Genomic DNA, 50937 nt, shown 5'->3' with positions numbered 1-50937 from the left:
AACGGGTAGAAGTCGCCGCCCGTGCCGTTCCTCCACTCTGTGGCGACCTCTCCCCCGGTCCAGTACGGGGAGGGGGCGGCGAACACCAGCGCGGTGATACACCAACGGGCACCGGCGGCGTCGAGGGACTCGTCGCCTTCCATGCCGTCGGTGTAGAGGACGTTGATGCTGCGCGAGGACCCGTCGGGCTGGGTCAGAGTGAGGGTGCCAGCGCCGCGTTTCGGGTTGAGGGAGCGGATGAGGGTGCGCCGCCGGGCGAGGTAGGCGGCCCGGCTGTCCTGCGCCCAGAACGCCACAGGCAGGGTGATCGTCTTTCCCTGCGCGCGAACCTGCCGCACTTCGTAGCCGTCGATGCCGGGCGACTCGTCCTGGGTCATCGCGTAGGACGGCATGTCCAAACCCTTGGCGCCGGGCTGGAGGAGCCACCCGTTTTCCCAGTCGGTCAGCATCGTCACGGCGCCCGCCGGGTCCGTGAAGCTGACCTTCGGCATTTCGACGAGCCGCTGCGGCCATTCCCACGGGGCGGGCGGATCAGTCGGGGTGACCGTGGGTGTGACGAGGATCGGCATGTCAGTTGACCCCCACTACGGCGGTTCGGTAGAGCATTTCGTCCGTGGCGAGGGCGTCGAGGATGCTGCGGCGGGGGGCGACCTCGGTCACTCGGGCGTTGTAGTGCAGGTGGCGGTCCCCGCCCTGGGTGTTCGTCGTGTTGACCTCGGTGCGGGCGACGGTGGCTGCGGCGGTGGAGCGGACGGTGTTGGCCATGGCGGCGGCAGCCTGTGCGGCCTGCGGGATCGTGTCGCGGACACCGCCCGCGTAGCCGAGGCCGGTGTACCTGCCGAGCGTGTGCAGGACCCTTGAGGGCGACTTGATCTGGAGTTCTTTTTTGATCGTGGACTGGACCTTTTTCGCTAGGTCCGTCATCGCCTTGACGATGGCCGACTCCTGGGCCTGGAGGCCGGTGAGGAACCCCTTGCCCGCCATCGAGCCCGCGTCGTACATGGCGTTCGCGGCGGACTGCCCGTAGGACGTGGTCGCCTTCCCGATCGCCGCCTGCGTCGCGTTGATGCTTTTCAGCTGGGCGTCAGTGGCCTTGACGAGGGCCGCCGCATACGGTGCGCCCTGCTCGGGGCCAGCCTGGATGAGCTGACTGATGAGATCCTTCGACAGTCCGCGCTTCCCCAGAGTGGCGAGGTTCGCGGAGAACGCCGTGAGCTGGCCGAGGCGGACCTTGAGGCCGCTGAGGATGCCGTCCGCACCGAACGGGAGGCCACTGTCCGGGAGGCTCGTGAGGGCGGCAAAACCGCTGGCGTTGGTGGCGGTCTCTGTCGCGAACGTCTTCGCGTCGGCGATCTTCGCGAGGAGGCCGTCTCGCTGCTTCGACAGGGACTGGAGCTGTGCGGACTGCGCCTTGAGTGCCTTGATCAGCTTGTCATCGAGGGTGGTCTTGACGCCCTTGAACGCATTCCGCACCGCAGTTGCGACCTGCGACATGGCGGTGTTGATCGCGGATGCGGTGCCGGAGAGTTGCTTGAGGAAGTCGCCGCCGACGCTCGCCTTGATGGGCCCGGTGTCGATGGATCGGCCGCCGACTCGGATGACGCCGCCCGTCGCGTAGCCAGCCGCGCGCCGGAGGCCTGTGAAGACCTGCACCCCGCCGCCGACGATGCCGCCGGTCGCGTACCCACCGATCCGGTTGTACGCCGCGGACAGCGACCCGTACCGGGACAGGGCGTACTTCATAGAGGCGTAGATGTTCGCCATCGGGTCGACCGAGACCCCGTACAGTTTCGGCCCAGTTTTGAGGTACTTGCCCGCGAACGCCTCGAACGTCGGCTTGATGACCTGCATCAGCCCGACGGACGGCGTGCGGTTGATCCAGTTGACGTCGCTGCGGTTGACAGCGTTGGGGTTACCGCCGGACTCCTGGTTCATGCGGCGCAGCGTGGTGTTGACGAGACTGAGGGACTGGCCTACCTGACCAAGGGCCTGTGTCACGACACCGCGGAACCGCTCGACACCCGTACCAGCGTCGCCTCCGGTCCCGCCTTCGAGGTAGCGCATCGGGTCGACTGCCCGCCCGTTGACGCGCGCTTCGAGGTGAAGGTGCGGGCCGGTGGCGTTGCCGGTGGCACCCACCTTGCCGATGACCTGGCCGCGGGTGACACCCTCGGTGGCTTTCGCAACCATCGCCGACATGTGGGCGTACAGCGACGACAGGCCGCCACCGTGGTTGATCTCGATGTGCTTGCCGTAGGGGCCGCCATTGACGGCCTGGCGGACCATGCCGGAGTCGACCGCGTGGATCGGCGTCCCGGTCCGGGCGGGAAAGTCCAGGCCAGTGTGCCGGCCCGACGACCACATGAGCCCCGCCTGCCCGAACGGCGTGCCGTAGGGGACGTTGACCGGCTTTAGCCACTGCCCGGTCCCCTCGACAATGTCTTTGCCGCGGATGTAGTCGATGGCCTTCTCGATGAACCCGATCGGAGCGGCGCCGATCATGCCCGGGAAGGTGTTCTTGTTCGAGCCCAGGTTCTTCGTGATGCCGGTCTTGATCGGCTTGAATGCTGCTTGGGCGAGGTCGGCGAGGCCACCGCGGGCGATGTCGGCGCCCTTGTGGAGGACGCTGCTGACGGCTCCGGTGATGCCGTCGAAGATGCCGCCCTCGGCGAAGCCGCGGAACTGGCGGAGGGAACGCCCCCGCATCGCCGCCTGGTTCACCGCGTGGAGCCGGGCCCGCTCGTAGGGGTCGCGCATCGCTTCGGATACATAGACACCCTCGCCGCGCCGCATCGGCACGAGCTGATCGTCGCCCTGCCACCAGCGGGAGAAGCCAGCAAGAACACCCCCGCGCGCTCGGCCATGATCATTGATCCCGCCTCGCGCGAATCCCTTCGGGAGCGCCATGGCCTTCATGTCCGCGACGCCGGGGATCTTGGCGGCCGTGGCGTTCCAGACCTTCCGGATTCCGCCGTTGTACACCGTCTCGATCCAGAATCGGACAGGGGCTTTGACCAGGTCTTTTAGCCCGTTCCAGACTTGCCCGATGCCCTTCTTCAGGGTGTCGAACGCGGACGTCAGGCCGTCGGCGAAGCTGTCGAACCCCTTGCGTACCTGCCCCCAGGCGACGGAGGCGATCGTCTGGACGGTGCCCCAGAGAGACTTCCACGACCCGGCGATCTTGGTGTTGATCCAGTTGAAGATGCGGAGCGCACCGTCGCGAAGACTGGTGAACCAGTGGATGGCGCCGTTCACAATGTCGGGGATGATGCTGTGCCCGAGGAGGACGTCGTACAGCCACGCGAACCCGGCGGCGATCTTTTCCGTCAGCCACTTCACGGCGTCGATGCCGGGCTGAATGTCCTTGCGGAGGTCCCGCATCGACTGGATGAACAGGTCCATCGCCGGGATGACGACGCGCAGGATCACCCAGGTGGCGAACTGCGTCAGCAACATGGTGAGCTGGATCAGCGGCGGCAGCAACGGCATGATCGCGGGCAGCAACTGGACGAAGAACTCGGTTCCCAGGAGCGCGAGTTGCGGCAGCAGCGGAGCCAAGGCGACCAGAATGTCGCCAATGGATTTCCCGAGCTGCATCAGCGGCGGCAGCAGCATCGGGATGATCGGCAGCAGTTGCTGGAGCACCTGCTTGAACGCCACTGCATACTGCGTGGCCAGTTCGTTGATGACGGCACTGAGCCCCTCGATGATGGGGCGCAGGACCGGGCCGAGCATCCCCGCGATCTGCGCGATCACTGGGGCTAGCTCGTTGAAGACGAGGATCAGCGTGTCGAACACCGGGGTGAGGAGCGGCAGCAGGTCGGCGATCAGGTTCCCGAGGACCGGCAGCAGCGGCGAGACCGCCTTCACCAGTGCGATGACTGCCGTGGTCACAACGAGGAGGACCGGCCCCAGGGCTTTCGCGACCGGGAGCAACGCCTCTCCGAGCGTCTTGAAGAGGTCCGCGATGGCGGGGCCAAGGAGTTTGGCCATCTGCGTTACCACGGGGGCGAGGGCCGCGAGGACCGGCAGTACCGCCTGGATCGCCGCACCAAGGGCGCCGGCGAGGAGAGACGCGACCGACTGAACCGCCGCAAAGATCGACTTGAGGGCCGCCTGCACTTCCGGCAGGGCGGTGATCCGGCGGAGTTCGGCGAGGGCCGCACCGACGACGCCGAAGAAGTCGCCGCCCGCTTCGGCTGCTGCGCCCATGATGTTCTTCAGGACGCCGAACAGGTCACCGAGGACGTGCCCGAACTGGATGGCCACGTCCAGCGCAGTGTTGATGGCATCGGTGAGCGCCCCGGACTCCAGGCCCTTGGCGAGTTTGCCCATGACCCGGTCGATCGCGGACCCGGCACCAGCGGTGATCCGGTCCCAGGCGGGCCCGGCCGCCACGGTGAGCTGGGAGAGGCCGGTGACGATCTGGCCGGGGATGCGGGTCAGGTTGCCGAGGCCGTTGCGGATGACGTCGAAGGTGTCCTTGAGCTGCCCGGTCTTCGCTAGGTTTTCCACGGCGGTGAGGGCGTTCTTCCCCATGACGTTCAAAGCCCCGGCAGTACCGGCAAGGCCTGAACGGACCGCGGGGAGGGCACTTCCCGCCACCTGCCGCAGCCGGTCACCGATCCCGGCGAACAGCCGGTCCTGTACATCGAGCTTGAGGGCATCCCAGGCCGGTGCGAGGTCCCGCAGGATGTTCACGAAACCGCGGGCGTTCGGCGAAAGCTTCGCCATCGCCTGATCCAGTTTCGACGTCTGCGCCGCCGCGTTCGCCTGGGCGTCCGCGACGGCCCGCGCCGCATCAGCAACAGCCCGGTGGGCGTCGGCGAGGTTGCGCTGCTGATCGGCGACCTGCTCGTTAGCGGCCCGGATGCGCTCCTGGGCCTGCACCACGGCATCAGATCCGGCGACCCCGGCCTTGTTCGCGGCGGCGGTGTCGACCTGGAGGCGCTTCTGCTGCCGGGACTGCTCCTCGGCGGATGCCTTGGCTTGATCCAGGGCGAGTTGGGCCTGCTGGATCTGTAGCTGCGTGGCCGTCGGATCGGTGCGGGTGGCCTGCAGGTCGAGTTCGGCCTGCTGTACGTCCAGGGCCGCTTGCTTCTGGTCCAGTGCCCCCTGTCGGAGCTGGTGGTTCATGTCCTCCAGGTCGCGGGCGGCCTGGCGGCGGGCAACGGACAGTTCGGCCTGCGCTTGTCGTGCAGCGCGCTGTGCTTGCGACAGGTTCCGTTCGGCGTCAGCGACACCGCGCTGGGCGTTCTGCAGCCCGCGTTGGGCGGACTCCACCTGCCGTGTCGCCGTGGCTGCGGCTTTCGCCTCGGCGGACGTGTCGGCGAACGCCGCCTTGATCGCGTCACCAACACCCGACAGGCCGACCTTGATGGCGCCGAACGCTGCACCGAGGGTCAGTACGGCCGGTGCGGCGAGAGCGGCGAGCGGCCCCAGCTGGACCAACGCCGACCCCAGGGAGGCAACCTGCGGGAGGGCGGCGAGGGCTGCCCCACCCAGCATCACGAAGCGGCTGGACAGCAGCCCCAGGCCGCCACTCGCGCCGCCACCGCCGGACCCGAGGCGCCCGAGAGTCCCGGTGAGCGCGGCCAAGCCCGTCGCGCGGATACGGACGTTCGCGGTGCGGTCACGGGTGAGGAACCGCAGCGCCGTGTTCGCAGCGGCGGTGTCCGCTTGGGCGGTGACCCCGACCGTGCGCCTGCGGGTGAGATTTGCCAAGTCGTTCGCTGCGACCCGGGTATCGACGTCGACCCCGACGCGCACCGTGCGCCGGCGGATCAGGTTCTGGATCTCGTTCGCCGCGACGCGCGTGTCCACCGACGCCCGAATGTTGACAACCCGGTCGGCGGTCAACCGGTCCAGCTGCCGCTGCGCTTGCCGGTAGGCGGCGTCCTGCACCTTCGGCAGAACATCGACGGCCACGGACCGGCCGAACGCCGAAAGCTTCGTCGACGCCGCACTGTCGTCGACGTCAACCCGGAACTTCACCACCCGGTCACGAGTCAGGCGGGTCAGGCCGGCCGTGGCGGCCTTGTCGTCGAGCTCGGCGGTGACCTTGACCGTCCGGTCCGCGGTGAGCCGGCGCAGCGCGGCCGTCGCGGCGGTGTCGTCGACATCCGCCTTGACCTTCACCGTGCGGGCCCTGGTGAGATCCCGGAGCCCCGCCTTGGCCATGACGTCGTCAAGGTCGACACCAACCTTGATGCGGGGGTGCATCTTCGCAACCGCTGCATTCAACTTGCGGGTGATGGTGTCGCCGATGACGTCACCGGCCCGCTCAGCAGCGGGCCTGACCGCCTTGGGGAGTCTCTCGCGGAGTTCCGAGCCGAACCGTGTCAGGTCCGGGATCACCGAGACCCGGGTGGATCCGACGAGTGTCGGCTCGGCCATGCTGCCCTCCCCTACTGGTGCGCTTGGAGCTCTCGGATTCGTGCGTTCCAGACGTCGATCGCGTCGCTGTCCGGGTTCCTGCCTGGCGAGAAGGAATCGAGGACCCTCTCGTGGTACGCGGTGATCGCTGCCGCCTGCTCCTCGGCGGCGGCATCAACTGCCAGGCGGGGCGGGTCGATGGTCGCCATGTCCGGTGGGCTGCCCTTGAGGTGGGCGGCCCACATGACGCGGATCAGCAGCAGGACTGCGTTGTACGTGGCGGCGGCTGCATAGGTGTCCTGGGTCCAGCGGCGCCCCTCTTCGTCCCCGGCGAGCGCTGCTTTCGTCGCGGAGTCCTCGGGAAGGTGCTCGATCAGGTCTCGGAGCTCAGCCCAGTTCATCGAGCCGTCGCCCCAGGACATGGCCCAGAACTCCTCTAGGCGGCGACCGGGGTAGTACCGCTGGAGGTCGGCACGGACGGCCCCTGCGTGCTCTCGGAGGAGCTGGAGGAGCCGAATCCTTCCCCCTGGTCGGTGCCCGCCTCCTCCCCCATCTCGTCGATGATCGCCTTGAGTTCGCCGACGGTGAGCTGGGCGACCTTGACGAGGTCGTCGAACGCCTCGGGTGGGGAGGCGACCTTGCGGAGGACGCTCAGGTTCGTGTTGCCGGCGTCGCCTTCGACGGACTCGATGACGTCGATCGGCCAGTGGTCCTGGGTGAGGAACGAGCAGGTGCGCTCTTCCGGGACGGCCCCTTCGGGCTGGTCGCCGATGAGCGGCATTTCGAAGATCACGTCGACGTACTTGAGTCCGGCGGTCTGGGCGATCTGGGCGCGCATCTGCTGGAGGCGGATGACCTTGCGATTGGGCTTGGACATGGCTGGGGTTCCTTCTCAGGCGGGGGCGGGGCGGGGGCTGTCAGGTGGTCCGTCGTGCCGCCCCCGCCCAGGAGGTGAGCGCGACGGACCACCAGTCGGGGGTTACGGCGTCTCGGGCAGTTCGACGTCCGTGATGAAGTGCTGGACGGACTGGGCGCCGCCGGGGGCCGCGAGCGCCGTGAACGTCAGCTCGTAGTTGCTGCTGTCCTCGGCGGAGTGCTTGAGGGCGCCGCGGTCGGACACACCAGAGCGGGCGATCATGATGCGGTGGCGCTTGCCGCCGTAGATGACGTCGAGGCCGAGGCCGATCTCCACCGTGTCCTGCGTCGAGCCGGATCCGAAGCTGATGAACTGCTTCTTGCCGGTGGCCGCCGCGGTGCTGGTCATCTTCGCCATCTGCACCTGGTAGTACAGGGCGAGGAGCTGCGCGGTGGTCTCGCGGAACGTCAGCTTGAATGTCTGGGTGCGCTTCTTGGCGAGGTCGACGACGGGTGCGTCCTCACCCCAGGCGTCGAGCTGGGTACGCTCTTCCGCCAGCGCCTCTTCGAGGCCGTCGGGGGTAATGAACCCCATGTCGACGAAGTCCGCGCCCCACGCCACCTCGGGGCCGAGCGGGAACGTGGAGCCGACGGGGGCGGCATATGCCTTGCCGGCCGTCCCCACGATGATGTTTGACGAGTCGCCCACGACGGGCCTCCTAGCTGTTCGGGAGGGGTGGGCGGACGCTCATCCCCAAGGTCATGCCGACGCGGGCGATGCCCGTGTTCGGCTCCTCCGGTCGGTCTTGTGGGCCCGTCTCCTCCGAGATGCCCGTGACGATCCCGCCGGTGGTCGCCTGGCCGGGGAGCAGCTCCCACTCGGCCCGCACGCGCAGGGCGAGGCGCATCGCCGCCCCTTCGGTGGCCTCGTAGCAGTCGACGGAGAACCGGGGCCGGTCGCGGGTGGCGGGGTCGGACCAGCCGCGCATGTCGCTGGTGCCACCGATCCGCAACACCCTGACCGCCGGCAGCGCCCCATTGAGGGCAGAACCCTCGGGGAGCTTCGACGTGACGGTGACGCCGGGCATGGCGGCACTGAGCAGGTCGATGGCGACCCGCTTGGCGTCCGGGAGGATCAGTGGCGTCACCATGACTACGCCTGCGCCGGAGGGGCGGTCTTGACGTAGTCCTGCAGGTCCCGCTTGGTGGCGGTCTCGGCGGCGCTGGCGCTCATTCCGAGGCTGATGGCGTAGGTCCGCCAGTCGTCGACCTTGGCCGTGTCGGAGGGCGCACCAGCGCGCGGCTTGGACTCCTCGACCAGCTCGGCGAATCCTGTCCACCGGTGCGCTTCGTCGGCGGGGACCTCGATCACATCGCCGGGCTGCTTGCCGCCCCGCCAGAACGTCAACTTCATCTTCACGGTGTCGCCGTCAGCCATCGTGGGGCTCCTTGGGAGTGAGTGCGGCGACGATGGCCGCGAACAGGTCGTCCTTGCGGAGCTGCTCGGCAGGCAGCTCGCTGTACGGGACGAGGCAGGGGTGGGTCTTCGCTGTCTCGTCCTTGACCGGGCCGTGGACCCAGCCGCGCTCGGTCTTGTAGTCGCACCACGTCTGGTGGAGCTGTTCGGCGGTGGCGCCGTTCTGGGCGTGCCTCACTCCGTCGATGGCGGACGCGCGCTGCGACTCCGGCGCGTCGTCCCACAGAGGGGACACGGCAGCGTCGCCCGTGGCGATCTGCCACGCCCGGTTCGCGTCGTGACAGACGCGAGCGATCCGCTCAACGTCCAGTTCGTAAGCCATCAGTGGTCGCCTCCTGCGGCGTCGAGGGCGTTGCCGAGCGTGTGGTTCGGCAGGTGGATACGGCGTCCGTTGCGGTCGGTCTGCCGGGTGCCGTACTCCACGTAGATCGCGTAGTGGACGGGGGCGTCGACATGGACGGTGCCGTCACTGTCCGGCTGCTCGACCCGGTGAATGGTGTCCCGGTACAGGCCTGTGTCGACCGGGGCTGTCGCCTTCGCGGCCTCGACGACCCGGTCCATGCGCGCCCGCATGTCGGCCTGCACCTTTGGATCGAGGGCCAGGTCGTCGATGGCATCCTGGAAGATCTCCACCTCGTTCATCCGGCTACCTCCAGCAGCCGCACCGTCTGGCCCGACAGCGGGCCAGCCTCCTGGACGTCGCGCGGCACACCGTCGACCTCCCAGGTGCGGCCGTCCCACTCCACCCGGGACCACTCCGACACCCGCGGGGCACGACGCGGCATGAATAGTTGGGCGGCGGTGACCGTCTGGTCCTTGGCCTCGCGGGACTCCGAGGATGAGACGTAGTCGACGGTGCACCCGTACACCGGGGTTCGGGTGGCGTGAGCCCAGTCCCGAATCTGCGCGTTGTAGTCCCCGTCGATCAAAGGTGCATCGACCAAGACGACTGTCTGGCGTCCGATGTGGCCCGGCATCAGCCCACCACCAGCGGGTCAAACCGGAACAGGCCGCACGTGCGCAGCAGATCCGCTACGGCGGGCGCCAACTGCACCGCCTGCCCCGCAGATCCTCCGACCGTGCGCCGGGTGAACGACCGCTGCCCCGCCACCATCGACTGGAGATCGGCCTGCGCTTCGGTCTCGTCGCCGCGCTCCAGCATCCAATGGACCTGCTGGACCGTCGCCTGCAACAGCACCGCCTGCACCTCAACGTCGGCCGGGTCGTACCACGCCCCCAGGAGAGCGCGGTCGACCCGCTGCGACGCCAATATCAGCAGGCGCACAGCACTCTCGGGCGCCGGCTCGGGGGCGAGCCACGCTTCGAGGTCGGGGACGGTCGCGTAGGGCACCGGCTACTCCTGGCCCTCGGGCTGGGTGTTGCCCTCGCGGGCGTCCTCGACGACCTGGGCGTAGTCCTGGCAGTCGACCTTCGTGGCGTCCTTCGCCTGGTCCGGGTTCATGCCCAGGGCGATGACGTAGGTGCGCCAGTCGGCGACCTTCGCGTTCGCTGCGGGGCGCTCCGGGATCTCGGCGGCCGGGGTCGCGGGCGACTCCGGGTCGTCGTTCGGGACCGGCGCCTGAACGTCGGCGCCCAGCGCCTTCTCGTTGGCGGCCACCCACTCCTGGAGCTGGGAGAGCGTCAGGGAGTAGGCGTGATCGGCGAGGAGACCGAGAGACACCGCGTAGGTAGCCCACTCCCCCGCCTGCGCGCTGGGGGAAGGCTTCTCGCGCACGGGCGGTTTCGTGCCGACACGGTCCGCGGTCGTTGCCTCGGCGCCGTCGACGACGACGAGGCTCTTGTCGCCGTCCGGAACGTCCGGCGCGCTCCCGGAGGCCGGTACCAGGTGGCCGCGGGCGATCTGCTTGGCCATCTCTCCGGACGGCGGGTCGTCGAGGTGCAGACGCATCCCGCCGGTGCCGATGTACTCGCGGCGCCCCATGTCAGTAGGCCTTCGGGAGCTTGAAGACGGTGATGGTGCCGAGGAAGCCAGCCTCGAAGTCCAGGTAGAGCTTCGAGCCCTTCTGCTGGAACCGGGCGCTGGTGAACGGGCCGATGAACTCGGAGCCCGTGTTCGCGCCGACCGCCTGGACGAAGTCGCCCTGGCCGGCCATCCACGACTGGGAGCCGGAGCCGGTCTTCACGGTGACGTTCTTCGCGCCGGTGGCCGTGTTGTTGACCCGGAGGACGGTGCGCTCGGGGTCGACGCTGTTGATGACGACGCCGTTGGTGACGAGCGTCGCGTCGATGGTCGTCCCGGCCGGGCTGGTGAGGTGGCCGTTCGGGACGAGAGGGCTGTAGGGGATGGCGGTACGTGCCATGGGAGGGCTCCCGGGGTCAGAAGAGGCGACGAGGATCACGCTGGGACACGGCGGGTTACGCCGGGTCGACGAAGGCGACCGCGATCCCGGTCGGCCGCAGCAACTTCGCGCCGTACACGTGGAGTCCGCGGATCGCGTCGGCGATCGTCGACTGGAGGCGGAGCGCCTCGGTCTCCAGGATCTGCTCGGCGTAGGTGATCGCCCCGGGGTAGCCGGCCATCATCACCTGGGTGTCGCCGGTCGGGTTCGGGGTGTTGTTGGACTCCAGGATGTCGAAGCCCGCGGCGCGGCCGACGAAGCCGTTGCGGAGACCTTCGGTGGTGCCGGAGGCGTCGGCCTTCACGAAGCGGTCGTCGTTGAGCATGGCGCCGATGAACTCCGGGGAGCCGACGAAGTAGCGGCCCTCGCTGGGGACGTTGGCCCGGTTGAGGCGGGTGCGCAGCGGGACGAGCACCTTGGAGTAGGCGTCGAGGGGGCTGGTGTGGATGTCGATGGGGGCGCCGGTGGAGCCGACCTGGTTCGCGGCGGCGGCCCCGGTGTAGAGGCTGGCGACGTAGGCGTCGGCCTTGTCGCGGAGCCCGTAGGCGGCGTTCTGCGCCATCTCCGCCATGGGGTTGAGGAGGGCCTGCGCCTTGTCCACGTCGTCGATCTTGAAGGCGAATGCCTTGGCCTGGTCGATGATGAGGTCCGTGCCTGCGGTCTCGACGTCCTCGTAGTTGATGGTGTCGCCGGCCGCGTAGTCGAAGATCGTGGGGTCGCCGACGGTCGTGATGTGCACCGACTGCCCGTGCGAGGTGATCTCGCCCTGGTAGTTGCGGTTCACGAGCTGCGGCTGCGCGTAGACCAGGCTGTTGCGGAGGCCGACGAGAAGCTGGGCGGACCAAATCTCCGGCTTGAAGTTGTTGATCGACAACGGAGGCTCCTAGGGAGGCTTAGCCGCCGAGGTAGGCATTGAGCCTGCCCTCCTGCACGGCCTTGGTGATCTCTTCGGGGGTCATGCGCGCCACGTCCGCTGCGCCCAGTTGCCGTTTACTGCCGCCGGGAGCGCCCATCGGCGCACCACCTGCAGGGGTGGGCTCCGGTTCCTTCGGCTGCGGCGCCTTGGCCGCGAGCTTGGAGTTGCCGTCGACCGCCGCCTTCACCGCGCTGCCGACCGCGTCATCGAACCCGGCGTCGGCCGGGTCGAGCTTGGCGATGGCGTTGGCGAAGGACCGGGAGTCGAGGAGGGCGTCGGGGTCGCCGCCGTGCTTCCCGGCCGTCTTGTACACGGCGAGCTCTACCTGCGTCTGGCGGGCGCGAGCGTCGGACACCTTGGTCCGGTTCTGCTCCTCGGCCAGCTGCTTGGCGAGTTCTTCGGGGGTGGGCGGCTTGGCCTCGTCGGTCTCCAGCCCGAACGCCCCGGCGACCTTCTTCATGAAGGCGGCCTGGTCGTCACGGGCCTTCTGTTCTGCGGCTTCGCGCTTGGCCTTCTCGGCAGCGACGTCTCCGCGGAGGTTCTCGACGAGCTTCTGGAACTTCGCCGGGTCGAACTCGCCCTTGAACTCGGGGGACTTCCCCTTCGGTTCGTTGGCGGGCTCTGCCGGTGTGGCGGGTGCGGCCGGCTCTGGCTGGGCCGGTGCGGGCGTTGCTGCCGGGGGCGTCTCGGGTGTTTCCGGCTGGGTGCCGGGGGCCGGGGCGTTTCCGGGTGCTGCGGGCTGGGCGGGGGTTGCCATCTCGGTGCCTCCTTGGGCGGCCTACACGTCGTCACGGCGCCTTGTCCGTTGGCGTGTTAGCCCAGATGTTAACCCCTAACCTGCCATAAGGGTGCACAATCAAAGGCCAGAGCGCAAGATAACCTTCGAATCAACGGCACGAGAGGGGTGGGGAGTGGCCACGACAAAGCACATAGCCGACCAGGCACAGAGGCACCCCGACGTCATTCGCGCCCTCGAAACCCGGGCCATCCACCGCACCACCCACGAACTCGCCACCCGGCTCACCGCAGCCCAACGCGACGCCACAGCACGGTGGATCCACGCCACCCACGGCCAACCCGCCCCTACCCCGGGCGCGCTCGACAAACTGATCGCCTGGATCAAGCGGCTACTCGCAACCGCGTTCCGGGGACAGGGCGTGCGGGCGAAGCAAGCCGCCGCCGCAGCAGCCCACGAAGGGGCACTCCTCGGAGCGAGACTGGCCGCCTCCATCGCCGCCGCCATGACCGGCCAGCCGACGCCCGGCGCCCGCCCCCAACCTGCGGGCAGCCCCGGCATCATCGGAGTGGACGCACAGGCCGCGGTCGACAGCATCCCGGCAGTCGTCGAAGAAGAGCACCAGCATGCAGCGGCGCTCCTCACCGCCGCTACAGCAACCGCTATCGGGGGCAGCCTCGTTGCCTCCGTGTTCAACCGAGCCCGGCGCGCCGTCACCCGAGTCGCACGCGCCGTATCCGTCGGGGTGGCCAGCGCCGCAGCCGCCGGGGCCGCCGCAGTCGCCCGCGCCCTGGGCCCCCGCACCCGGCTGTTGTGGGTTGCCGAACCGGGCGCCTGCCCAGCCTGCGCCGCCTATGCCGGCCACTCGATCCTGCCCGGCGAGCTTTTCCCGGGTGGTCTGTCCCTCAACGCGCGACAGACCGTGTTCCGCACCGCGATTCCCGGGCCGCCTCGCCACCCGCACTGCCGGTGCGCCCTCATCCCATGGCGCCCCGAGTGGCACACCGGCGGCACCCCCCTGCCCGATCTACTGCGCGCACGCGCCCGCACCGGAGGTGCCTGATGCCGCACGGAACCATGGGCGAGGACCGCTTCGACGAGTTCCTCGAACTCCACACCGAAGGACTCGGCCGTAACGCGATCTGTCGTCGCATGGGGCTCACCGCCAGCGTCGTCTCCCGCACCGCAGACCACCTCGGCGTCAGCTTCGACCGGTCCCGCATTCAGGCAGCCACCACCGCGCGCCTCGCCGACTTGGCCGAGCGGCGCAGCATCCTTGCCGAGCAACTCACCAGCGACGCCGAGCGACTCCGCGCCAAACTCTGGGAGCCGACCGTCGTCTACGCCTTCGGTGGCGCGCAGAACATCTACGCCAGCGAACCCGTCGAGGAACCCCCGCCCGCCGACAAACGCTCCCTCATGGGCGCCGCCGGAATGGCCATCGACAAGTCACTCAAGCTCGCGCCGGCAGAAGTCAGCGGCGGCGGAGCCGATGAAGCCAAGTCCATGCTGGGGAAGCTCGTAACGGGCATCAGCGCCATCGTCAACGAGGGCACCACCCAGGCAGACGGGGTTGACGCATGACAGCGCCTGTAGTCGTAGCAACGAAGGCATGCCGGGGGTGCGGGGAGACGAAACCTCTCGATGATTACGCCCGCAAGGGCAAGTCCCGTGCAGCACGCTGCAAAGACTGCTTGCGGAAGTGGGCGGTGCAGTACAGGAGCGAGAACGCAGACCGCGTCCGCGTTAACGAGCGCACTTCCCGGGCGAGCAACGCTCTGCACCGACAAGCATGGAGGCTTAGCAACTACCAGAAGAACAAAGAGAAAATACGCGCGCGAGTCAGGGCGAGGTACTCCGAGCTTTATCCCCTTGAGCCTGAGCGCTGGCTCGCCGCCAACGCCCGCAGGAAGCAGCGGCTCAAGGTCGACATGGACAAGATGGATCGCGCCCTATCTTTGGCCTACCGGCGCGCCATACGGGTCGATGCGTGTCGCTACTGCAGTCGCCGACTTGTCGGAGACATGCATGTAGACCACTTCTACCCCTTGGCTAAGGGCGGCACCAATCACTGGTGGAATCTGGTACAGAGTTGCGGGCCGTGCAATCGGCATAAGCACGACCGTTGCGGTACGTGGATGCTGCTGCGTAAGAGGACGTCGTGATTGACGGTCGCGATCTTGGCCTGTCGCGGCGGCAGTTGGAGTTCATCGGACAGAGCGATGCACCAATCAACATCGCCACTGGCGCAATTCGGTCAGGCAAGACAGTAGCCTCACTTCTCCGCTGGCTGATTTACGTGGCGAGCGCTCCACGCGGCGGAGAATTGATCATGTGCGGCAAGACCTCGACCACTATTCACCGGAATGTTTTTCTCCCCATGCAAGACCCCGACCTCTTCGGAGACTTGGCCAAACAGGTGCACTACACAGCTGGAGCTCCGATGGCAACAATCCTTGGACGTCGGGTCCACGTCCTAGGAGCGAACGACGCAAAGAGCGAATCCAAGCTTCGGGGCTTCACGTGTGCAGGGGCATACGGAGACGAGATTTCCCTTATGCCGCAAGGATTTTGGGAGCAGCTCACAGGGCGAATGTCCGTGGCTGATTCAAAAATTTTCGGCACCAGTAACCCCGACAACCCGGGCCACTGGCTCATGCGCGACTGGCTTTCGCGCCCCAAAGAGGCTGCAGTAAAACACTGGCATTTTACGCTTGACGACAATGATGCGCTCACAGAGAAGTTCAAGAACAACCTTCGTTCCATGCATCAGGGAATTTTCTACCGTCGCTTCATTCTGGGCGAATGGGTGGCCGCCGAAGGGGCCATCTTCGACATGTGGGACGACGAGCGACACATCGTCGACGAGATGCCGCGCGACGGAATCCATCGCTGGATCGCCCTGGGCGTTGACTACGGAACCCGTAACCCGCTACATGCCGTCCTGATCGGGCTAGGCCGCGACCGACGCCTGTACGTGGCCCGGGAATGGCGCTACGACGGGCGGGCGAGGAAGCGCCAGTTGACCGACGCCGAGTACAGCGAACGTATCCGAGGATGGCTTGCAGACGTGCCCGGCATCGGCCCGGTACGCCCCCAGTTCGTGACGGTAGACCCGTCCGCAGCTTCATTCAACGCCCAGCTGCGGCGGGACAAGCTCACGCCGACCGCAGCCAACAACGCAGTCCTTGACGGAATTCGGGTGGTGTCCTCGCTATTCGCCCAAGGGAACCTCCTGGTTCACTCCTCCTGCAAGGAGCTGATCGCAGAGATCCCGAGCTACTCATGGGACGACAAGGCCGCATTGAAGGGCGAGGACAAGCCGGTAAAGGTTGCTGACCACGGGGTGGATGCGTTGAGGTACGGAATTTTCACCACTCGCGCTCTGTGGCAAAACAAGCTCGCTCAAGTCGCGTAGAGAGGACACTGTCATGCCGCTGCCTCCGTCTGGGAAGACCCCTTGGCCGCCTCCGCGTTTCGATATCCCGCACGCCGACATTGACATGTGGCGGGCCTGGTACGCCGGCGACACCGGGCACCTGGCGGCCGTGTATGGCGGGGCCGCGGCGTACACCCGGAACGGGTTGGCCCGCGAGTATTTCGACGTGGACCGGCGGGCGGTGGGTGCCGAGGAGTTGCGCATGTTCTGGGGGCAGGACCCGTCGCCGGGCCAGCAGGCGGCGAAGTTGCATGTGCCGATCGCCGGGGACATCGCCGAGATGTCCGCGAACCTGCTGTGGTCGGATGTGCCGCAGGTGACCGTCGACGGCGACTCAACGGACGCCTCGATGGCCAAGACGACGCAGGCGCAGATCGGCCGCTACCTCGACGACCGCGGGCACGCGAAGCTCCGGGAGGCTGCGGAGCTGGCCGCTGGCTTGTCGAACGTGTACGTGCGGGTGGTGTGGGACCGGGCGCTGCGCCCGCGGCCGTGGCTGGACGTTTTGCCGCCGGATGCGGTGGTCCCGGAGTGGCGGTGGGGTCTCCTGGCCGCAGCAACGGTGTGGCGGGAGCTGGAGCCGCTGGTGGACAACAAGCACGTGTGGCGGTTGCTGGAGCGGCACGAGCCTGGGGTGATCGAGTACGGGGTGTACCGGGGCACGGTCACGGACCTCGGGATGCGCATAGAATTGATCGATCACCCGGAGACGGAGGCTCTCGCAAAGCGCGTCGACGGGCAGGATCGGCAGGCCACCAAGGTCGACCGCCTGTTGGTGTCGCACATGCCGAACGTGCTGCCGAACCGCCTGTGGGACGGCATCCCGGACGCGGCGCCGCTCGGCCGCTCCGACTATGCGGGCATCGAGCCGATGATGGACGCCCTGGACGAGTCCTGGACGTCGTGGATGCGAGACCTCCGGCTGGGGAAGAGTCGACTGCTGCTCCCCCAGTCGATGATCGAGACCGCGGGTCCCGGATCGGGCGGCTCGTTCGACTTGGACAGGGAGTTGCTGGTCAAGCTGAACATGCTGGAAGACGACAAGGGTTCGTCCATCACCCCGGTCCAGTTCGATATCCGGGTGGAGGCGCACGAACGGACGACGAAGGCGCTCCGGTTGCAGATCCTCTCCTCGGCCGGCTACTCGGCTCAGGGTTTCGGGGAAGCGGGAACCGTCGCGGTGACGGCCACGGAGGTCGCGGCCCGCAAGGAGGAGTCGCTGACGACTCGCGGCCTGAAGATCCTGTACCAGCGGCCTGCTCTGCTGGAGCTGCTGACGACGATGATGTGGGTCGACGTCGTGCACTGCGGGGCGAAGGGTGTCGACCCGGCTGCAGAACTCACTGCGAGCTGGCCGCAGGCGGTGCAGCCGGACCAGGAGGCCACGGCGCGGGCCCTGTCGTTGCTGGAGTCGGCGGGGGCCATCAGCACGTTCATGAAGGTAAAGATGCGGGAGCCGTCGTGGGACGACGCGGAGGTGCTGGCCGAGGTGCAGCGAATCCGGGAGGACCAGGCGGCGGTCCCGGCCGGAGACCCGTTCAACGCGGGTGGCACGAACAGTCCGGACGATGCCGAGCCGCAGGGCGACGAGGTTGGGCCAGCTCTGGATGACACCGCGGACGACGAGTTGGTGGGCGGGGGCTCGCGCGAGGTGTTGGCCGCTTAACGGCGCCGGATGCCTCGGCGGGCGGGGAGCGTGCGGTAGCCGACGGTCTTGCCGTAGCTGCGCTTCCGGGCTCGCGCCCACTTGTGGGCGAAAGCTTGTCGGGTGGCGAACATCCATCGATATTGGGCGCGCGAGCGAACGCCTCTGGTCACTGCGGACTCCTTCCAGCGGGGCCTGCCGGTAGTCTTCCCGTTCGCTACTCCCCCGCACGCGTCAGGCCCACCCTGTGGTTCAGGGCGGGCCTGGGGCGGAGGGGGCGCGTCTCAGTGGCTGTGTCGCCGGTCGGTGCGGGCGAGGGCCCATGCGACTGCGAAGCTGAGCGCGAGGAATGTGGCGCCCCCTGCGCTGAAGCGGATCCAGCTGAGGTTGTCCCCGTCGGGGAGGACGATGGTTGCCATCGCGGCGAGGCCCACGGTCAGCGGAATGACTTGGTAGCGAACGAAGTGCCGGATCTCGCTCACGGTATCTCCAGTGCATAGTTGGTTTCGGTCTGGCATCAGTCGTCGTCGTCGCGGTTGTCCCACCAGCGGTCCCATGCGGCGGCCTGCCGGATGGTTTCCTCCCATGGTGGGAGTGGTGCCGGGACGGGCCCGCCACCCGAAGGCGACGGGCCCACCTGCGCGGCGGCCGGGGCGGTCACTGGATCGGCTCCCCGGTTCGGGCCTTAGCTGTCTCGATGACCTCGATCTGCTCCTTGACCGGGAGTTCGTGGAGGAACTGGGCGTCGCCGTAGGCGGCGCGCTTGGAGGCGAGAGCCTCGGCTTCGTTGGTGGCGGTGAACGCGATCCAGGTGGCGGTGCACCACGGGGTGTCGTGCGCGAAGAAGCGGTGCATGACGCCGTGGGAGAAGCACCAGGCGTAAAGCCACTCGCGGTTGTCCGGTTCAGGCAGGAACAGCATGGTCATACCTCCGACAGCAGCGGGCTGACTTCGGGGTGGGTGTAGCGGATCGGCAGCCCGAGGGACGTGGCGTACTGGATCTCCGCGCGGGTGGAGTCGCCGATGTAGTCGCCGACGACGAGGACTTCGTCCGCCAGGCGGATCTTCGCCCGGTGGAGGGCGTCGAGGCGGGCCTTGAGCGGCTCAGCCTGCTCCTCGGTGGCCCACAGTGCGTGGGGTGCCTTCATATTGGCGCCCGGCGCGAGGACGACGTGGCCGGCGGCGGTCTCCCGCAGGTTCGCTTCCTGCATGTCGTCCATGAACCGGGTGGATCCGCAGATGACGACGATGTGCGGGATGTGGAGGCCCTGCTTCGCGGCGGCGAGCTTCTCCTCGGGGGTGAGGAGCTGGGGGTAGGACATGCTGGTTCTCCTGTCAGGCGGGGTGGACGGTGGTCACCACAGGGCGACTTCGGGTGCCGTGCTGTACGGGGCGGGGATGGGCCGGGGGTCGATGGTGGTGAGCCAGGTGACACCGACCGCGCCCTCGGTGTCGGCGGCGACCGGGGTGTGCGTCCACCCGCCGTCCGGGGTCCGGGTGAACACTGCGTGCCCGCTGTCGAGGTAGGGGTACGCGTCGGTCAGCGGCCGGCTGGTGTCGTCGAGGAGGTTCACGAACCCGCACTCGACCCGGTAGTACGTGTCGAGCGCTTCCAGGGCGGTCCGCTTGTCGTCGGTGAGGGCGATCGCACCCCCGTCTCCGAGGGAGGAGACGAGGACGCCCCGGTACTCGCCCTCCATGTCGGCCAGCGTCGGGGCGAACGCGGTCACGGCCGAGCCTCCTTCGGCGCGATGTAGGTGCGGCCACGGTTGTAGTGCGGGACCGGGTCGGTGGTGGGGAGCAGCACCCGCGCGTGCGGATCGAGCTCGTCGCCGTCGCGGAAGTACACGGGCGCGTCCTTGTCGGTCCGCCACGCTCCGAACTCGATGCCGGCCCGCTGGAGTTCCGCTTCGGTCATCTCGCGGACGATGTGCTCGGTCGCGGCCGTCACCTCGTACACCTCGGCCTGCGGGATGTGAGAGAACGCGTCATGGAGTTCGTTGAGGCAGGCGACCATGCGCTCCTGCCACTCGGTGGGCATGGACTGAAGCAGCGTCCGGGGCAGGACGACGTAGTTGGTGTACGACAGGCTGAACCACTGGTGGATCGGGCCGTCGGTCACGTCAGCGGGGCGGGCAGTGTCGGTCATGGTCAGGTCTCCTTCGGGTTGGCGAGAGTGAGCAGGGTGTCGGCGTGGCAGGGCAGGGACTCCGCGCACCAGCACATGAGGTCCCGGCCAGCGAGGTCACGGGTGATTCGGTCGAGGAGGGTGGGGTGGTGGTGCACCCACACCTCGTACAGCTCGACGGCCAGGGCGTGGGCGTCTCGTTGGTCGTTCGCGGGGACGTGGTCGTTGAGGCCGAGGGGCTTGTGCTGGTTGGCGTGTCCGGCCCAGTTGACGGCCCACCCGGTGCCGGTCGGGGTGCGGACGACGGCCCACGGGTTCCCGAACGGGGTGCCACGGCCGACGTAGGTGGTGCCGTTGGGGGCCCGCCAGCCGCTGGTTCTCTTCCGCTGGATGCGAGTGGGCACGGTCACGCCTCCTGCGGGGTGGTGCGCGCGTGCTCGGGTTCAGCCGACAGCTCGGCGGCGAGAGCGCGAACCGAAGCGGCTGTGGCGGCGGGGCTATGAATACCGCGCGGAAAGATCAACTTGAACGCCTGGCGTCTGACGGCCTCCTGGTCCGCACTCCAAGCGGCAGCCGCACTCGCACCCTGCTCCCGGTAGATGCGGTCCCACTCCTCACGCCACTCCTCGAACGGCCCGATGCATGCGCGCCAGATCAGGTGGTCAACCATCGAGACGGGCTGGCCAACGGGTGCGCCGTACAACTCGATGCATCGGGTGTCGTCCTGCTCCAGAAGGTCAGCGGTGGTGGTGAGGACGGCGGCGAGACGGGCGTTGTCCACGTCAGTTCTCCTTCGGGGATCGGTTGGCGCGGCGGGTCTGCATGCGGGCGAGGATCTGCACGGTGATGGGCTGCACCCACTGGTGCACGTCGTGCCCGACCACCCAGCGACGGCCGTGGTCACCGCGGTCGGTACCGCACCACCGGCAGCCGTAGGGGTTCGGCACGGGGCGAATCACGGTCACGGGGTGGCCCTCTCGTTCAGTGGTCCGAAGTGCTTTTCGACGTCGCGGCGCAGCATCGGGTGCATGTCTCCGGTGCAGGGCATCAGCACGGTGTCGCCGTCATAGGGTTCGTAGGTCACAGCCCAGATGTCGCCGTCGCGGTCGGTGAGCTCCGGCCAGCCGGTGGGGCGACCGGTGTTGGTGGCCTCGCGCAGGTCGATCACGATGTCGTCGGGGATGCGGGTGGCTCCGAGCCGGTAGGCCCGGTTCATGGGGTGCTCGCTCACGGGGGTCAGCTTGGGCTCCGGCAAACCCTGCGGGTCGGCCAGCGTGGTGCGGGTGTTGCACGGCCACGCCTCGTCGTCGGCGAAGCAGTGGTCCGTGCCGTCGTGCTTCCGGTGCAGGGCCAGCACGGCCGCCCGCTGCGCCTCCAGCTCGGCAACCCGGGCGCGGAGCCGGTCAACCTCGGCGGCCAGCGTCAGCGCGATCTCGTGCAGCGCCTTCTCCGTGCCGTCGTTGTACGTGGCGGTCGACCAGGTCGACGTGTGCTCCCCGTACTGGCGGAGACGGGTCAGAGCGGCGTCCGGGGTCATCGGGGTGGTGGTCATGGTGCTCCTCACAGGGGTGGGGTGGTGGTCCCGGGCGGGTGCCGGGACCACCGGGCGGGGTTCAGGCGGCGTCGGCGAACAGCCGCTCGGAGGCGATGCCGTGGGCCTCCGCGAGCAGCAGACGGGCGGCTGGCCAACCCAAGTCGGCGATGAACTGCCGGGTCAGCTGGTTGTAGTCGGCGCCCGGGGCGAGCAGCAGGTCGGCAACCTGGGTGGCGGTCGGGGCGGAGGCGGTGGCGGTACGCGGCATGGAGGACTCCTGGCTGGTGGGTGCGGAGGGTGAGGTCACTGCCCGGCGACGCGGCGGGCGTTGCCCATGTCGGCGTCGGTCTGCGGGGTGCCGCCACCGTTGACGAGGAGGTAGAACGCGGCCTCGTCCGCCTCGGTCGCACAGTCCTTCGCCTCGGCGACAAGGAGGGAGCAGTAGCGCTCCATGAAGCGCTGCCCCTTCAGGGTGAGCCCGTTCTGCCGGACATAGGGGCCGTCATCGGTGGGCTCGATGGTTTCCACGTGATCGGCTGGCAACCAGGAGGCGGGGATGGCGAACTCGCTGCCGAACCACAGCACAGCGGTGGTGAGGCGCTGCTTGCCGTCAACGACAGCCCAGATGCCCTGACCGGTCTCGTAGGGGTCCTTGCCGGGGTTGGCAGCCGCCCACTTCGCGTTGCAGCGGTCGGCAAGGATGACGACGCCGGCGGGAAGTCCACGCAGCCATGTCTGGACGAGGGCAATGCGCTGCTCCTCGGTCCATACGCTGCCGCGCTGGTAGGGCGGGTTGGCCTCGATCTCACCCTCGACAACGCGCCGGGCCAGCCAGGCGGCGGACTGGTACGACGGGTTGAGGCTGATGTGATCGAACGGGGCTGCGGTCTGGCGGGTCATCGGGGTCCTTCCGGACTCGGGGTGGTTGGTCGTCTGCTGCGTCGTGGAGTTGGTCTACGCAGCCTCCGTGAACGCGGCCTGGTAGAAGGCGGGCTGGGCAAGGAACGCAGTCCGCTTGTAGGTGGCGAGCCCGATGTACAGCGAGAGGTCGAACGGGCTGTAGGCGGCAACGTGGTTCCAGCGGCCGGTCCTGCGGTGGCGGGCCCAGACCTTGACCGGCGGCTGCCCGTTCGCGGCGATGTACGCGGCCTTGACGTGCTTGCCGTACCAGGACTGGTATCCGTCCCGCAGGTCACCGGCGCCGAGTCGCTCCAGCAGGTCCCCGGTCCGGATGAGCCGGCCCTGCTCGACGGCGGCGGCAACCAGTCCGGAGAGGGTGCGGTAGGCGAGGGCCCGGTTGGTGGCACGGGCGGCCTTGTGGGTGCGGGCGATGTGACGGGCGGCGTTCATGCGGATCCCCCTCGGGTGGTGCTGTGCGGGTGGCTTGGCGGGTCAGGCGGCGAGTGCGGTGATGGCGCGCATCAGCGGCAGGTCGTGGCCGCCGTAGGGCTCGTACCAGTCGGTGGTGAGCTGCACGGTGGCGATGCCGGGCAGAACGACGGTGAGGGTGATCTCCGTGTCGACGGTGGTCTCGCCGTCGTAGGCGCGGTGCACGGTCCGGGAGGTAACGACCCCGCCGACCCGCTCGTACACGGCGTTGAGCTCGTGCTGGGACCAGAAGCTCAGGCGGGTGGCCGTGTCACCGTCAGCAAGTTGGGTGCTGCGGAAGCCGAGCGCGTGGAGGACCTTGGCGGCGAGCGTGGCGGTGGCGGCCTTCACAACGGCTTCGGCGGCGTCCACTACGGCGAGGTGATCCTGGCCGGTCTCGTCAGCGACGGGGCCGCCGACCACGTAGGCGACGACGTACAGGTCCATGGCGTTCATGCGGATCCCCCTCGGTGCGGTGATGCTGTGCGGGTGGCGGTGGGGCCCGGCCCCGTGAGGCCGGGCGGGCGGATCAGTTGGCCAGTGCGGCCAGGCACCGGTGACAGTCGACGGGCTCGTCCGTGGGGACGATGTAGTGGAAGCGCGCGACGGCCGAGGCGCTGGCGCAGCACTTCGGGGCCCTGCTCTTGATCTGCTTGTAGTAGGCGCCGGGGGCGTGGACCTTGCCCGTGTGCGTCTGGAGGTTCGGCTCAGCCGGCGCCTCGATGGCAGTCACGTTCTCCTGGCGGGCGGTGCGCTCGATGCCGTCGTCGCAGGCGACGGTGATGAGGGTGTCTCGGCCGGAGCGGTAAGTGTCGGTGACGGTGCCGGCGAAGTCGATGCGGCCAAGGTCGCGATTCGTGATGTGTCCGGTGACTCGCAGACCCTGCTTCATTGCCGTCTCCCCTGCTGGTTCCCCTTGGTGATGACTCCATCATGCATTCCTACGCGTAGGACTGTCAAGAGTCCTACGCGTAGGAATGTTGATCAGCGGCACACAGTCCCACAGAGTGGACTATCGGTAGTACTCGTGCGCGTGCCACAATGGCGACCATGACCAGCGACTGGACCCCCACCGAAGATGAAGCCCGGACCTTCGCCCGCTACAAGAAGGCCAAAGAGACAGAGAAGGAACTCAAACCCGTCGTGCGGGCCCTCGGCCTCGACGGCCTACGCAAGGGCGCCACGCCGGCACAGCTGGGTGAGCTCACAGGGGAATCAGCCGAGGTCTTCCGCCGTATCCGCGACGCGAACAACATCCCCGTCGACCCCCGCTACCAGAGCCGCGCCGAACTGGCCCGCGCCCGCAAGGAAGCTCTGAAGTCCACCAGTCCCGGGAGTTCCTCATGAACGTCGCCGAGGTCGACGCCCTGGCTGCCGCCGCGCACGCCGGCCAGGTCGACAAGATCGGCGTCCCGTACATCGAGCACGTCCGTGCCGTCGCTGCTGGGCTCGCCCCGTTCGGTGACGAGCTGGTGATGGCCGGTCTGCTGCACGACGTCATCGAGGACACCGACTGGACCGCCGAGCGGCTGCGCGGGGCTGGCGTCCCGGACCGGGTGGTATGCGTCGTGGAAGCGGTCACCAATCAGAAGGGTGTGCCGTATGAGATGAAGGTGCGCCGGATCGCCCTGAACCGCGACGCGACCTTGGTGAAGATCGCTGACAACGCGCACAACTCGCGGCCGGATCGAGCGGCCCAACTGCCGGAAGACAAGCGGGCTCGACTGGCCGCCAAGTACCGAAGTGCGCGCGACGTGCTGTGGGCGGCGGCTGGCGCCCTCGACGTTGCGACCATCATCAACATCGTCAACCCGTCGCTGCTCGACGAACTCCGGCAGCGACAGAACACCGGGAGCCCTTCATGACCGCCGACCTGGCCGCGTTCCTCCGCGCCCGCTTCACCGAGGAGCTGGAGAAAGCCCGCTACGCCAGCAGCGTCGTCACCAAGGACCCTGCCCGTTTCGGTGTCGACGCCGAGGATGCTGCCGCGCACGCCCGGTTCACAACCGCCACCGCCGAGGTACATCTCGCGCTGCTGGAGGACACCGTGGTACCGAATCTGGGGGCCGAGGGCGCGGCCGGCCGGACCGCCGAGTACCAACTCCGGCTCCTCGCCGCCCCGTACATGGAGCACCGCGAGTACCCGCACGACACCGACCAGCCTGGGAGTTCCGAATGACCGACGACCTGGTGCAGTTCCTCCGCGACCGGCTTGACGAGGACGAGGCAGTGGCGCGCGGCGTCACCGTCCCCCTCGACTGGCATCAGGGCCCAGGCGACGATGACCCGGAGTGGACCAGTGACGAGATGGTCTGCATGTGGCCACCGGAGTTCCACACCCCCTACGAGCAGGACAAACACTGGCGGGGGCTGACGGCCGACCCGGCAGGGCTTGCCGCCCACATCGCCCGCCACGACCCGGCCCGCATCCTGCGGGAGGTCGAGGCGAAGCGGCAGATGATCGAAACTTTCGAGAGCCGGTACAAGGCCGCCAAAGCCAGCAATACCTCCACGACCCTGGGGCTTGAGTGGGTAGTACGCGCCGACGTGCTACGTCTGCTGGCCCTGCCCTATGCCGACCACCCCGACTACCAGCAGGAGTGGCGGCCGTGACGCCCGACGAGGAGGTCCGGTTCTTCGCCCAGATCATCGGCGACGCACGGCGCACCATCATCTGCGAACCGCACCTGGTGGACGAGATCCGAGAGGTCGTTGACCGCGCCAAGATGGCGGGCATCCTGACCGTGAAGACCAGCCTCGCCTGCCCGCCCGGACAGCTGGTGGTCATCGACGAGCAGGCCATGGAAGCCGAGATGAACCAGGCGGCGTCGCAAACCATTCGCCTTCGGGGTCACCCCGGCTGCCCATAGTTCCCGTGTTCTCCCCGCACCACCCCGGCCCCCACGTCACACTGGTGACGTGGGGGTTCGCTACGCCGTCCTCGGCGAGACACGACACGAGTGCGAGACAGCACTCGCCGAGTTGTGCGCGAGCATCGGCGCCCGGGTCGTACAGGCGCCGGCACAACTCGGCGGGCCGCGGTGGATCGCACGAGCCGTACCCAACACGAAAGCCCCGGCCGAGGATGGCCGGGGCTCAGGCGTGCGGTAGCAGTCAGGCAAATGCGACCCGGTCCTCTGGATGCGGGTAGTACACCGTCGTCGCGGACCCCGGGTACTCCTGGAACAGTGCGTTCTCCAGTGCCGACCTCGCGGCGTCGAGCGCGGTCCGGGCGGCTATGACCTTCCGCATTGGGAGAGCCGCGGGGCCGGTTTGCGCGTAGGCCCCGGACAGCTGGACCTGGATGCGGCTCAGTTCGTCTCGCATCACGGCAAGCTGGCGGCCGAGGTCTGCGTGCTCGTCGGCGGTGAGCTTCGTTTTCTTCGTCATCGGGTCATCATCCCCTGTTGTCGTTGCTGTTGTTGGCGATGACGCCGCGGGTGGTGCTGGTGACGGTGCGGGCGTCCTGGTAGACGGTGCCCTCGTAGTGGATGTGCGTGGTCTGCGGCGCGGCCTCCCCGGCTCGGCGGACGAGCCGGCTGACGGCGAGCACCAGGACCGCCGGGGCGCCGAAGATGATCGCGCACACGGCGGGGTCGGCGTACCCGGACGCCAGCATCACCAGAGAGGCGCTCCCGCCGACCATGACCGTGGCCGCTCCCCCGGCGAGCATCAGGGCGGACATGTCGGTGGCGCGCTGGGACATGGGCGGCCGGCCGGGCTGCGGGACGGGCGGGGTCGGGCCGACCGCGGGGAGCGGGGTGGTGTCGCGGTGGCAGAACGCCTGGCCGACGATCGCCTCGTCGACAGCTGCCATGAGTTGGTCGGCGGACTGGCGGACAGAGTCGGACTGCCCGGGGCGGGTGGGCTGCTGCTCGGGCAGCTGCATGACGGGGTCTCCTTAACTGGCGCGGACTTTGAAGCGGCGAGTGATGGGCGCGGGGGCGGGGACACTGTGGCCGGACTCCGGGTTCCACTGGCCGGGGGTCGACCCGATGCGGGAGTCGGGCGAGTTCGGGCGGGTGTTGCCGACGCCGCGGTTCGTGTCGGCCATCAGGGCTCCCGCCGGGAACGTCGGGTGCGGCGCCACCCGAAAGGGCCGGGCAGGTCCATCGAGGTGGTACGTCGGCCGGTGGAGCTGATCGTGTGATGGGGTCCTGAACCGGCGCCCAACGTGATTGACCAGGAGCGGCGGTTGATGTTGAGCCGGACCCCGGGGAAGATCCGGAAGCTCTTGCGGAACGTGATCGGCATGGCAGGCCTCCTAAGCTGGGATATCACTTACTGTCACAACCTGCGCTCGGGTAGCTTTTGTGCGGTTTTGACCTAAGGCGGGAGGCCGGGCGGACCCCAGGCGGATGACAGTCGTTGCAGGTCAGGAACTGGCCCAGGCCAGGCGAAACCTCGGCCAAGCCAGGCGGCGGTGTCCGACTCAAGGGCGTGGCGCCTGACTTCAACGCCGCACCGCCTGGGCTCTGACCTGGGAGTCTTCCCGCTTCGCCTGGGTTCCGCCTGGCTCAGATGTCCAGGTTGTACCGATCACGCACCGTGACCAATACGCGGAAGCGGGGATAGCAGACCACTCGGTTGCCCTGCCAAACTCGCTTCGCCTTCTCTTCGTCCGTGCGAACCACCAGCCGTCCAAGACTGTCCGCCGACACGCCCTGGCCGGCTGCCGCCAGGGCATCGAGAAGGATTGTTCCGGGCAGCCACTCGGCGGGGCGGCCCTCGTTGTCCGGGTGGGCGGCGAACGTATCGAGCATGATGGCCAGGACGTTCGCCTGGTCGTCGCCGACGGCGCGCAGTTGGTCGGCCAGCGACACCGCTCCGGCGGGCAGGGTGCCCGCTTTCGCCCGCAGCGCGTGCGCCCGCTCCAGTAGGAGCGCCACCTCGTCGTCGTCGTAGTAGTGGCCGCGGGTCAGCTCAGGCTCGGCGCCTTCACCGTCCATGTAGATACCGACGCCGCGCTGCGACTTGAGGATGTCCTGCGCGTTGTGGCCGGCCGCCGCGTAGCCCTGGCCGAGGATCGTGTCCGACGCCTGCGGGGTGAGGCAGCGCATCGCCCACCGGATCGACAGGATGTCGCGGATCCCGGTCGGAACCGAGTCGGAGTCCGGCTTCTGCGTGGCGGCGAGGCTGATGATGCCGAGCGCCCGACCCTGCTGCACGATCAGCCGCAGCAGCCGCTCCAGCTCCTCACGGACCTTGCGGTCGGCGGCTGCCCCGTAGGACGACCACTCGTCGACGAGGAGGACCGCCAGGTTGACCCGCGGGTCAACGGCTGCCATGGCGGCCGTCAGCTTCCGCGCCCCGTGCTCTTTCGCGAGGGCGCGGCGCCGCGGGATCTCCGCCGTCCAGATGTGGGTGAGGATTTCGAGCAGCCGTTCCGGTTCGCCATCGGTGTCGTACATGGCGGCGATCTGCTCGAACGGGGTGATGTCCGCGCCCGCCTTCCCGTCGCACAGGTACAGGCCCACGGTCGGGTCGAGCGCTGCGGCAAGGAGCAGGTCATTGGCCGCGGCGGACTTGCCCGCGCCGGGCTCGCCACCGAAGAGCCCGGACCGCTCGACCCAGGACGTCGAAACCTCCTGGCCGCGCAGGTTGATGCCCATGGGGATGGGCTGCCACAGGTCGACGCGGTCGACGCTCAGGAGCGGACCGGGTGCGGGCTTGCCGGTGAACGGCAGGCTCAGGGACACGCGAAGCCGGATGCGCCCTTCCCTGTCGCCGCGGCCCTGGTGGAGCTGCTGCACGGCCACACCGAGCGCGCCGGCAACCGCTTCCTTCGCGGTCAGTGCCTTCTTCGTCGGCATGCCCGACGGAAGGTCGAACATGACCTCCCACGCCTGGCCGTCCGCGGTCAGCGTGCACGGGGTGAGGAGCTTCAGGATGTCGTCGGTACCGATGACCCTGGCGTCCTGGTACACCCCGTTCAGCATGGTGTCGGTCAGCTTGCGGGTGTCTCCGAAGTTGGCGTCGCGGTCGACGTACAGGTCCCCGCCACTGGTGCGACGGCCGAGAAGGGCGAGCACGGTGAGCGCAGACCCGGTGGCGATGAGGCCGCCCGGCCCGCCGAGGAAGTGCAGCCCGGCTCCTTCCGCCGTGGCGAGCGGGGCGATGGCGGCGGTACCGCGCAGCGCCCGCCGCATCCTGGCGCCCTTCCGTGTGGCCTTGTGCTTGGACATGGCGACCGTCGATGCGGCGAACGACTTCTCCATCTCCGCCCGCCGCTTGTCCTTCTCGTTGCCGGGGATGAGCCGCCGGTCGTGCGCCCACTTCGCCGCCCTGTAGTCGCGCTGGGCTTGCTGCACTTCGTGGCGGGCGGCGGTGACCTGGGCGCCCTCGGTGCCGTGCACCCACAGGGCGACGATGCGGGCGCCGCGGAACATCTGGGCGGCGTGGCCGTGCTCGGCGGACTGCCGGCGCACCCACCGGCGGAAGGCGCGGACGCGGTTGATGCGGCCGACCGTGACCCTGGCCTTCCACCCTTCGGGGGTGCGGGTCCAGGCGGGGATGAGCGGGGTGTCACCCAGAAGGTCCGGGGCCGCGTTAGGGGTGGGCGGGGTGGTCGTCAGCTGGGCCGGGATTGTGACCGCAGTGGTCTTGGCCGGGGTGTTGGAGTACCCGTTCACGAGGCGCTCCCACTCCGGGTCGGGGGCGCTGCTGGCGGTGGTCTCGATGCTCACGGGGTTTCCTCTCCCTGCGTTTCGGCGCGGACGGTGTCGCGGAGTCGGACCGCGTAGTCGGTGCGGCAGCCGACGGCTTCACGAACGTTGCGGGCGGAGAGGCGCTCCGTTCCCCCGAGTGCGGCGGCAAGCTTCCTCACCTTTTCCACATCGGCGTCATCGAGGGGCCTCTCAGCCTCCGTGGCGGACGTTCCGCGAACCGGGCGCTTCCCTTTACCCCCAAGGGCTGTACGCCCCTTGGGGGCCCCTCCACGGGGGCCGCCCTTGGGCTTACCGCCGGACGTTCCGGAAGGCCCCCCATCACCACGGTCCGGACCGAAGATGTCCGCGAGGAGCAGTTCGACGGCGAGCTTCTCCTCGGCGTGCTCCCCCGACGCGAGGACCGCAGCAACGTCCGCCTCAGCGTCGAGCCGATCGGCGATCACTTCGGCGGTGATGCCGCGCGGTGCACCATTCACGTCCAGCCACGCCCGGTCGAACGCCTCCTCCTTCGACAGCTCACCGAAGGGTGCGGCGAGCAACAGCACCTGCTGCCGCGCGGTGACGTCCTTGAACGTCTTCGCCCGGTCCTTCAGGTGCCTGGCGCGCGCCTTGTCCTCCGCCTGCTGCTTCGGAGAGGCCGTCGACGCGGACAAGGTCAGCACCCACTGGCGAACCTCGAAGAACAACGGCCCGCCGAGCGTCACCGCGGCAAGCCCTATGCCGGCGGCCTGAGCCTGGCTGGCCGTCAGTCCCTCGCTCGTGAGAGACATTCCGTACTGGTAGTTGATGTTCGCGGCAAACCCCGCGGCCGACATTGACAGGACCCGCAACGTCCACCGCACCCAGCCAGGAAGCTTCCGCTCGTCGGCGTAAGCAACACCGGCAGCCATCACCCAGGCGGCCCCCTCAACAGCCGGGCCGATCGGAAACAGCATCCAGCTGATCTGCACGAAGTGCAGGATCTGCGCGGGCAGCGACGCCGCAGCGGACAGGGCGACGAGGAGGAGAGTGCCCCGCCGGTACACGTTGCCGGGGGTGAGGGTCTTCTCGCGTTTCACGGCACGGGCCTGCCGGCGCTGCATACGCTCCCGGCGGCGCTGCGCGCGGGCGGTCCGCTTCTCCTCGGCGTCCAGGCGGCGCGCCTCCCGGGTCCGCTTGTCCGCGGCTTCCTGTGCCCGGCGGCGCCGGTCGTCGCGGGCATCCTCGTCGAGGCGGCGCTGCTCGGCTTCGGCAGCCAGGTTGTGCCGGCGCTCTTCGCTCCAGCTGCTCATGGGTCGCTTCCTTCCTGCTGGTTAGTGGTCGGCGGGGGTGACGGTCTTGGTGGTGCGGCTCAGGTGCGGGAGGGCGACCATGCCGATGCCGACACCGATGAGGAGCGGCTGCGTCGACAGCCACAGGACAACCGCCGACACGAGAGCGCCGAGGGTCTGGGCGAGATCGGGGAACAGGATCAGCAACACGACGGCGGCGGCGATCCAGAGCAGGTTCTTCTTCACGGTTCGGCCCTTTCTGGGCTCGGTGGTGGGGGTGATCGGCGAGTGGTGCCCCGGGCCGGAGTCGATCCGGCAGCCTCACGCCGTGATCCGGGGCAGATTGATCAGTGGGCGGTCAGTTGCAGTCGGTGCACTTGGGGTCGTCGCACTTCTCGACGCGCCCCAGGCCCAGGGCGCCGCTCAGTCGAGGCGCTCGACCTTGACCTCGATGTCACGCAGGTCGGTCTCTGCGGCCTTCAGCCGCCGGCCTGGGTCAGAAGCCCCAGTCGTCGTTTTCCATGTCGTCCTCCGTCGCGCCGCGCATCCCGTTGTCGTCGCTCGCGAAGATCGGCGGGTAGTCGCTCTCCGGGTAGTCGCTCTCGTCGGTGTCACTCACGGGTGTCTCCTCGGGTTCGGGTTTGGTGTGGTCTGGGGCCCACCGCCGACACCACCGCAGGGGCCGGTGACGACGGGGCGGGCCGGATCAGAGACTGCGAGTGATGAAGCGGGCGACCTGCGGCGCGGGGAACCCGATCGCCCACCCGCCCGACAGTTGGACGTCCACCCAGTCGCCGTCCGCGTCGTAGTCCTCGACGTACACCGGCACGTTCTTGCCGGAGTCGGTGATCGTCCCGATCGGGGCCTCGGCACCCTTCTGGTACACCGAACCGTCGAGAAGGGTGATCTCGAAGAACACCTCCTCCGGCTTTCGGTCCTCAGTCGTGGTCGTGATGGTCTGCGCGGTCATAGCGGGTCCTCTCGCTGATCGAGTGACAGGTGGTCGGGTCAGAGCTGGTTGGGCTGGAGATCGAAGAACAGGACGGTGATGGGGGTGCCGTATTCCTGCTTGAACTGGTTGAGGACGTACTCGAAGGCCTTGTCGCGGGTTGAACCGGCCGGGACGGCGAGGACAGCGGAACGGGTGTTGAAGAGCCCGTTTGCGGTCTGGACGGTCATCACCCAGTGCCAGGCGGTGGTCGAAGGGGCGGCGGGGGTCTCGGTCTGCGTGGTCATGGCGGTCCTTCCGGGGGGTGGGGTGACGGGCCGGGTCAGCACATGTCGCGGTACTCGTCGATGAAGTTGCTGCCGTTGAGGAGGTGCTCGGCGGCCTTCCCGAGGAGGACGGTGCGCTCGGTATCGTCCGTGGCCTCGTCGCCACCCGCGAGGTAGGTGGCAGCGGAGGTCAGGTCGTCGCTGTAGAGGCCGGCGCGGTCGAGGTTCTCGGCGGCGTAGGTCAGCTGATAGATGAAGCCGGCGAGCTCCGTGGCGGGCTGCTCCTCGGCAACGAAAGCAATGTCGTCGGCGTGGCGGGCGATGAGCGAGGCGACGGTGATGGTCTTCGTGGCGGGCATAGCAGTCTCCTTGAGGTGATGGGTCAGAACGGGCACTTCGTGCTGTCCGGCGTCGGGGCCTTGATCAGGGGGTCCCAGACCAGTGCGTCATCGTCTGGAGCTGCTGCCTGACAGGCGGCACTGCAGAACAGGTGGTCGCCGGTCCTGAACCGGTAACCGCAGGGGGCCCCGCAAAGCGCGCACTCGTACATGGCGGTCCTTCCGGTAGGCGATGGGTGGGGGTCGAGTGCCTCCGCCCGCTTTCGAAGCCAGGCCCGCAATCGGCCGGCGGAGGCTGGTGGTGCAGTGCGTTCGGTGGGGGTGTAGTGGTGATCAGCGGCACCGGCGGCAACGCGGCCCGTGGGCCATCGCGCACAGTTCGGCCGGAGTGAACCCGCCGAGACTGTCGGTGTGTCGCACGTTGTTCTCCACAACACGCCCCCGGCCGCTACCGTCGGGAACGTCGATCTCCCACCCCGTGGTGACATACCGGCCGGGACCGACCTTCCGAATCTCGCCAACGGTCCTGACCCGGTCCCGTTTCTGCTGACGCGCCTCCCGCCGCTCCTGCGCCTTCGCGGACGCTTCCCGGTTCACGGCGTCGTAGCGGGCCCGACGATCCGCCTCTGCGGCACGCGCCTCGGCGGCCGCCCGGTTGCGCTCCTCCTCGGTCTGCGCGGAGGGCCTGCGGCTGAACAGGCCCATCAGGCGGCGGCCTGGTAGTTCATGCCGCGGATCTCGTCCACCAGCCGGGGCGCACCCGGAGCCGCCTGGTCGAGGTCGATCGCCGCGAGCATCACCGCCGTCATCTGGTCGTGGTTGTTGGTCGACCAAGCGGCCCGGAACTCGTTGAGGAGGTTCAGGCTCAGACGGTCCGAGTCGACGACCGCCGCGACCTGCTCGGCCTGAGCGACCGTGATCATGGACCGGCGGCGGGCGGCGAACTCGGTGGACTTGGCGGCGTCACCATCCGACAGAACCGACAGGACAGACGCAGACATCAGGTACGGAGACATGGGGGTGCCCTTCAGTGGCGGGGTGGGGTTGAACTGGGGGTGGAAGCCGCGCCCCGCCAGGAAGGGGGGTAGACGCTGGTGGGGCGCGGCGGCTAGGGGGTTACTTGCGGCGGGCTTCCTGCCGGGCCATCCGCGCCCGAACATCAGCACCAGCCTCGTAATCGCGACGGCACGCGTTCACATCCGCCGCCTCGTCGATGATCGGGTGCTTCGGCGCCTCAGAGGCCGACACGATCAAACCCGCCGCTGAGCAATGAGTCGGCGACGAACAGCCGGGTCAGCGGGGAGGTGCAGCGACTCGCGGGAGGGGGTGACCACCGTGCGGACGTGAGAGGCGGCGACGTGCGCGGCAGCGTCCGCCGGCGAGAGGGGGGAGGAAGGGGCGATCGGGGTGAGGGTACGATCCATGGCGGATCTACTCCTTCTTGTGATGGTTGCGGGTAGCTCCACCCCGGTCCACAAGGCGTTCGCAGCGCCGGGCCGGGGTTTTTGCGTTTCTAGGCGGCGATCTGATTCGCCGCGTCGGCGGCGGCGACTGCGCCTTCCGGGACTCGGATCGACCCCCCGCCGCCCGGTTGGGCGGCTCCGGGCTCGATGGGCTGCCCGTACCGAAGAGCCGGCAGTCGGCCTTCGTTGATCCACCGATAGACGGTGGCGGGGTGAACCTTCAGGCGGTCGGCGACCTCCTTCACACGCAGCATCTAGTGCTCCAATCGCAGGCTTCGCGTCTGAGAGCAACCGTAGCGCTTACCTATCAAGGTAGCAAGCGTGCCAATCCGCGTGAGTCCGAAGCGTAGGCCGGATGAATACACATCAAGCCCTTAAGCTGGAGGTCAGGAGCCTGAGGGCACTCGACAACGTGGCTGGAGATCGCCTCATGACCGGAAAGTGGAACGGCGCGTCGATGCCATACGTCGCCCCTCAAGCGCCAGGGGCGGCAGACGCCTGGACACAGGAGTCCGCAGGCCGGGGAGGGCAGCAGCTCACAGAGGTCGGCGAAACCTCCCCTCCCGAAGAGGTGCAGGCCGCCCTTCGGCTGGCCAAGGGCGAACTCGCGATCGTGCGCCGCCGTGAGATTCGACTGGACGGGAACGTCATCGAGCTCGCCGACTCCTACTACCCGAAGTCCCTCGCGGCCGGGACGCCGCTCGCGGAGACCAAGAAGATCCGAGGAGGCGCGCCGACTCTCCTGGCGTCACTCGGCTTCCGCGCCGGCCGCGTCATCGAAGCCGTTGAGGCGCGAGCGGCTACCCCTGATGAGGCGGAACGCTTCACCACGACGATGGGAGCCCCCGTGCTCACACTGCTGCGCACAAACCTGACCAGCACAGGCGAGCCCTACGAAGCCATGGTCATGGTGATGAAGACCCCGAGAGTTCTGCGATACGAAATGGAGGTCGATTGATGGCTGAGCACGTGGACAGGAGGCCCCTCGCCGAGCGGATCGCCGCCGGCCTCCGGGCGCGAATCATGGCGGGCGACCTGCCACCCGGTGAGCAGCTCGGCACGAACGCCGAGCTGCGACAGCAGTTCAAAACCTCCAACGTCACGATCCAGCGGGCGTTGGCCATCCTCAAGGACGAGCGCCTCCTTGAAGGGAAGAACGGCGTGGGGGTGTACGTCCGGGAGCGGCTGCCCCAGATCATCACTCCCGCCTCCTACGCCGCTGCGGTCGGATCGGGCCAGCCCTACAGCTGGATCACCCAGGCCCAGGAACGTGGACAGCGCGGCAGCAACAAGGTCATCTCCGTGGCGGAGGTCACCCCTCCAGCCAGGGTGGCGGCAGCGCTGGGCTCCGGCAGCGGGGAACCGGCCGTTCTGCGGGTCCGCCTCGGGCTTCTCAACGACGAACCGGCAGAGCTCGTGCACTCGTACTACCCGGCAGAACTGGCGCGAGGAACCCGTCTCGCTGACCGCCGCAAGATCCCGGGCGGCTCGCCGACATTGCTCGCCGACATGGGCTACCCGCCGCGCGAGCAGGTCGACGAGGTCGCCGCCCGCACTGCAACGACCGAGGAGTACGAGCTGCTGGAGATCCCCGGCGACACTCCGGTCCTGGAGATCTTCCGCGTGGTCTACAGCGACGACCGCCGTCCGATCGAGGTGACCGTCCTGGTGAAGCCCGGCCATCTCTACAAGATGGGCTACCACCTGAGCATCTAGCCGGTCCGAACGAGGGCCCCCAACGGACGCCGTTGGGGGCCTTGTTGCGTCCACCCACGCGAGAGCTTGATACCAATGCGTATATGCCTTACGGTCAAAACATGCCCCGATCCTCACCGGATCGACGTCGGGCATCGCCGTGCCGAGAGGGCAACATGACGGACGAGAAAGCCCCCGAGCGCACCGCGCTCTACCGCCTCCGAGATTCCGAAGGCCGGCTGCTCTACATCGGGATCTCCAACAATCCGGAAGCGCGCTGGGCCCGGCACAAGATGCTCCGCGACTGGTGGCCCCGTGTCGCCACGAAGGAGGCCGAGTGGTTCCCCAGTCGCGAGTCGGCCGAAGCGGCCGAAGAGGACGCGATCCGGGGAGAAGCCCCCAGGTTCAACGGGACGCACAACTACCCGCTCGCTCCCTTCGACCCCACAGCTTGGCCGCAGTTGCCCGGTCGGGGCGGAAGGGTCGAAGCACTGGCCGAACTCATACGGCAGGAGATCGACTCGGGTCGATGGCCCGCAGGATCGAAGATCCCCACATGCCGGACGCTCGGCAAGGCCACCGGTGCAGGCAAGACCGTCGCGACCCTCGCGATTCGCCTTCTCCAGAGGGAAGACAGGTTGGAGCTGCTGCACGGGTTCGGGCTGTTCGTGGTCGACAGAGACGCGCGACTGCGACCGCACAGCTGCCGCAATTCCGCCGCGTGACCTTCGCCTCGCCTTGCAGGCGACGCAAGCCGCTTGCACCCCCAACGAGTTTCGGCTACTTCCCAGCATCATTCCGCCTGCTCAGCGCCCCAAACGCAATGAGTAAGTCGCCCGACAGGAAGAGGGTCTTCCTGGTCAACGGGCCTCGGGTCGGGAAGGCTGATCGTCGGGGCGGCACTTGGGAACAGGCGGCGAGTTTCGGCCAGGATTCCTATCCGACTTTCGAACGATCAAAGTGCACACCGTTACCAAAACAGGCAACGCAGGCGCCTTCCCGTACTTGGGAAACCGGAAGGTCAGGGACGGGCAATGACACATAAAACTTGACCTGACCTGCGAACAAGGTGATGTGGTGTTATCCGTCGCGCCCTGTTTGCGCGGGCTGGAACGTGCGCTCGCCACCGAGAGTCCCGCTTGTCTCGTTCTAGTCTGATCATCTTGCCGGTCTCATCACCCGGCGCTCGCAGTACCCCGGGGTCTCATCACCCCCGGACAGCAGGAAGGCCCAGGCGTATCGAGCGCCTGGGCCGTGACCAGCCGCATCACCAGCTGGTCGGTGAGTTCCATTCCCTAGCAGGAAGAAGGTCTCGTCATGAGCGTATCGGACACCGTCAAGTTTTATGTGTCAGCCGATCTGCCCCTCGGCTCCCCCGCCACGGCCCCGGTGCTGTCGGCGCCGCTCCCCCACCAGTCGCCGGCCCCGTCCGTCCCGAACCTCCGCCCGGCGCTGGTGAACGGTGTCCGCGTATGGCTGGAGTGCCCCGCGTGGTGCGTCGAGGACCATGTCGCGGCGAATGAGCGTCACCTCGCCGATGTGGATCACAGCGGTTCGATGGTGGACGTGACGATGACGGATGTGGACGGTGTCCCGCAGCTGCTGGGTTGGGTCCGGTTGAGTGCGGAACCGGGAAGTTCCCGTCCGGAGTTGCGGCGCCCGCACCTGCTGGTGGAGGACGGTGACGGGTTCACCGCGATGGTGGCTCTGGAGGACGCGGGCGGGTTCGCGGACAGTCTGGCGGCGGCGGCGGAGCGGGTGCGTGCGATGGTGCGCGCCGCGGGCTGATCTGCCCCTGCGGTACCGGCCGGGCGGCGTTGCTGCCCGGCCTTTCCCTGATCTGCGGTAGCGCGAGGAGTGGTGTGTTCATGCAGGGGCGTGGTGTGGGCGCGTGAAGGTGATTCGGACGATGCCGGCGGACGGTTGGGTGCCGGTGGGGAATGTGACGGCGCAGCAGCGGCGGTTGTCGTGGCGGGCGAAGGGTCTGTTGCTGGATCTGTTGAGCTTCCCGGATGGGTTCAGTGTCACGTTCGACGGGTTGATGCAGCAGGCGAAGCGGGCTGGCGACCCGGATGTTGAGGGCCGGGATGCGATGCGTCGGGCGATGCAGGAGTTGGAGCGGAAGGGTTATCTGGCTCATCGGCGGGTGCGGGTTGAGAATCCTGCGCCTGGCGCGCAGCGGTGGCGAACGGAAACGGCGGTGTGTGATGTGCCGATGTTCGCCACAGATCCTGGAGGTACGGGTTTTCAGGACCTCCAGGGTTCAGTACCTCCAGACTTCAGTAGTCCCGAAGACCCGGAGGTCTTTAACAACACGGGTTCTTACAAGAAGAACCAGCAGCAAGAGGAAGCGGAACAATCTTCCTCCGCACTCGCTGGCGCTCGCGCGGGCCAGCCGGCAGGCCGGCTTGACGCGTTGTACGAGGCGGCGGAGCAGCTGGATGACGGGAGGCTGCGGCGACTGCTGTTGCAGTTCGAGCGGAAGCGGCCACGGATCTACCGGGAGCAGCGCCAGAAGACGCTCTCGCAGCTCGGTAAGGAGGCCCCGGAGGATCTGCACTCGGTGCGCGCCGTGGACCTCCTGAGCTTCAAGTACGCCCTTCAGCACTACGCGAGCGACGGGAAACCGGTGCCGCACTGGCTGGCACGGTTCCCTCGATGAACAACCCAACGACGATGGAGGTATCTGATGAATCTGGCGCCAGGTAGCGTCACTGCCCTTGCTGCCGCCCAGCCGGGGTGGACTGTCACGATCGAGTGGTCGGGTGACAAGCATCCAGACGAGCACTATCCGATCGTCGCGTGGGCGGCGGCCACGATGGAGAGCGACAAGAACGGACTGTGCGCGACTCGAATGGAGTCGGTCTTCTTCCACTCCGAGGCTGGCACCGTGTATACCGAGTCCGACTATCAGAGTGATATGCGGATTGCGTCGTTTGGCCGGGCGCGGCTGTCGTTCACGCTCAACCCACCCGGCATGGTGCCGGGCGCCTCACAGACACCCCCTGGTGGGCACTGACGCGGTCGTGGACGGGTGGATGCAGCTCTCCCGCCAGTTGGGCGCTCAGAGGCCGTACACGGACACGTGGCGGCGTCTGGACGAGGAAGCCGCATCAGGGGTCGCGCCGGCCGGGGCGGAGTCGGTCGCCCACTGCGGTGGGTGCGACGCGGTCACCCGGCGGCGGGACGACGGGGCGGTGTGCACGAGGTGCCACCCGGTGATGCAGTTCTGACGGGCGCCCCGGCCGTGCGCGGGGCGCCGGGGCCTCATTTACTTCCGTTGATCTTGTCGAGAAGGATCACGTGTACGACGGCGGTCAGCATGAGGAGCCACACGCCGGCGGCGAACCATCCGTTGACGTCGGGCTGGATCACGGCGAACGCGGCCACGGTGCCGCTGGCCGCCATGTAGGCGATGGTGATGGGCCAGGCAACAACTCCTCGGATCGCGGCAACGAGGAACGGTAGGAACGCGAGCACGAACATGCTGATGAGGGGGACGACGGCCCACGCCCAGCGTTGCCAGGGGCGGGTGAACATGCGGGGGCGGGGTGCTGCGGCGGTGATGTACGGGTTGGGCGTTGTCATGGGGGCAGCATGCCGGTGGGGGACTGTCTGGAGGGCGGGTTGGGTGAATCTCCGTTCGCCCGTAACCGGCTTGCCGTTGCTCCGTTGTCCCGGCATGGACTTCCCCACTGCGTCGCATCCGTCGGATCCGCGCCTGCCGCTGCTGACGTTGGAGGAGGCGCGTGCTGCGGTCCGTCTGCTGATGCATCTGGCGGACGACTCGGTGGAGGGTCGGGAGGCTGCGGAGTTGGCGGGGGTGCTGGGGATGCGGTTGCCGGCGGCCTCCACAGCCTGACAGGCGCCCGAAGCGCCGGCGGTGCCCATCGCCTCAATGCCACTGCCAGACGGCAGCAAGCGGCCCAACCCGGGGGACCATCCGGGGCGGGCCGCTTTCAGTTCCAGGGTCAGTCGTTCACCGTGTCGGTCCGCGCCCCCTGCCCCGGCGCTGCGGCGCGGGCGGCCTTCACGTCAGCGGCCCGGTACCGGGCCTGAGGGCGCCCGCTATCGGGGTGCTCCACCATGTCGTGCCGCGCGACACCCCACCGCGACAGGGTTTTCCGGGCCGTGCCCGCCGCCGAGGCACCCTTGTAGTCGAGGTGGTCGGCGACTTGGTCGATGGCCCACAGCTCGTGGCGGTCCACGATGGTGCTGATGTCGATGCCCGCGATGACCGCAGGGATGTCGATGTTGCCGTCCTCGTCAACCGGGTAGCCGTCGAACTCCCTGTCGGCCTCGTAGTACGGGCCGAGGAACTCCTTGCCGCTCAGACCGACTCCGTTGGGGAGGGCGGCGTCGATGGCGTCGCGGTACTCGGTCTCGATGGCGGTCAGGTCGAAGTCGGCGTAGTCGTCACCGACCGCGTTGAGGATGGTGTAGGCGGGGCTGTCCTCGCCGGCGTGGTTGAGCCAGGTGCCATAGGACGTGGTGACCGACATGGGTGCTCCAGGGGTGCGGTGCGGGTGGATGGTGTGCGGGTCTCAGTACTCGCCCTTGAGCGACGTGATGTAGCGGGACGCCTGCGCCTTGGACAGCTCCTCGATGCCCGCCGCGGTGGTCGGGTAGCCGAAGACGAAGCCGCCGCCCGGGTGTTCGATCAGCAGGTTCAGGATGTAGGCGACCTGACGCGGGGTGGCCAGGTCGCCCTTGGCCTTGCGGAGGTCGGCGAGCTGGCTTTCGCGGGCTTCGAGGACGGCGGTTTCGGCGGCGGCGATGGCGGCCCGCTCGGCCTTGTCCTGGATGCGCTGGGCGGTTCCGGCGGCGTGCTCGTTGGCCCGGCGTGCGAGGTCGCGGGCCTGGTTGGTGTTCGCCATGTTGATCGTGGTGAACGTGCGGAGAGGGGCGGGGTCGTTCGCCGGGGCGCCGGTGAGGGACCACTGGGGCTGCGCGCCCTGGACGGTGCGCTCGATGTGGTAGCAGGTGGGGGTGAGCTCGTAGAACTCGCGGTGGAGTTCGGCGGTGGCCCGGTCGGTGAACTCGGCGTGGCGAGTGCGCCACTCGATGCCATCGCCGGTGTAGATCACGCGGTAGACGGTGACCTCGCGCCGGTACTGGATGGTGGTGGCTTCCTCGATGCGGTACTTGGGCTGCTCGGTCACGGGCTTCCTCCAGGTGCCGATGGTGATGCGGTGGGCGAGGGAGGCGGTGTCGATGATCCAGCGGCCGGCGGTCTTGGTGGCGGCGATGACTCCGTTGCGGGCCCAGGTGCGGATGGTGGCTACGGTGACGTTGGCCTGGCGTGCGGCGGCGGTGGTGTTCATCGGGTTCCCCTTGTCCCTTGCGATGCCCTAACTATGCCTCACGTGAGTCAAAGTGCGCAAGGGGAGAAAGCACCCGAATTCCAGTACGACACCCAGAGCCCACCAACGACGTGAGCCCCGCCCCCGATCACGCAGGGACGAGGCTCACGGAACCCAGAAAAGCTACCTCCGCTCGCGCGGAGAAAGGCCAAACACTGCTTCGCAGTCGTCCGCCTGCCTCGGGTCACCTCCGCTCGCGCGGAGAACGCACCACCTGAAGCGGCACACAGAGAACGCTAGCGCACACCCCTGACAACCGCCCGACTTTCGCCAGATAAGGGCCGCCGATTCACGCCTGCGGGCCGGCGACGCCCCATCCGAGGTCGTCGTATCCCCAGCCGAGGTCTATGCCCCAGCCGACGTCGCGGGTGGTGGGCTGCATGTGCGCGGTGATCGTCATGCGCGTGATCCTGCCACGGGAACACGCTCGCGACCCCTGCCCGGTTGGGTGGGGGCCGCGGTGCTGTGCGGGGTCAGGCGGCCGGCTGGCCGAGGTGCCGGTCGATCGCGTCCCGTAGCTCCCTGAGCGCTTCGGTGCTGAGTCCCAGATCCACCGACCACACCTGCGTGTCGACGTAGTCCACCTCCGGAAAATGGACGGTCACGCCTTCATCGTCGTCGGGGTGATTCGGGACGATGCGGATGCCCTGCTGCTCGGGCGGGTTGCTCATGCTGCCTCCTTCGTGGGGAACGTCTCGTACAGGGCGGTGAGGGTCGGGCAGGGCCAGCGGGTTGCGCGCCCGGTACAGCGGGTGCCGTTCCAGCCGGAGCACTCTGCGCAGGCTGCGATGTTGCCGTGTTGGACTGGGTGGTGGATGGCGACCAGGCGGTTTCGGAGGCGGCGAACTCGGTTGCCCCAGGCCGCCCCAACGCCGGTGCGGCGGACCGCCAGCCGTTCAATGCCCGCTCGGAGCCGGTCGACTTCCTCAGGGCGGAGAGGGCCGCGGTAGGCCCGGTCGGCAAGGTTGCGAAGTTGGGCGATGGTCGGCTTCTGCGCGCGGATCACAGGTATCTCCCGGTGGGCACGGTCCGGATGCGGCGTCGTTGGCGGTCGTGGTCGATGGGCAGGGTGCGCCGGGATGCGGGCCGCCCGTAGTCGGCGGGGATGCGCCGCATCCGTTTCACGGGCCGGGTCGCCGCAAGTTCGGCGCCCGACCACAACGGGGGCTGGCCGGTCATTCGCTGGCCTCTCGTATGCGTTCCGCGCATGCGATCGGGTCAGCGCACTGCGGTTGCTCGTCCCACCAGGTTGGGGTGCCTCGGGTCGGCTTTCTGCACCACTGACAGATCGGGGTTGGTTGCCCGCTCACCGGCTTGCCTCCCTTCGGGTGCGGAGACTGCCGTCCGCGTTGAGGTGCCCGTCGGCAGCGGCGAGCATCAGCAGCGCCCGCTCCACGACGGTGGCGGGCATCTGGCCGCGGTAGCAGCGGCGGAGGATCGCAGCGGACCGGTCGGTGACGGCGAGGCGCAGCGGGCGGGGAAGGGGCATCGGGGCTCCAGGTCGGTCGGGGCCGACCGGGACAGTGAAGTCCCGGCCGGCGGGGGTCAGATGGTGGCGACGACGCCCAATTTGAACGCTCCGCGCTCCGCCGCCTTGTTGGCTCTCGCCTCGTCCAGATCGGTCAGCTGATACCCGTGGATCTCGGCGAGCGCCTGGACAACCTCCAGCACATCGGCGAGTTCTTCCAGGACCTCGCCGGGGGTTGCTGCCGCCACCTCAGCGGCTTCCTCGATGAGTTTGTCGCGCAACAGGCCACACATTTCCTGGCCGTCGGCGTACCGGATGGTCAGCTGCTGCCCTCTACTCGCGGCAATCTCGGGAATTCGGTCTCTGATCAGCTTGGTGATCGTGCTGGTGGTGAATGTGGACATCGGGTGCTCCTTGGTGGTCGATGCCGGCCGGGACGGTGGCGGTGACACGTCCCGGCCGACGGGTCTGCTGGGGCTACAGGCGGCGGAGGTGTGCGCAGCGGGCGCAGACCGGCGACGCGCACAGGTCCGCGCGCTCCGGCTGCGAGTGCCCGGTCGATCTACCGCGCGGTGTTCGCGGTCTCCTGCTCGTGCGCGGCCAGGTGCTCGGCAGCCTGCGCCTCCAACTCGGCCACGCGGCGCGTGAGATCCACCGCGCGCTCGTTCATCTCGCCCTGCACCTCCTCGTACCGTTCGAGGTCGTCGTACAGCGCGTCGAGCTGGTCGCTGGTGAGGTCGTCCAAGGCGACACGCGGTCCGGGTGTGGCGGTCTGACCGGAGCTGGTGGCGATGACGAGGCGGGTGTCGCAGAGGGCGAGGATGCGGTCGGCCCAGTCGAGTGTGAGGGTGGCGCGGCCGGTGAGCATGTGGCTCATGTGTTTGGTGGACAGCCCGAGCTGGCGGCCAGCCTCCGCCTGGCTGATGCCTGCCGCCTTGAGGGCGCCCTTGGTCTGGGTACGGAGGGCGTCCACTGAGGGGCGGTCAGTCATGTCGTCTCCTTCTCGGTGGTGTCCGGTTGGCACGTCTTCTCGTGTGCGGCCAGCAGTTCCTCTGGGATTTCCGGCCGCCACGCCCTACGGCACCGGTCGCACTCCCACACACGGCCGGCGGTGGTGATCGCGGCGAGGATCACGCGGTCTCGTCCGGGGTGCGCGTGTTGCGGATGCGGACGGGCGGCGCGGGCGGAGGCGGCGGGTTGTTGCGGTGCCGCCACGCGTCCCAGCCCTGTACGGGGTGGGTGAGTAGCCAGCCGATGTTCTCGACGGAGAGCACCGTCCACACCGCCCAGCGCCGCACCCGGGTCGGGCGGCGGGTTCCGTATCGCTGCCAGTTCGCCCAGTCCGAGGCGCGGTGGGCGGGGCGGTAGCGACCGAGCCCGTACCCGGCGGCCAGCGCGGTGGCGGCGATCAGGGCGGCCGTCACGGGGTCGGCTCCTCGGTCGCGGCGGGCTGGTGTGCGGAGCAGTGGTGCTTGCACCCGTAGCAGGGGCAGCGGCACGGGCTCGGGGTCACCTCGTAGCCGAGGCATGAGGCGTAGGCGGCGGCCACGTCGCTCGGGCATCCGCAGCCTGCGTTGTGGGTCTCGGGGGCGGGGCAGTCCTCGGCGTTCGTCCCGGCCGGGAGGTGTACGGCGCCCTCGGGCTGCTGCGCCGCGTCCTCACCGAGGAGCTGCCGGGCCACCGCGAGGGCGTGCTGGTCGGTCTGCTTCGCCACCCAGGCGTCACGCTCGGCAGCGTCGCCCGGGTCGGTCCAGACACCCGCCGCCCCGGTGACCGTCGCGTCGTGGGCGACGGCCGCCGCGTCCAGCCAGTCAGCCAGGGCGAGGCCGGTTGCCGGACCGAGGAGCGCCAGGTAAGCGTTGACGCGCTCCAGGCGTGCGGCGAAGGTCTCGATGAGGACAGACGGCGTCTCCTGGTCGTCCACTACGACGGGGCTACGGCTGCCGAGGGTGTGGCCCGTGGACCAGGTGGTGCGGCCGTCGTGGATCGCGGCAGTGGCCCGGTCGCGCAGCAGCGCGGCGGCGGCCCGGAGTGTGGCGGCGGGGGTGGTGGGCGTGGGCATCAGCGGGACTCCTCGGACACGGCGGGGGTTGTGGCGAGCGCGGCCTTGAGCGCGGTGATGTCGGCCCCGACCGTCCGGCCCCACGGGGTGATGTCGGTGTCGTAGAGCACGTCACTGAAACCCACGGCATGGGCGGCCAGACGGTCGACAAGCCGCCGGACAGCGGCCAACTCGGCGGTCAGCTCGGCCACCCGCCCCTCCGCTTGCTGCCGGGCCTGGTGCGGGGTGAGCCGACCGACGCGCTGGAGCGTGAAGGCGTACTGCTGGGGCTCCTCGGCGACCTTCACGACCATCTCGATGGGCGTCTCGGTGTAGTTCGGAGCGTCACCGAGCATGGCCCGCGCGGCACCGACCCAGTGGGCGACCATGTCGCGCGCAGGCTGGAGCTCCATCGTCATGCCGTTGCGGAAGTCGGCTGCCTTCAGCCCGGTCTCGGCGATCTGCTGCTCGACCCACTGCTGCGCGGCGGCCTCGGCGAGGACCGCTTCGACCATCGGGCGGAGGACCGGGGCCGGGTCGTCGGGCAGCGCGGTGGTGACGGCGGAGCAGCGGTCGTCCAGGACGTCGGCCGCGAGGGCGACGAGTTCGGCGAGCGGGTCGGGTGTCTGGGTCACAGGGTGTCTCCGGGTTGGTGTGCCGGCCGGGTGATCGTGGCCGGGGCGGGGGGCGGTACGGTGGGAGGGCACCCGCCCCGGGTAAGAGCCGGGGCGGGTGTACTGCGTTGTCACGGGGCGTCGAGCGTGAGCTGCCCGGCGGACTCAACTGCGGCCCGGCGGGTTGCCGCTGCGGTCTCTCGGTGGTGGTCGCGGTCGTAGTGCAGGTGGCATCCCTGGCACATGGCCCGGAGGTTGGCCGGGTCGCAGTTCTCCGGGGTGTGGTCGAGGTGGGCCACGGTGAGAATCACGCGGGATCCGGTGCCGTATGCGAGCCCGCCGTGCAGGTTCGAACACCGACCGGTGTGCGTGCCGCGTCCGCACTCCCCGATGCACTCGCAGCGGCGTTCGGCCCGACCAAAGCGGATGCTCGCGGAGATGTCCGGCCAGTCCTTCGGGTATCGGTTGCGGTTCTCGGGGCGGATCGGCATCACAGGCTCCAGAGGGTGGGTTGCATCGGGCGGAGGGGTAGTTCGGTCTGCCCGGGGATCACGTCAACGGGAGGCTCTGTACGCCCGCGTGACGCCCCAGCAGACTCCCGGGGCTCCCGTACCCCACCCCGAGGGTTCCGGGCCCCTGAGGCACCCCCTGAGGCCCGTGCGGGCGCGCTCCCGCAGACGACCGGTCCCCCGGCACTGTCGGCATCCAACGCGCGCATCACGCCGCCTCCTGCTCGCCGTAGAAGCGGGCGTCCCGGTTCGTCGACCACACGTGGCCGCAGCCGGCGCACCGGTACAAGGCGCTGATCCGGTCGCCGCGGTCCTGTTCGACCATCGGGGCCACCTGCCGCTGCGGGCAGTTCGGGCAGTTGTCGGTCACCGGGACCTCCCTGCCAGCTGCCGGTACTGGGCGGGGAGATCGGTGTCGCAGTACCAGCGAAACGTCTGGTGCATGCCGTGGTCCTCGAAGACCTTCCACACGGCGGTGTCGGCGCAGGGGGGCCGACCGTCCTGGGTGCGGTGGAAGTTAGTGGTGCACTCGGCGTAGTCGCTGTAGTCAGGCAGCAACCAGCCGTCGGAGTGGTGGTCGACGCGGATCTTGGGCTTGGTGCGGTTCATGCGGCGATTCCTTCCTGGGTGGTGCTGGCGCGGCATTCGTTGCAGGGCTGGGGTGTTGGTCCGGTGGCGGCGGTGCCGCAGGGCCAGGCGCCGGGGCGCCGGATGTGGAAGCAGATCGGCTCTGGTTCGGCGGCCTGGCGGGGCCGGGGTGCCTTCGGGGTCAGGCCGGCGGCCATGAGGAGCAGGGCGGTTAAGTCGCCCTGTTCGCGGGCTTCGGTGATGTCCTCGATGGACGGCTCCCAGCTCACGGCTGTGCCATGTCCACGAAGCGGGCGTAGTGCCCTTGGAATGCGGTGGTGATGATGCAGGTCTGTCCGCCGCGGTGTTTGCCGACGATGAGGTCCGCCTCGCCAGCCCGCGGGGATTCCTTCTCGTAGGCGTCTTCACGGTGGAGCAGGATCACAATGTCGGCGTCCTGCTCGATCGCCCCGGACTCCCGGAGGTCGGACACCATCGGCTTCTTCTCGGTGCGCTGCTCCGGCCCGCGGTTCAGCTGGGCGAGGACGATGACGGTGATGCCGAATTCTTTGGCGAGGAGCTTAAGTCCGCGGGACAGGGCGGACACGGCGACCTGCCGGCTTTCGGCGGCGGGGGCCTGCATCAGCTGGAGGTAGTCGACGACGAGCAGGCGCAGGCCGGCGGTCCGGACGAGGTTGCGCACTCGGGCGCGAAGGGCGGGCAGCGACAGGAGTGCCTCGTCGCTGATGCGGAGGGGTGCTGCGGCCATCTTCTGGGCGGCGCGGGCCATCCGCTGGGTGGCGGAGGGGTCTTCTGCGACGATGCCGCGCTTCATGTGGTGAAGGGCGACCTGCGCTTCGGCGGCGACGATGCCGGTGCCGAGTTCGGCCTTGGACATTTCCAGGGACTCGAACAGCGACGGAATGTTGTTGGTGATCGCGGCGGCCCGGACGAAGCCGACACCGATGGTCGATTTACCCATGGCTGGCCGGGCGCCGACGACGACGAGTTGTCCGGGGGCCCAGCCGCCGTTGAGTACTTCGTCGAGGTCGATGAAGCCGGTGGGAATGCGGTCTTCGAGGGTGGGCGGGGTGATGGCCCGCTCAAGGATGTCGGGGAGGAGGTCTCCGATGAGGCTGGTGTCGTCCTGGACGGTGGCGCGGATGACTCCGTCGAGCTCGTTCTGGAGTGCGGCAACGTCCTGGTCGGGGTCGAACGCGGCGGATTTGCCGCGGAGGATGGCGTTGTGGCCGTGGGTGACTGTTCGGGCGGCGGCAGCTTTGAGGCTGATGCGGTCGGCGTACCAGCCTTCGGAGCCGGGCTGGGCGTAGTTGTACAGGTCGGTGAGCTGGATTTCGGTGAGCGGCACGGAGGCGATGCGGCCGTCGGCACGCCATGCCTGGAGTTGCCGGTCGACGGCGAGGTAGCGGATTTCGCCTTGCTTGAAGCTGTCGGCGAGGTGCTCGACGGCGAACCAGATCCACCGGTAGCGGTCGTCGGTGATGTCGGCAGGGTCGAAGCCGGTCATGGCGAGTTCGTCGACGATGGTGGGTCGGGCCATGGCGGTTGCGACGAGGATCCGTTCGGCTTCCGGGTCGCCGGGGAGCATGGTTCCGGTCGGCTGGTCACCGAGGGGGGCGTCCCACATGTCGGCGCTCATGCGGCAACTCCGCTCACGCGCCGGTCGTCGCCTTCGAGGAGGAGTACTCCGTCGCGGCACATCTCGCTGAGGCGTGATGCGACTCGGTCGCCGACGATGTGGCTGATCTGGTTGGGGAACACGTCGCAGGTGATGAGGACGGGCCGGCGGTTGATGTAGCGCTCGTCGAAGATCTCGTAGAGGCGTTCCTGGGTCCATCCGGTCGGTGAGACGCGGGCGGCGGCGAGGTCGTCGACGTACAGCAGATCGGCGTTCTGGAGGATGCGGGTCAGGGCTTTGGCGTCGTAGTCCCGGTTGTCGGGTCGGAGGGCGTCGAAGAGGGCGGTGGACCGCCAGGTTTCGATCGATGGCATGTTGCCGGTGCGGTCGACGGTGGTGGCCAGCCACTGCCGGGATGCCTGCCAGGCGGTGTGGGTTTTGCCGACTCCGATGGCGCCGGTGAGGAACAGGCTTGCGGGGGCGTCCTCGCGGCGTCGGGACCAGTCGTCGGACGCCGGGTGGATGTGGATCGATCCGCGGTAGATGGTGGGGGTGCGCTGGAGGTAGCTGTTGATGGCGTCTTCGCGGCGTTCGCGGAACACGGACTGCCGAGGGTTGGGGATGTCATCCGAACTGAAGGGCACTGCGCTTCTCCTCTTCGGTCATGTGGCTGGTGTCTCGGGGGGCGGTGGCGGGTCCGGCGGGACCGGACCTGCGCTGCTTGCTGAGCGCCTGGCGGCGGAGGGTTTCGTATTTGGCCCGGAGCTTGTTCGGGCTGAGGATGTGCGCCTGCCAGAAGTCGTCTGCGTGAGCCCAGTCGATGGCGTTGATGGCCTGCTCGACGCTGACTTCGTCGCGGTCCAGCAGCAGACGGATGTCGTTGCGCCACTTGTCGGTGACGACCTGCTTCTTGCCGCCACCCTTTTCGATCACGGCGGCGAGGTGTTCGCAGACCTGCTCGACGTCGGGTCGGGGTCCGGAGGTCTTCGGAGCCGCAGGCTTCGATTCGCCTCCTTTCCCTGCTCCCTGCTCCCTGCTCCCTGCTCCCTGCTCAGGGCGGAGAGTTTCCGGAGTCCTCGGGGAATCCTCCGGAGCCTCTCCGGAGTCCTCGGAAGGATTGAAAGAGCCCTGGTCAGCGGGTTCCTGGAGGTCTTCCGGGCGCGGGAAGCGGTCTTTTCGCGGGTGGCTGACCTTCTGGTGCTCGGCCCAGCCGGAAACGGCGACGAGAGGCTTTCCGGAGTAGTCGTAGAGAGTGACTAGCCGGGCCGCGTGAAGCCTCTGGAGATCCTCGCGAGTCCTCTGGAGGATGTCCGGAGCTTCTTCCAATGGCCACACGGCGGCCCGGATGAGGCGCGCGTCCGCCGGCCCTACGCCGTTGTCATCGACGTAGGTCCAGAGGCCGATGAAGGTCAACCGCGTCGACAAGGGCAGGTCGGCGATCGTCAGCGAAGTGAAGAACTCCGGCTTGATCGAGCGGATGCGGGCCATTGCGTCGTCTTCTTCCTGCGGTACGGATGGGTTGGGCGGGTGCGGTGTGGGGCCCGCGGTTGGATCAGGTGGGTGCGGGCCGGGGCCGGTTGGTCAGCTTCGGCGCCCAGCGCCCGTGATCACCACGGACGTTGGGTTTGCGTCCGCCTCTGACGTGCGCAAACCCTGTGTCTCGTCGTGCAGGTGAGAACTGGTGGAGTGCGCCTGCCGGTTGGGCCGCCGCGGCTGCTGTTGTGGTCGGGATCACGCGGCCACCGCCATGTCCCGCTCGCCGACGCCGTCATCCGCGCGGCAGCCGGCGTCGGCGAGCGGGACGGGTACGGCGTTGCCGACGATGAGGTGTTGCTGTCCGGCCCGGCCGTGGAAGCGGAGGTTGGGTCGGAATCCTTGGAGGGCGGCGGATTCGGCGATGGTGGGCCGGAGGTGGTGGATGCCGGTCCGGTCGGCCCAGAGCGGCGTGCCCATGACCTTGCGCATGGCTTGGCGGGTGCCGTTGCCGAAAGGTTCTGCGCCGCCGGTCGCGGTGCCGCCGCCGGTGACGGTGGGGGCAGGGCGTTGGGTGTAGCCCCAGCCGATGCCCTGTGCCATGGAGACGAGGGGTGGCTGCCCCAGCCCCCCGTGTGTCGGGGCGGGGAGGGTTACCTCGTGGGCGCGGGATGCGGCGAGGACGGCACGTGGCCGACGCTGCGGCAGTCCCTGGTCGGCGGCGTCGAGGATGCCGGTGGCGGTGCTGTATCCCCAGCGGCGGAGGATTTCCGCGTACTGCTCCCAGACGGGCAGGACGGACGGCACCTGCTCCATGCAGATCCATTCGGGCTGCAAGTCGTAGTGCCAGCGCATGGGTTCGGCGGTGAGGATGGACCGGTCATCGAGGCAGGCGGCGCCGATGGCGGCCCGGGTGTCTTTGCCGCGGGAGAGGTCTTCGATGGCCTGGTGGACGAGGGGCAGGTCTCGGAGGCCGAGCTTCTTGCCGCTTTTCCCGAAGCCGGGGCACGGCGGGCTGTCGATCTTGCCGGTGGTGCGGCCTTTGAAGGGCCAGGTGGGGTACTGGGTGACGTCGCACTGGATGGTGGGGTGGCCGGCGTTGATGCGGGTGTGGCAGGCGGCGTCGGCGAGTTCGAGGCCGAGGTCGGTGAGGTCGTGTGCGCGGAGGGCTTCGGACCAGCCGATGCCTGCGAAGCCGTGGACGATCATGCCGCCGCCTTGCTCGCGGCCCGGGTGTTCCGCCGGCGGAGGCGCCGCCGCTCGTCCTCGCTGAGCCCGCCCCAGACGCCGGTCTCTTCGTTGCTGTCGAGGGCCCACTGGAGGCACGTCTCCATGACGGGGCAGGTGTGGCAGACGGCCTTGGCTTCCTCGGTCTGGATCATGGCCGTCCCGGTGGTGCCGATCGGGAAGAACAGGTCGGGGTCTTCCTCGCGGCAGGCGGCGTGGTGGCGCCAGCTCGAGGTGAGGTTGGTGGTCACGGTTTCCCCCTGGCTGCTGGTGGTGGTGTGGGAGGCCGAGTGGGCCGTCATTGCTTGCCGTCCTGGAGCAGCTCGATGAGGTCGTCAAGCTGGGTTGAGCTGAGCTGCCGCATGAGTCCCTGAGCCAAGTCCTTGACGCCGCGATCGAGGCGAACAGAGCAGGGCTTCTTGGAGGCAGCTGGGCGCGGTGGCACGGGCTGACGCGGAGCGGGCTGACGTGGAACGTTCCGGATGTTGAAGGGCTTGCGGGTCGCGATGTAGTCCGCCGCCTTCTCAAACTCCGCCGCAGAGGGACTGCCGTAGGCGTTTCGGTGGTACTCCGC

At 68.5% G+C, this 50937-nt stretch carries 82 protein-coding genes (2 of these 82 only partly in view); 18 read left to right on the top strand and 64 right to left on the bottom strand.

Annotated features, from left to right (window positions below; genetic code table 11):
* The 15 genes from ACFYPN_RS16270 to ACFYPN_RS16200 form a co-directional block, all read right to left on the bottom strand.
* Positions 1-569: the 5' portion of a phage distal tail protein gene (locus ACFYPN_RS16270; RefSeq protein WP_389298758.1), read on the bottom strand. Its footprint begins 373 nt before the window's first position; the window shows 569 of its 942 coding nt (coding positions 1-569); the start codon lies at positions 567-569; the stop codon falls past the left edge of the window.
* A gap of 1 nt (position 570) precedes the next feature.
* On the bottom strand, positions 571-6396 hold the full coding sequence (locus ACFYPN_RS16265; RefSeq protein WP_389298756.1) for a peptidoglycan DD-metalloendopeptidase family protein: 5826 nt from the start codon (positions 6394-6396) through the stop codon (positions 571-573).
* Between the two features lie 11 nt (positions 6397-6407).
* A complete protein-coding gene (locus tag ACFYPN_RS16260; protein ID WP_389298755.1) occupies positions 6408-6797 on the bottom strand; it encodes a hypothetical protein in 390 nt (129 codons plus the stop codon).
* Positions 6798-6811: 14 nt separating this feature from the next.
* Positions 6812-7252, bottom strand: a complete 441-nt coding sequence (locus ACFYPN_RS16255) for a hypothetical protein (protein ID WP_389298753.1) — start codon at positions 7250-7252, stop codon at positions 6812-6814.
* 102 nt (positions 7253-7354) lie between these two features.
* A complete protein-coding gene (locus ACFYPN_RS16250; protein ID WP_389298751.1) occupies positions 7355-7939 on the bottom strand; it encodes a phage tail protein in 585 nt (194 codons plus the stop codon).
* Positions 7940-7949: 10 nt separating this feature from the next.
* The gene (locus ACFYPN_RS16245; protein WP_389298749.1) at positions 7950-8381 is read right to left on the bottom strand and encodes a hypothetical protein; all 432 of its coding nucleotides are present in this window, start codon (positions 8379-8381) and stop codon (positions 7950-7952) included.
* Positions 8382-8383: 2 nt separating this feature from the next.
* Positions 8384-8668, bottom strand: a complete 285-nt coding sequence (locus tag ACFYPN_RS16240) for a hypothetical protein (protein WP_389298747.1) — start codon at positions 8666-8668, stop codon at positions 8384-8386.
* The gene (locus ACFYPN_RS16235) at positions 8661-9029 is read right to left on the bottom strand and encodes a RyR domain-containing protein (RefSeq protein WP_389298745.1); all 369 of its coding nucleotides are present in this window, start codon (positions 9027-9029) and stop codon (positions 8661-8663) included. Before ACFYPN_RS16235 ends, ACFYPN_RS16240 begins: the two co-directional genes overlap by 8 nt.
* On the bottom strand, positions 9029-9349 hold the full coding sequence (locus ACFYPN_RS16230; RefSeq protein WP_389298744.1) for an HK97 gp10 family phage protein: 321 nt from the start codon (positions 9347-9349) through the stop codon (positions 9029-9031). The genes ACFYPN_RS16235 and ACFYPN_RS16230 overlap by 1 nt, the downstream gene beginning before the upstream one ends.
* On the bottom strand, positions 9346-9651 hold the full coding sequence (locus ACFYPN_RS16225; RefSeq protein ID WP_389298742.1) for a hypothetical protein: 306 nt from the start codon (positions 9649-9651) through the stop codon (positions 9346-9348). The genes ACFYPN_RS16230 and ACFYPN_RS16225 overlap by 4 nt, the downstream gene beginning before the upstream one ends.
* Positions 9652-9683: 32 nt before the next feature.
* A complete protein-coding gene (locus ACFYPN_RS16220) occupies positions 9684-10058 on the bottom strand; it encodes a hypothetical protein (RefSeq protein ID WP_389298740.1) in 375 nt (124 codons plus the stop codon).
* 3 nt (positions 10059-10061) lie between these two features.
* Positions 10062-10649, bottom strand: coding sequence for a hypothetical protein (locus ACFYPN_RS16215; RefSeq protein WP_389298738.1), 588 nt, complete (start codon positions 10647-10649; stop codon positions 10062-10064).
* Between the two features lies 1 nt (position 10650).
* Complete coding sequence (locus tag ACFYPN_RS16210) at positions 10651-11028, bottom strand: hypothetical protein (protein WP_389298736.1); 378 nt, start codon at positions 11026-11028, stop codon at positions 10651-10653.
* Between the two features lie 55 nt (positions 11029-11083).
* A complete protein-coding gene (locus ACFYPN_RS16205; RefSeq protein WP_389298735.1) occupies positions 11084-11941 on the bottom strand; it encodes a P22 coat protein - protein 5 domain protein in 858 nt (285 codons plus the stop codon).
* Between the two features lie 19 nt (positions 11942-11960).
* Complete coding sequence (locus ACFYPN_RS16200; protein WP_389298733.1) at positions 11961-12740, bottom strand: hypothetical protein; 780 nt, start codon at positions 12738-12740, stop codon at positions 11961-11963.
* Positions 12741-12894: 154 nt separating this feature from the next.
* Here ACFYPN_RS16200 and ACFYPN_RS16195 point away from each other — a divergent pair, with 154 nt between their 5' ends.
* Genes ACFYPN_RS16195 through ACFYPN_RS16175 form a run of 5 tightly spaced genes read left to right on the top strand, consistent with a single transcriptional unit; the run spans position 12895 to position 17824 of the window.
* A complete protein-coding gene (locus tag ACFYPN_RS16195) occupies positions 12895-13782 on the top strand; it encodes a hypothetical protein (RefSeq protein ID WP_389298731.1) in 888 nt (295 codons plus the stop codon).
* On the top strand, positions 13782-14303 hold the full coding sequence (locus tag ACFYPN_RS16190) for a hypothetical protein (protein WP_389298730.1): 522 nt from the start codon (positions 13782-13784) through the stop codon (positions 14301-14303). Before ACFYPN_RS16195 ends, ACFYPN_RS16190 begins: the two co-directional genes overlap by 1 nt.
* On the top strand, positions 14300-14884 hold the full coding sequence (locus ACFYPN_RS16185; RefSeq protein ID WP_389298728.1) for an HNH endonuclease: 585 nt from the start codon (positions 14300-14302) through the stop codon (positions 14882-14884). The genes ACFYPN_RS16190 and ACFYPN_RS16185 overlap by 4 nt, the downstream gene beginning before the upstream one ends.
* Positions 14881-16137, top strand: coding sequence for a PBSX family phage terminase large subunit (locus tag ACFYPN_RS16180; RefSeq protein ID WP_389298726.1), 1257 nt, complete (start codon positions 14881-14883; stop codon positions 16135-16137). Before ACFYPN_RS16185 ends, ACFYPN_RS16180 begins: the two co-directional genes overlap by 4 nt.
* A 13-nt stretch (positions 16138-16150) precedes the next feature.
* Positions 16151-17824 (top strand): hypothetical protein, encoded by a 1674-nt coding sequence (locus ACFYPN_RS16175; protein ID WP_389298724.1) that lies wholly within the window; start codon positions 16151-16153, stop codon positions 17822-17824.
* Positions 17825-18087: 263 nt separating this feature from the next.
* Here ACFYPN_RS16175 and ACFYPN_RS16170 read toward each other — a convergent pair whose 3' ends face one another.
* From ACFYPN_RS16170 to ACFYPN_RS16105, 14 genes are all read right to left on the bottom strand, one after another.
* A complete protein-coding gene (locus ACFYPN_RS16170; RefSeq protein WP_389298722.1) occupies positions 18088-18285 on the bottom strand; it encodes a hypothetical protein in 198 nt (65 codons plus the stop codon).
* A 175-nt stretch (positions 18286-18460) separates the two neighbouring features.
* Positions 18461-18724: a hypothetical protein gene (locus tag ACFYPN_RS16165; RefSeq protein ID WP_389298720.1), complete on the bottom strand. Its 264-nt coding sequence runs from the start codon at positions 18722-18724 to the stop codon at positions 18461-18463.
* Between the two features lie 2 nt (positions 18725-18726).
* Positions 18727-19125, bottom strand: coding sequence for a hypothetical protein (locus ACFYPN_RS16160; RefSeq protein WP_389298718.1), 399 nt, complete (start codon positions 19123-19125; stop codon positions 18727-18729).
* Positions 19126-19158: 33 nt separating this feature from the next.
* Positions 19159-19533 (bottom strand): hypothetical protein, encoded by a 375-nt coding sequence (locus ACFYPN_RS16155; protein WP_358761509.1) that lies wholly within the window; start codon positions 19531-19533, stop codon positions 19159-19161.
* Positions 19530-19952, bottom strand: a complete 423-nt coding sequence (locus ACFYPN_RS16150) for a hypothetical protein (protein ID WP_358761508.1) — start codon at positions 19950-19952, stop codon at positions 19530-19532. The genes ACFYPN_RS16155 and ACFYPN_RS16150 overlap by 4 nt, the downstream gene beginning before the upstream one ends.
* Positions 19953-19954: 2 nt before the next feature.
* A complete protein-coding gene (locus tag ACFYPN_RS16145) occupies positions 19955-20335 on the bottom strand; it encodes a DUF4326 domain-containing protein (RefSeq protein WP_358761507.1) in 381 nt (126 codons plus the stop codon).
* 2 nt (positions 20336-20337) lie between these two features.
* Positions 20338-20712, bottom strand: coding sequence for a hypothetical protein (locus tag ACFYPN_RS16140; protein ID WP_358761506.1), 375 nt, complete (start codon positions 20710-20712; stop codon positions 20338-20340).
* Position 20713: 1 nt separating this feature from the next.
* A complete protein-coding gene (locus tag ACFYPN_RS16135) occupies positions 20714-20896 on the bottom strand; it encodes a hypothetical protein (RefSeq protein ID WP_358761505.1) in 183 nt (60 codons plus the stop codon).
* A complete protein-coding gene (locus ACFYPN_RS16130; RefSeq protein ID WP_358761504.1) occupies positions 20893-21483 on the bottom strand; it encodes a hypothetical protein in 591 nt (196 codons plus the stop codon). Before ACFYPN_RS16130 ends, ACFYPN_RS16135 begins: the two co-directional genes overlap by 4 nt.
* A gap of 61 nt (positions 21484-21544) precedes the next feature.
* Complete coding sequence (locus tag ACFYPN_RS16125) at positions 21545-21733, bottom strand: hypothetical protein (RefSeq protein WP_358761503.1); 189 nt, start codon at positions 21731-21733, stop codon at positions 21545-21547.
* Positions 21734-21768: 35 nt separating this feature from the next.
* Positions 21769-22365, bottom strand: a complete 597-nt coding sequence (locus ACFYPN_RS16120; RefSeq protein ID WP_358761502.1) for a DUF262 domain-containing protein — start codon at positions 22363-22365, stop codon at positions 21769-21771.
* Between the two features lie 54 nt (positions 22366-22419).
* Positions 22420-22815, bottom strand: coding sequence for a hypothetical protein (locus ACFYPN_RS16115; protein WP_389298715.1), 396 nt, complete (start codon positions 22813-22815; stop codon positions 22420-22422).
* A 42-nt stretch (positions 22816-22857) separates the two neighbouring features.
* Positions 22858-23289 (bottom strand): hypothetical protein, encoded by a 432-nt coding sequence (locus tag ACFYPN_RS16110; protein ID WP_389298713.1) that lies wholly within the window; start codon positions 23287-23289, stop codon positions 22858-22860.
* 73 nt (positions 23290-23362) lie between these two features.
* Positions 23363-23725: a hypothetical protein gene (locus ACFYPN_RS16105; RefSeq protein WP_389298712.1), complete on the bottom strand. Its 363-nt coding sequence runs from the start codon at positions 23723-23725 to the stop codon at positions 23363-23365.
* A gap of 158 nt (positions 23726-23883) precedes the next feature.
* Here ACFYPN_RS16105 and ACFYPN_RS16100 point away from each other — a divergent pair, with 158 nt between their 5' ends.
* The 5 genes from ACFYPN_RS16100 to ACFYPN_RS16080 are packed head-to-tail and all read left to right on the top strand — an operon-like array spanning position 23884 to position 25703.
* Complete coding sequence (locus ACFYPN_RS16100) at positions 23884-24180, top strand: hypothetical protein (protein ID WP_389298710.1); 297 nt, start codon at positions 23884-23886, stop codon at positions 24178-24180.
* On the top strand, positions 24177-24698 hold the full coding sequence (locus ACFYPN_RS16095; protein WP_389298708.1) for an HD domain-containing protein: 522 nt from the start codon (positions 24177-24179) through the stop codon (positions 24696-24698). The genes ACFYPN_RS16100 and ACFYPN_RS16095 overlap by 4 nt, the downstream gene beginning before the upstream one ends.
* On the top strand, positions 24695-25012 hold the full coding sequence (locus tag ACFYPN_RS16090; RefSeq protein WP_389298706.1) for a hypothetical protein: 318 nt from the start codon (positions 24695-24697) through the stop codon (positions 25010-25012). The genes ACFYPN_RS16095 and ACFYPN_RS16090 overlap by 4 nt, the downstream gene beginning before the upstream one ends.
* A complete protein-coding gene (locus tag ACFYPN_RS16085) occupies positions 25009-25446 on the top strand; it encodes a DUF6221 family protein (protein ID WP_389298704.1) in 438 nt (145 codons plus the stop codon). The genes ACFYPN_RS16090 and ACFYPN_RS16085 overlap by 4 nt, the downstream gene beginning before the upstream one ends.
* Positions 25443-25703, top strand: coding sequence for a hypothetical protein (locus tag ACFYPN_RS16080; protein ID WP_389298702.1), 261 nt, complete (start codon positions 25443-25445; stop codon positions 25701-25703). The genes ACFYPN_RS16085 and ACFYPN_RS16080 overlap by 4 nt, the downstream gene beginning before the upstream one ends.
* A 244-nt stretch (positions 25704-25947) precedes the next feature.
* Here the strand turns inward: ACFYPN_RS16080 and ACFYPN_RS16075 are convergent, their stop codons facing one another.
* The 14 genes from ACFYPN_RS16075 to ACFYPN_RS16010 form a co-directional block, all read right to left on the bottom strand.
* Positions 25948-26223 (bottom strand): hypothetical protein, encoded by a 276-nt coding sequence (locus ACFYPN_RS16075; protein ID WP_389298700.1) that lies wholly within the window; start codon positions 26221-26223, stop codon positions 25948-25950.
* Positions 26224-26230: 7 nt separating this feature from the next.
* Complete coding sequence (locus ACFYPN_RS16070; RefSeq protein WP_389298698.1) at positions 26231-26722, bottom strand: hypothetical protein; 492 nt, start codon at positions 26720-26722, stop codon at positions 26231-26233.
* A gap of 12 nt (positions 26723-26734) precedes the next feature.
* Entirely contained in the window at positions 26735-26887 is a 153-nt protein-coding gene (locus ACFYPN_RS16065; protein WP_389298696.1) for a hypothetical protein, read from the bottom strand.
* Positions 26887-27087: a DUF4236 domain-containing protein gene (locus ACFYPN_RS16060; protein ID WP_389298695.1), complete on the bottom strand. Its 201-nt coding sequence runs from the start codon at positions 27085-27087 to the stop codon at positions 26887-26889. Before ACFYPN_RS16060 ends, ACFYPN_RS16065 begins: the two co-directional genes overlap by 1 nt.
* A gap of 263 nt (positions 27088-27350) precedes the next feature.
* Positions 27351-29519, bottom strand: a complete 2169-nt coding sequence (locus tag ACFYPN_RS16055) for a hypothetical protein (RefSeq protein WP_389298693.1) — start codon at positions 29517-29519, stop codon at positions 27351-27353.
* Positions 29516-30772, bottom strand: a complete 1257-nt coding sequence (locus tag ACFYPN_RS16050) for a hypothetical protein (RefSeq protein ID WP_389298691.1) — start codon at positions 30770-30772, stop codon at positions 29516-29518. Before ACFYPN_RS16050 ends, ACFYPN_RS16055 begins: the two co-directional genes overlap by 4 nt.
* A gap of 21 nt (positions 30773-30793) precedes the next feature.
* On the bottom strand, positions 30794-30997 hold the full coding sequence (locus ACFYPN_RS16045; protein WP_389298689.1) for a hypothetical protein: 204 nt from the start codon (positions 30995-30997) through the stop codon (positions 30794-30796).
* A gap of 250 nt (positions 30998-31247) precedes the next feature.
* Positions 31248-31370 (bottom strand): hypothetical protein, encoded by a 123-nt coding sequence (locus ACFYPN_RS16040; RefSeq protein ID WP_389298687.1) that lies wholly within the window; start codon positions 31368-31370, stop codon positions 31248-31250.
* 87 nt (positions 31371-31457) lie between these two features.
* Complete coding sequence (locus ACFYPN_RS16035; RefSeq protein WP_389298685.1) at positions 31458-31721, bottom strand: hypothetical protein; 264 nt, start codon at positions 31719-31721, stop codon at positions 31458-31460.
* A gap of 38 nt (positions 31722-31759) precedes the next feature.
* Positions 31760-31987, bottom strand: coding sequence for a hypothetical protein (locus ACFYPN_RS16030; protein ID WP_389298683.1), 228 nt, complete (start codon positions 31985-31987; stop codon positions 31760-31762).
* A 35-nt stretch (positions 31988-32022) separates the two neighbouring features.
* Complete coding sequence (locus ACFYPN_RS16025) at positions 32023-32325, bottom strand: hypothetical protein (RefSeq protein WP_389298682.1); 303 nt, start codon at positions 32323-32325, stop codon at positions 32023-32025.
* 312 nt (positions 32326-32637) lie between these two features.
* Positions 32638-33009, bottom strand: coding sequence for a hypothetical protein (locus ACFYPN_RS16020; protein ID WP_389298680.1), 372 nt, complete (start codon positions 33007-33009; stop codon positions 32638-32640).
* Positions 33009-33305 carry a hypothetical protein gene (locus ACFYPN_RS16015; protein ID WP_389298678.1) on the bottom strand — a complete coding sequence of 99 codons (297 nt, stop codon included), beginning with the start codon at positions 33303-33305 and terminating at the stop codon, positions 33009-33011. Before ACFYPN_RS16015 ends, ACFYPN_RS16020 begins: the two co-directional genes overlap by 1 nt.
* A 512-nt stretch (positions 33306-33817) precedes the next feature.
* Positions 33818-34021 (bottom strand): helix-turn-helix domain-containing protein, encoded by a 204-nt coding sequence (locus ACFYPN_RS16010; RefSeq protein WP_389298676.1) that lies wholly within the window; start codon positions 34019-34021, stop codon positions 33818-33820.
* 101 nt (positions 34022-34122) lie between these two features.
* On the opposite strand from ACFYPN_RS16010, the gene ACFYPN_RS16005 reads away from it, so the two are divergent.
* The 7 genes from ACFYPN_RS16005 to ACFYPN_RS15975 all read left to right on the top strand — a co-directional run bounded on the left by ACFYPN_RS16005 (position 34123) and on the right by ACFYPN_RS15975 (position 38695).
* Positions 34123-34725 carry a UTRA domain-containing protein gene (locus ACFYPN_RS16005; RefSeq protein WP_389298674.1) on the top strand — a complete coding sequence of 201 codons (603 nt, stop codon included), beginning with the start codon at positions 34123-34125 and terminating at the stop codon, positions 34723-34725.
* Positions 34725-35483 carry a GntR family transcriptional regulator gene (locus tag ACFYPN_RS16000; RefSeq protein ID WP_389298672.1) on the top strand — a complete coding sequence of 253 codons (759 nt, stop codon included), beginning with the start codon at positions 34725-34727 and terminating at the stop codon, positions 35481-35483. The genes ACFYPN_RS16005 and ACFYPN_RS16000 overlap by 1 nt, the downstream gene beginning before the upstream one ends.
* Positions 35484-35638: 155 nt before the next feature.
* The gene (locus ACFYPN_RS15995) at positions 35639-36187 is read left to right on the top strand and encodes a GntR family transcriptional regulator (protein WP_389298670.1); all 549 of its coding nucleotides are present in this window, start codon (positions 35639-35641) and stop codon (positions 36185-36187) included.
* Between the two features lie 592 nt (positions 36188-36779).
* Positions 36780-37250 (top strand): DUF6907 domain-containing protein, encoded by a 471-nt coding sequence (locus tag ACFYPN_RS15990; protein WP_389298668.1) that lies wholly within the window; start codon positions 36780-36782, stop codon positions 37248-37250.
* A 103-nt stretch (positions 37251-37353) separates the two neighbouring features.
* On the top strand, positions 37354-38124 hold the full coding sequence (locus tag ACFYPN_RS15985) for a hypothetical protein (RefSeq protein WP_389298667.1): 771 nt from the start codon (positions 37354-37356) through the stop codon (positions 38122-38124).
* Between the two features lie 27 nt (positions 38125-38151).
* The gene (locus tag ACFYPN_RS15980; RefSeq protein ID WP_389298665.1) at positions 38152-38481 is read left to right on the top strand and encodes a hypothetical protein; all 330 of its coding nucleotides are present in this window, start codon (positions 38152-38154) and stop codon (positions 38479-38481) included.
* Positions 38471-38695 carry a hypothetical protein gene (locus ACFYPN_RS15975; RefSeq protein ID WP_389298664.1) on the top strand — a complete coding sequence of 75 codons (225 nt, stop codon included), beginning with the start codon at positions 38471-38473 and terminating at the stop codon, positions 38693-38695. The genes ACFYPN_RS15980 and ACFYPN_RS15975 overlap by 11 nt, the downstream gene beginning before the upstream one ends.
* 34 nt (positions 38696-38729) lie before the next feature.
* Here ACFYPN_RS15975 and ACFYPN_RS15970 read toward each other — a convergent pair whose 3' ends face one another.
* A complete protein-coding gene (locus tag ACFYPN_RS15970) occupies positions 38730-39050 on the bottom strand; it encodes a hypothetical protein (protein ID WP_389298662.1) in 321 nt (106 codons plus the stop codon).
* Between the two features lie 94 nt (positions 39051-39144).
* On the opposite strand from ACFYPN_RS15970, the gene ACFYPN_RS15965 reads away from it, so the two are divergent.
* Positions 39145-39324, top strand: a complete 180-nt coding sequence (locus ACFYPN_RS15965; RefSeq protein WP_389298660.1) for a hypothetical protein — start codon at positions 39145-39147, stop codon at positions 39322-39324.
* Positions 39325-39433: 109 nt separating this feature from the next.
* On the opposite strand, the gene ACFYPN_RS15960 is transcribed toward ACFYPN_RS15965, so the two are convergent.
* The 20 genes from ACFYPN_RS15960 to ACFYPN_RS15865 all read right to left on the bottom strand — a co-directional run.
* A complete protein-coding gene (locus ACFYPN_RS15960) occupies positions 39434-39964 on the bottom strand; it encodes a hypothetical protein (RefSeq protein ID WP_389298658.1) in 531 nt (176 codons plus the stop codon).
* 42 nt (positions 39965-40006) lie between these two features.
* Positions 40007-40786 (bottom strand): hypothetical protein, encoded by a 780-nt coding sequence (locus ACFYPN_RS15955; RefSeq protein ID WP_389298656.1) that lies wholly within the window; start codon positions 40784-40786, stop codon positions 40007-40009.
* Positions 40787-41298: 512 nt separating this feature from the next.
* Positions 41299-41496 (bottom strand): type II toxin-antitoxin system HicB family antitoxin, encoded by a 198-nt coding sequence (locus ACFYPN_RS15950; protein WP_389298654.1) that lies wholly within the window; start codon positions 41494-41496, stop codon positions 41299-41301.
* Positions 41497-41827: 331 nt separating this feature from the next.
* Positions 41828-42004, bottom strand: a complete 177-nt coding sequence (locus tag ACFYPN_RS15945) for a hypothetical protein (protein WP_389298653.1) — start codon at positions 42002-42004, stop codon at positions 41828-41830.
* A 127-nt stretch (positions 42005-42131) separates the two neighbouring features.
* On the bottom strand, positions 42132-42314 hold the full coding sequence (locus ACFYPN_RS15940) for a hypothetical protein (RefSeq protein WP_389298651.1): 183 nt from the start codon (positions 42312-42314) through the stop codon (positions 42132-42134).
* Between the two features lie 56 nt (positions 42315-42370).
* Positions 42371-42697 carry a nucleoside triphosphate pyrophosphohydrolase gene (locus ACFYPN_RS15935; protein ID WP_389298649.1) on the bottom strand — a complete coding sequence of 109 codons (327 nt, stop codon included), beginning with the start codon at positions 42695-42697 and terminating at the stop codon, positions 42371-42373.
* Between the two features lie 158 nt (positions 42698-42855).
* Entirely contained in the window at positions 42856-43284 is a 429-nt protein-coding gene (locus ACFYPN_RS15930; protein WP_389298647.1) for a helix-turn-helix domain-containing protein, read from the bottom strand.
* Between the two features lie 139 nt (positions 43285-43423).
* Positions 43424-43717: a hypothetical protein gene (locus ACFYPN_RS15925; protein ID WP_389298645.1), complete on the bottom strand. Its 294-nt coding sequence runs from the start codon at positions 43715-43717 to the stop codon at positions 43424-43426.
* On the bottom strand, positions 43714-44355 hold the full coding sequence (locus tag ACFYPN_RS15920; protein WP_389298643.1) for a hypothetical protein: 642 nt from the start codon (positions 44353-44355) through the stop codon (positions 43714-43716). The genes ACFYPN_RS15925 and ACFYPN_RS15920 overlap by 4 nt, the downstream gene beginning before the upstream one ends.
* Positions 44355-44969: a hypothetical protein gene (locus ACFYPN_RS15915; protein ID WP_358761467.1), complete on the bottom strand. Its 615-nt coding sequence runs from the start codon at positions 44967-44969 to the stop codon at positions 44355-44357. The genes ACFYPN_RS15920 and ACFYPN_RS15915 overlap by 1 nt, the downstream gene beginning before the upstream one ends.
* 110 nt (positions 44970-45079) lie before the next feature.
* Positions 45080-45259 carry a hypothetical protein gene (locus ACFYPN_RS15910; RefSeq protein WP_389298641.1) on the bottom strand — a complete coding sequence of 60 codons (180 nt, stop codon included), beginning with the start codon at positions 45257-45259 and terminating at the stop codon, positions 45080-45082.
* A gap of 406 nt (positions 45260-45665) precedes the next feature.
* A complete protein-coding gene (locus ACFYPN_RS15905; RefSeq protein WP_389298639.1) occupies positions 45666-45827 on the bottom strand; it encodes a hypothetical protein in 162 nt (53 codons plus the stop codon).
* A complete protein-coding gene (locus tag ACFYPN_RS15900) occupies positions 45824-46066 on the bottom strand; it encodes a hypothetical protein (RefSeq protein ID WP_389298637.1) in 243 nt (80 codons plus the stop codon). The genes ACFYPN_RS15905 and ACFYPN_RS15900 overlap by 4 nt, the downstream gene beginning before the upstream one ends.
* Positions 46063-46314 carry a hypothetical protein gene (locus ACFYPN_RS15895; RefSeq protein WP_389298636.1) on the bottom strand — a complete coding sequence of 84 codons (252 nt, stop codon included), beginning with the start codon at positions 46312-46314 and terminating at the stop codon, positions 46063-46065. Before ACFYPN_RS15895 ends, ACFYPN_RS15900 begins: the two co-directional genes overlap by 4 nt.
* On the bottom strand, positions 46311-47684 hold the full coding sequence (locus ACFYPN_RS15890; protein WP_389298634.1) for a replicative DNA helicase: 1374 nt from the start codon (positions 47682-47684) through the stop codon (positions 46311-46313). The genes ACFYPN_RS15895 and ACFYPN_RS15890 overlap by 4 nt, the downstream gene beginning before the upstream one ends.
* Entirely contained in the window at positions 47681-48307 is a 627-nt protein-coding gene (locus tag ACFYPN_RS15885) for a DnaA ATPase domain-containing protein (protein ID WP_389298632.1), read from the bottom strand. Before ACFYPN_RS15885 ends, ACFYPN_RS15890 begins: the two co-directional genes overlap by 4 nt.
* The gene (locus ACFYPN_RS15880; RefSeq protein ID WP_389298630.1) at positions 48288-49151 is read right to left on the bottom strand and encodes a hypothetical protein; all 864 of its coding nucleotides are present in this window, start codon (positions 49149-49151) and stop codon (positions 48288-48290) included. The genes ACFYPN_RS15885 and ACFYPN_RS15880 overlap by 20 nt, the downstream gene beginning before the upstream one ends.
* A gap of 243 nt (positions 49152-49394) precedes the next feature.
* The gene (locus tag ACFYPN_RS15875; protein WP_389298628.1) at positions 49395-50345 is read right to left on the bottom strand and encodes a DNA cytosine methyltransferase; all 951 of its coding nucleotides are present in this window, start codon (positions 50343-50345) and stop codon (positions 49395-49397) included.
* Positions 50342-50665, bottom strand: coding sequence for a WhiB family transcriptional regulator (locus ACFYPN_RS15870; RefSeq protein WP_389298626.1), 324 nt, complete (start codon positions 50663-50665; stop codon positions 50342-50344). Before ACFYPN_RS15870 ends, ACFYPN_RS15875 begins: the two co-directional genes overlap by 4 nt.
* Positions 50662-50937, bottom strand: the 3' portion of a protein-coding gene (locus tag ACFYPN_RS15865; RefSeq protein WP_389298624.1) for an endonuclease domain-containing protein. It continues 252 nt past the right edge of the window; the window shows 276 of its 528 coding nt (coding positions 253-528); the start codon falls outside the window, past its right edge; it ends in the stop codon at positions 50662-50664. Before ACFYPN_RS15865 ends, ACFYPN_RS15870 begins: the two co-directional genes overlap by 4 nt.

The sequence above is a fragment of the Streptomyces sp. NPDC005576 genome (genome assembly GCF_042871745.1).
Taxonomy (GTDB): domain Bacteria; phylum Actinomycetota; class Actinomycetes; order Streptomycetales; family Streptomycetaceae; genus Streptomyces.
This window is presented reverse-complemented; position numbering and strand designations above follow the sequence as displayed.

Coding starts and splice junctions, on each gene's coding strand:
- ACFYPN_RS16265 (WP_389298756.1), bottom strand. CDS start 6,396: ATGGCCGAGCCGACACTCGTCGGATCCACCCGGGTCTCGGTGATCCCG.
- ACFYPN_RS16260 (WP_389298755.1), bottom strand. CDS start 6,797: ATGTCCTGGGGCGACGGCTCGATGAACTGGGCTGAGCTCCGAGACCTG.
- ACFYPN_RS16255 (WP_389298753.1), bottom strand. CDS start 7,252: ATGTCCAAGCCCAATCGCAAGGTCATCCGCCTCCAGCAGATGCGCGCC.
- ACFYPN_RS16245 (WP_389298749.1), bottom strand. CDS start 8,381: ATGGTGACGCCACTGATCCTCCCGGACGCCAAGCGGGTCGCCATCGAC.
- ACFYPN_RS16240 (WP_389298747.1), bottom strand. CDS start 8,668: ATGGCTGACGGCGACACCGTGAAGATGAAGTTGACGTTCTGGCGGGGC.
- ACFYPN_RS16235 (WP_389298745.1), bottom strand. CDS start 9,029: ATGGCTTACGAACTGGACGTTGAGCGGATCGCTCGCGTCTGTCACGAC.
- ACFYPN_RS16230 (WP_389298744.1), bottom strand. CDS start 9,349: ATGAACGAGGTGGAGATCTTCCAGGATGCCATCGACGACCTGGCCCTC.
- ACFYPN_RS16215 (WP_389298738.1), bottom strand. CDS start 10,649: ATGGGGCGCCGCGAGTACATCGGCACCGGCGGGATGCGTCTGCACCTC.
- ACFYPN_RS16210 (WP_389298736.1), bottom strand. CDS start 11,028: ATGGCACGTACCGCCATCCCCTACAGCCCTCTCGTCCCGAACGGCCAC.
- ACFYPN_RS16200 (WP_389298733.1), bottom strand. CDS start 12,740: ATGGCAACCCCCGCCCAGCCCGCAGCACCCGGAAACGCCCCGGCCCCC.
- ACFYPN_RS16190 (WP_389298730.1), top strand. CDS start 13,782: ATGCCGCACGGAACCATGGGCGAGGACCGCTTCGACGAGTTCCTCGAA.
- ACFYPN_RS16185 (WP_389298728.1), top strand. CDS start 14,300: ATGACAGCGCCTGTAGTCGTAGCAACGAAGGCATGCCGGGGGTGCGGG.
- ACFYPN_RS16175 (WP_389298724.1), top strand. CDS start 16,151: ATGCCGCTGCCTCCGTCTGGGAAGACCCCTTGGCCGCCTCCGCGTTTC.
- ACFYPN_RS16165 (WP_389298720.1), bottom strand. CDS start 18,724: ATGCTGTTCCTGCCTGAACCGGACAACCGCGAGTGGCTTTACGCCTGG.
- ACFYPN_RS16160 (WP_389298718.1), bottom strand. CDS start 19,125: ATGTCCTACCCCCAGCTCCTCACCCCCGAGGAGAAGCTCGCCGCCGCG.
- ACFYPN_RS16150 (WP_358761508.1), bottom strand. CDS start 19,952: ATGACCGACACTGCCCGCCCCGCTGACGTGACCGACGGCCCGATCCAC.
- ACFYPN_RS16130 (WP_358761504.1), bottom strand. CDS start 21,483: ATGACCACCACCCCGATGACCCCGGACGCCGCTCTGACCCGTCTCCGC.
- ACFYPN_RS16125 (WP_358761503.1), bottom strand. CDS start 21,733: ATGCCGCGTACCGCCACCGCCTCCGCCCCGACCGCCACCCAGGTTGCC.
- ACFYPN_RS16120 (WP_358761502.1), bottom strand. CDS start 22,365: ATGACCCGCCAGACCGCAGCCCCGTTCGATCACATCAGCCTCAACCCG.
- ACFYPN_RS16115 (WP_389298715.1), bottom strand. CDS start 22,815: ATGAACGCCGCCCGTCACATCGCCCGCACCCACAAGGCCGCCCGTGCC.
- ACFYPN_RS16110 (WP_389298713.1), bottom strand. CDS start 23,289: ATGAACGCCATGGACCTGTACGTCGTCGCCTACGTGGTCGGCGGCCCC.
- ACFYPN_RS16105 (WP_389298712.1), bottom strand. CDS start 23,725: ATGAAGCAGGGTCTGCGAGTCACCGGACACATCACGAATCGCGACCTT.
- ACFYPN_RS16100 (WP_389298710.1), top strand. CDS start 23,884: ATGACCAGCGACTGGACCCCCACCGAAGATGAAGCCCGGACCTTCGCC.
- ACFYPN_RS16095 (WP_389298708.1), top strand. CDS start 24,177: ATGAACGTCGCCGAGGTCGACGCCCTGGCTGCCGCCGCGCACGCCGGC.
- ACFYPN_RS16090 (WP_389298706.1), top strand. CDS start 24,695: ATGACCGCCGACCTGGCCGCGTTCCTCCGCGCCCGCTTCACCGAGGAG.
- ACFYPN_RS16085 (WP_389298704.1), top strand. CDS start 25,009: ATGACCGACGACCTGGTGCAGTTCCTCCGCGACCGGCTTGACGAGGAC.
- ACFYPN_RS16075 (WP_389298700.1), bottom strand. CDS start 26,223: ATGACGAAGAAAACGAAGCTCACCGCCGACGAGCACGCAGACCTCGGC.
- ACFYPN_RS16070 (WP_389298698.1), bottom strand. CDS start 26,722: ATGCAGCTGCCCGAGCAGCAGCCCACCCGCCCCGGGCAGTCCGACTCT.
- ACFYPN_RS16065 (WP_389298696.1), bottom strand. CDS start 26,887: ATGGCCGACACGAACCGCGGCGTCGGCAACACCCGCCCGAACTCGCCC.
- ACFYPN_RS16060 (WP_389298695.1), bottom strand. CDS start 27,087: ATGCCGATCACGTTCCGCAAGAGCTTCCGGATCTTCCCCGGGGTCCGG.
- ACFYPN_RS16050 (WP_389298691.1), bottom strand. CDS start 30,772: ATGAGCAGCTGGAGCGAAGAGCGCCGGCACAACCTGGCTGCCGAAGCC.
- ACFYPN_RS16035 (WP_389298685.1), bottom strand. CDS start 31,721: ATGACCGCGCAGACCATCACGACCACGACTGAGGACCGAAAGCCGGAG.
- ACFYPN_RS16030 (WP_389298683.1), bottom strand. CDS start 31,987: ATGACCACGCAGACCGAGACCCCCGCCGCCCCTTCGACCACCGCCTGG.
- ACFYPN_RS16025 (WP_389298682.1), bottom strand. CDS start 32,325: ATGCCCGCCACGAAGACCATCACCGTCGCCTCGCTCATCGCCCGCCAC.
- ACFYPN_RS16020 (WP_389298680.1), bottom strand. CDS start 33,009: ATGGGCCTGTTCAGCCGCAGGCCCTCCGCGCAGACCGAGGAGGAGCGC.
- ACFYPN_RS16015 (WP_389298678.1), bottom strand. CDS start 33,305: ATGTCTGCGTCTGTCCTGTCGGTTCTGTCGGATGGTGACGCCGCCAAG.
- ACFYPN_RS16010 (WP_389298676.1), bottom strand. CDS start 34,021: ATGCTGCGTGTGAAGGAGGTCGCCGACCGCCTGAAGGTTCACCCCGCC.
- ACFYPN_RS16005 (WP_389298674.1), top strand. CDS start 34,123: ATGAATACACATCAAGCCCTTAAGCTGGAGGTCAGGAGCCTGAGGGCA.
- ACFYPN_RS16000 (WP_389298672.1), top strand. CDS start 34,725: ATGGCTGAGCACGTGGACAGGAGGCCCCTCGCCGAGCGGATCGCCGCC.
- ACFYPN_RS15995 (WP_389298670.1), top strand. CDS start 35,639: ATGACGGACGAGAAAGCCCCCGAGCGCACCGCGCTCTACCGCCTCCGA.
- ACFYPN_RS15990 (WP_389298668.1), top strand. CDS start 36,780: ATGAGCGTATCGGACACCGTCAAGTTTTATGTGTCAGCCGATCTGCCC.
- ACFYPN_RS15980 (WP_389298665.1), top strand. CDS start 38,152: ATGAATCTGGCGCCAGGTAGCGTCACTGCCCTTGCTGCCGCCCAGCCG.
- ACFYPN_RS15970 (WP_389298662.1), bottom strand. CDS start 39,050: ATGACAACGCCCAACCCGTACATCACCGCCGCAGCACCCCGCCCCCGC.
- ACFYPN_RS15965 (WP_389298660.1), top strand. CDS start 39,145: ATGGACTTCCCCACTGCGTCGCATCCGTCGGATCCGCGCCTGCCGCTG.
- ACFYPN_RS15960 (WP_389298658.1), bottom strand. CDS start 39,964: ATGTCGGTCACCACGTCCTATGGCACCTGGCTCAACCACGCCGGCGAG.
- ACFYPN_RS15955 (WP_389298656.1), bottom strand. CDS start 40,786: ATGAACACCACCGCCGCCGCACGCCAGGCCAACGTCACCGTAGCCACC.
- ACFYPN_RS15950 (WP_389298654.1), bottom strand. CDS start 41,496: ATGAGCAACCCGCCCGAGCAGCAGGGCATCCGCATCGTCCCGAATCAC.
- ACFYPN_RS15945 (WP_389298653.1), bottom strand. CDS start 42,004: ATGACCGGCCAGCCCCCGTTGTGGTCGGGCGCCGAACTTGCGGCGACC.
- ACFYPN_RS15940 (WP_389298651.1), bottom strand. CDS start 42,314: ATGCCCCTTCCCCGCCCGCTGCGCCTCGCCGTCACCGACCGGTCCGCT.
- ACFYPN_RS15935 (WP_389298649.1), bottom strand. CDS start 42,697: ATGTCCACATTCACCACCAGCACGATCACCAAGCTGATCAGAGACCGA.
- ACFYPN_RS15930 (WP_389298647.1), bottom strand. CDS start 43,284: ATGACTGACCGCCCCTCAGTGGACGCCCTCCGTACCCAGACCAAGGGC.
- ACFYPN_RS15920 (WP_389298643.1), bottom strand. CDS start 44,355: ATGCCCACGCCCACCACCCCCGCCGCCACACTCCGGGCCGCCGCCGCG.
- ACFYPN_RS15900 (WP_389298637.1), bottom strand. CDS start 46,066: ATGAACCGCACCAAGCCCAAGATCCGCGTCGACCACCACTCCGACGGC.
- ACFYPN_RS15890 (WP_389298634.1), bottom strand. CDS start 47,684: ATGAGCGCCGACATGTGGGACGCCCCCCTCGGTGACCAGCCGACCGGA.
- ACFYPN_RS15880 (WP_389298630.1), bottom strand. CDS start 49,151: ATGGCCCGCATCCGCTCGATCAAGCCGGAGTTCTTCACTTCGCTGACG.
- ACFYPN_RS15875 (WP_389298628.1), bottom strand. CDS start 50,345: ATGATCGTCCACGGCTTCGCAGGCATCGGCTGGTCCGAAGCCCTCCGC.
- ACFYPN_RS15870 (WP_389298626.1), bottom strand. CDS start 50,665: ATGACGGCCCACTCGGCCTCCCACACCACCACCAGCAGCCAGGGGGAA.